Source organism: Pseudomonas sp. G1002 (assembly GCF_013385455.1).
Lineage (GTDB): Bacteria > Pseudomonadota > Gammaproteobacteria > Pseudomonadales > Pseudomonadaceae > Aquipseudomonas.
Map to the genome: position 1 here is coordinate 1 of NZ_JACAPY010000016.1, position 57,671 is coordinate 57,671.

Here is a 57,671-nt window from a genome sequence, read left to right on the forward strand (position 1 = left end):
TTTAGCCGCGCCGGGCCATGGATGGCCCGTCGCGGCGGCCCGCGGAACCGGGCCGGAGTGCGGGCATGCCGAGCCTAAGCGAGGCACCGAGTGGTGGGGCAAAGACCTTTTACTTTTGGCTGGGCCGGCATTCCGGGCGTTTGCCAAAAGTGACCCGCTGTAAGAGCGGAACCATAAGCCGCCGTTACCTAAATAACGGATATGTACTCCCCCCCAAAACGCTCAGCGCCCCCTAGCGAACAATCTTGTCCACCTGAATCCCCAGCTTCTTCAACCGATACCAAAAACTGCGCTCGGAAATCCCGATCTTCTGCGCCGCCGCAGCCTGCACCCCGTTGCTCTCCTGCAACGCAGCCATGATGTAAGCCTTCTCTACCTCAGCCAGCGCCGCATCCAGATCCTGCGGCACACCCGGCCCGTTGCTGAGTATCGCGCCCACCCCATCCTCAGCCGGCGTCGAAGCAAACAGATACGCCGGCAAATCAATATCCTCGATCACCGGCGTCGCCGCGACAATGGTCGCCCGCTCCACACAGTTCTGCAGCTCACGAATATTGCCCGGCCAGGAATACGCCGCCATGGCCTGCAACGCCTCGGGGCTGAAACCGGTGATGCGTTTGCCTGCCGTGGCACTCAAGGTCTGGGCAAAGTGCCGGGCCAGCGGCGCGATGTCTTCCACCCGCTCACGCAAGGCCGGCAGCGGAATCGGAAATACGTTCAAGCGGTAGTAAAGGTCTTCACGAAACTCTTTGTTCGCCACCGCATCCAGCAAGTTCTTGTTGGTGGCAGCGATCACTCGCACATCCACCTTGCGCTCGCGCGGGTCACCCACCGGCTCGATCACCCGCTCCTGCAAGGCCCGCAGGATTTTCGCCTGCAACGCCAACGGCATGTCACCCACTTCATCGAGAAACAACGTGCCCTTGTCGGCCTGCATGAAGCGCCCGACCCGATCCGCCACGGCGCCAGTGAAGGCGCCCTTGCGGTGGCCGAACATCTCGCTTTCCAGCAAACCTTCGGGGATTGCCGCGCAGTTGACCGCCACAAACGGCTTGTCGGCGCGGTTGCCGTGCTTGTGAATGGCGCGGGCGACCATCTCCTTGCCGGTGCCGCTTTCGCCCGTCAGCAGCACCGTAGCGTTGCTGTCGCGCACCGAGTCCACGGCGTGCAGCACGCGGCGGAACGCCGGGCTGTCACCCACCAGGCTGTCGAACTGCGCATGTTCATCCAACTCGGCACGCATGCGCGCGTTGTCGCGCATGATGTCGCGGAACTGCAGGGCCTTCGCCACCGTGATGTCCAGCTCGTCGATATCGAAGGGCTTGGCAATATAGTCGTAGGCGCCGTTGCGCATCGACTGCACCGCGTTCTTCACGGTGCTGTAGGCGGTCATCACGATCACCGGCAGTTGCGGGTAGCGCACCTTGATTTCCGCCAGCAGCGCCGGCCCGTCCATGCCGGGCATGCGCCAGTCGCTGATCACCAGGTCGATGTCTTCCTGCTCCAGCACCTTGAGCGCATGCAGGCCGTTGCCGGCGGTAAACACCTGGATCCCGCTCTGGCTCAAGGCCGACGAAAGCAAGTCACAGAGCTTGGGTTCGTCGTCAACTACCAATACGTTATGCGTCATCACCATCCTCATCATCGCCGTCGTCTGCACCCTGGGCCGGAATGTACAGGCTGAAGGTGGCGCCGGCATCTGTCTCGCTGACACATTCGATGCTGCCGTCATGACTTTCCATGATCGAGAACACTTTGGCCAGACCCAAGCCCGTGCCCGAGGCCTTGGTGGTGACGAATGGTGTGAAGATCCGCTCGATCATGTCCGGCGCAATGCCCTCGCCGGTATCGCCGATGCTGATCACCGTGTTGCCGCCCACGCTGTGGATGCCCAGGGTCAGGCGCCCGCCTCCGGGCATGGCGTCGATGGCGTTGAGAATCAGGTTCAGGCACGCCTGCTTGAGCTGCTTGGCATCGGCATAAATCGTCGCGCCGGGAGCCGCATCATCAATTTGCGCGTCGATGTTATGGGTCGCAAGCTCAGGCCCGCAGAAGCCGAGGATCTCCTCCACCACCGGGCGTGCCGCCTGCACGGTGCGCAGCGGCGCACTGGGTTTGGCGAAGTCGAGGAATTCGGTGATCAGGTCGTTGATCCGGCTGACTTCGCTGATCACGTATTCGAGGTGACGCTTGTCGGTTTCCGGCAAATCGGCGCGGCGATGCAGCAACTGGGTGGCCGTCTTGATAATGCCCAGCGGGTTGCGAATTTCGTGGGCCAGGCCCATCGCGACTTCGCCCAGTGCATGCAGGCGGTCGCGGCGGCGCAGTTGCGCTTCCAGGTGATGCAACTCACCGAGGCGCTCGGTCATGTGGTTGAAGGTGCTGCTCAGTTGCGCCAGCTCGTCGCCGCCGCTGACCGCCACACGGTGCTGATAGTTACCCGAGATCACCGCGCTGACGCCTTCGGACAGATCCCGCAATGGCCGGGTCAGGCGCTGGGACACCAGCATGCCCGCACCAAGGGACAACGCCGAGCTGAGCAGGAAGATCAACACGAACAGATTGCTCTGGTTCACCAGGCCCACCAGGCTGGTATGGCGCAGCAAGCCACTGAAGATCACCCCTTGCAGCTCGCCGGCATCGTTGAAGATCGGCCAGTACAAACCGCTGTAGTTGTTGGTGAACTGTTCGCTGGGCTGCTTGGTGCTGCGCAGCGCAGATTCGATACTCGAAGGAATCCGCGCGGGGTGATCGACAAAGCGCTGGGTGGAGAAAATCTCCGAAAACCCGCTGGGGTTGGCCAGGTACAAGCGCAGGTCGAGGGAATGCACATCGGCCACACTGGTCAGGAAACTGCTGTCCAGATAAGTGGCCACCAGCAGTTGATAATCGACGCCGTCCTCGCTGGTCTCGAAGGTGGACACCACAACCCCGGTGGTCACGCCACCCACTTCGACCGTCTGCAACACCGCATTACTGGCCAGGTTGATTTGCTTGACGATGTCGTCGGCGGCGGTGGTAAACACGATTTTGTGGTCACTGCTGCGGATCAGCGCCACCACGTCGATGTCGGTGGCGGCGGCAATATCGGCGGTCAGCTTGTCGTGTTTCTCGGCCTGGCGCGACGACGGCGGCTTGGTGTAGCGCAGGAACAGTTGGGCGACCCGGGCGTTGTCGTGGAGGATGTCGCCGATCTCGTCCTTGACGATCTTGGTCGACTCCTGCAGCCAGATGCGCACGTTGCTGTCGAAGATCTGCGACAACGTCGTGGCGGCCAGCTCCGCCGCGATCATCGTCGGAATTACCGTCACCAGCCAGAACGCCAACACCAGCTTGCGCTGGACGCTCCAACGCGAAATGGCAAAGGGGCGGGCTTTTTGGCGGGTCTTGTTGATCATCAGGTTTCGCTTATCGCAGCAGCCATGGCAGGGTCGGATCGATCCGGTCGGAGAAACACTTTTGCAACGAACAGCGCACGGTTGACCAGCCAGTTACGGTGGCGGAAAAACATGCTGTTGCCCTGGAACTCGCAGCCCAGCAGCAACTTGCTGGCATAGCCGGCCTGACCACATTCATATAACGCAATATCGTTGCGAATACAGTAGTCGATGTTGGTTAACCAACTGCGCACCGCCAGGCTGTATTCGCGACTGTAGTTACTGTCTTCGCCGAAAAACTTGTCAATCAGGCGATCCCGGTTAAGCAGGATCAGGTTGAACGCCACCAGTTGCTCGTCCACCCAATAAAGCACACAGACCGCACGTTCCTGCAGCTGTTCAAGGATACCGGTGAAATAGCCTGCCGGCAGTCGCTCGAACTGCAGGTCGGAGCGTTCCAGGGTGGCCTCATACAGCGCCATGATGCGCGGCAGTACGTCGTCGATGTTGCGTCGCCACTCGACACGCGGGCCCGGCGCACGCAGTTTGCGGCGCAGGTCCTTGCGGGTGGCTTTGTCCAGCGAACCGAGGTAGGCGTCCACTGAACCAAAAGGGATCGGCAACAAGGCCGTTGGCAGGCTGGGCATGCTCTGGAAACCCGCGCCAAGGCAGCTGTTTGACCAGCCTTCGTCCCTGGTCGGTGCATCCTTGACCGCCACCAGCCCGACGCCGAACGTATCGGCATCCTGGCGCGCGGCAGCGAGCAATTGCGCAAGCAGAGCCTCGCGCCCTGATTCGGCAACGTGGCTGGCGATGCCCGCATTGCACTGCTCCGCCACCGGCGAGCCGATGGCATACAGGCCCAACTTCAAAACACCCGGCCACAGTCGCTCCAGGCGCTCGGTAAAGCGCTTGCCTACGCCTGACACGGTGGTGTCCAGGCGATACCGCGTGATGAACGCCGGCGCGACCGCCACCAGCCTTGCATCGTCAAACACCGCGAGGTAGCGCCACTGAAAGTCATCAATAGCGGCGTTTTCCACGGCCACGTAATAGTCCCAATCCTCCAGGGCATCGGGAAAACAGTCGTTCCAGGCACTGCGTTCGATGGCCCGAATGGTCGAAAAGGCTTGGGCGGTGATCACGTCAAATCCTTAGGGTTCAAGCCAGCTGTCGATAATCTTCAGGTGCCTCTGTGGCGTGTGCGTGCTGCCCGACAAACTCGGCACTCAACTCGATCACCCGACGGTATTGCAGGTCGACGGTGATCATGTGGTAGCAGTTGTCCAGCAGGATCTTGGTCACGGGGCCGCCGAGATGGCGTTCCACGTAATCGGCGTTCCAACGGCTGGTGATGTCATCCTCGATGGAATGCAGCACCAGGGCCGGGGTCTTGATCGATGGCATGAGCTTCTTCACCACGGCATTCATCCAGTGCAACTCGCGCACCGTGACGCCCTCCATGGTCAAGAGACCCGCCTCGCTGCTCTCCCCTTCCTTCATCTGCCGCTCGACGATCGCCCGCAGGCGCTCGTTCTTGATGCCGTAGGGCGGCTTTTCAGTAAAGCGGAACAGGCGCACACCGAAGGGAATACGGATCAGCAAGGGCGTGATGAACGCCATCTTGTTGATGCTCCAGCCGTCGTACTTCAACGTCGTGGAGTACATCAGCAAGCCGGCAACCTGGCCGGGGAACTGCGACGCCACGTACATCGACATCACCGCGCCCATCGACAAGCCGCCGACGAATACCTGCTCGTGGCGCTGTTTCACCGCGACGAAGGTCTTGCGCACGCCTTCGTACCAGTCCTGCCAGCCGGTGGCTTGCAGGTCGCTGTTGTCCCCGCAGTGGCCGGCCAGGGTCGGCACGTACACCGTGCAGTTACCGACCTTGGCCAACCCCTGAGCCACCCGACGGAGTTCCGTCGGGGTGCCCGTCAGGCCGTGGATCAACAGGATCCCAATCGGACCGCTACCGAGAACGAAGCCGGCATCACCTTCACCGAGGTCGATCTCGTGGCTGCTCACCGTTTGGTCGCTCGCACAAGCAGTTGCTCGAGCAGCTTCAGGCCCAGGTCGATTTCCGGGTAGCTGATTTCCAGCGACGGTGCCAGGGTGATCACGTTCTTGTAGTAGCCGCCCACGTCGAGGATCAGGCCGAGTTTCTGACCGTCAACCACCATGTCGCCCTTCATGCCTTCCTCGACCATGTAGTCCAGGGTCGCCTTGTCCGGAGTGAAGCCGTCCGGGCCGCAGATTTCGCAGCGCAGGGCCAGGCCCAGGCCATCGACGTCGCCGATGATCGGGAAGCGCTTTTGCAGCTCTTGCAGGCCGGCCAGGAAGTATTTGCCCTTGGCCATGACCATCGCGCCGTAGTCGACTTCGCTGGTCATCTTGAACATTTCCAGGCCTACCGCGGTGCCCAACGGGTTGGACGCGAAGGTGGAGTGAGTGGAGCCTGGCGGGAAGATCTTAGGGTTGATCAACTCTTCCTTGGCCCAGATGCCGCCCAGCGGGTTCAGGCCGTTGGTCAGCGCCTTGCCGAAGACGATCACGTCCGGCTTGACGTCGAAGTGTTCGATCGACCACAGCTTGCCGGTACGCCAGAAGCCCATCTGGATTTCGTCGACGACCATCAGGATGCCGTGCTGGTCGAGGACCTGCTTGAGCTCGCTGTAGAAGTTCATCGGCGGGATCACGTAGCCGCCGGTGCCCTGGATCGGCTCGACGTAGAAGGCGGCGTATTCGCTCTGGCCGACTTTCGGGTCCCACACACCGTTGTATTCGGTTTCGAACAGACGGGCGAACTGCTGCACGCAGTGGCTGCCGTATTCTTCCTTGGTCATGCCTTTAGGGCCGCGGAAGTGGTACGGGAACGGGATGAAGTTGGCGCGCTCGCCGAAGTGGCCATAGCGACGACGGTAGCGGTAGCTCGAAGTGATCGACGAAGCGCCAAGGGTACGGCCGTGGTAGCCGCCTTCGAAGGCGAACATCAGGCTCTTGCCGTTGGTGGCGTTACGCACCACTTTCAGGGAGTCTTCGATGGACTGCGAACCGCCCACGTTGAAGTGCACACGACCGTCGAGGCCGAATTTTTTCTTGGCGTCGACTGCGATCATTTCCGACAGCTCGATCTTGCCTTTGTGCAGGTACTGGCTGGCGATTTGCGGGAGGGTGTCGATCTGCTGTTTCAGCGCGTTGTTCAGGCGCGGGTTGGCGTAACCGAAGTTAACGGCCGAGTACCACATTTGCAGGTCGAGGTAAGCCTGGTCTTCGGTGTCCCACACGTAGGAGCCTTCGCAGCGGCTGAAAATGCGCGGCGGGTCGATGTAGTGAACGGTGTCGCCGTAGGAGCAGTACTTGGCTTCTTTATCCAGAAGAACCTGGTCTTCTGCGGTAGCGATGCGGATATCAGACATGGTGGAAGAGTTCCTGATTGTCGGAAGAGGTGCTGAAGGAGGTGGCGTTGGCGGCGATGCCCTGAGGCAGCTTGGCCAGCAATGCCGGCAGTTCGGCGAAGGTGTCGAACCGCGCGTAAGGGATGTTGTTGGTTTCGCAGTAGTCGGCCAGGCTGGCCTTGGCGAAGACGAAGTCGGCGGTGGAGGCCACGCACATGTCGGACTTGCCGTCGCCGATCACCAGCACGCGCTTGTTGCGCGGCGTGGACTTGCACTTGCAGTTGCCGGAGGCGGCACGGCAGGCGTCGCTGGCATACGGGAAGTCGATGCGCCAGCTGTTCTGGTCGACCTGGCGCAGGCGGTTGGCGAGGATCGGCAGCAAGGTCACGTAGTTGCGCGACAGAATCCGCGCGATGCCTTGTTCGATGCCATCGCTGACCACTTCAATGGAAGCGCCCAGGCCCATGACGTGGTCGACGAAGTCCGGGAAGTCCGGATCGATCTCGACGCTGTCGAAATACGCCAGCAACTCGGCCGGGGTCGCCTTGATCAGCGCCAGTTGACGGCTCAGGCATTCGCGCGAACCGATGTGCCCATCCAGCCATTCCTGCTCGATGGTTTCCCACTCGGGGCCGGCGAAGCGTTGGAGGACGTTGTCGATGACGTCGGTAGGGGTGATGGTCCCGTCGAAGTCACACACGATATGCCAGTGGATCATCTGCATTTACCTATGAAGTAGGAGCGCGCTGTTGCGCTTGCAGGGGATAGAGCATGGAGTGTGCCAAGTGCCACCAACCCCTGTTTTCAAAGGGTTTGGCGGGTATCGGCGTGTGGTTGTGTCGGAACTTGCTACAATTTTTGTAGCTCGCTACAACCTAGATGAGTGCTTGCCTAAGGCAGGGCGTTTGCGCGTTCATGCGCGCATGTTCACAAAAGGAAATGGCTCCATGTTCAGGGTTACTTTTGCTGTATTCACCGGCTTGCTGGGGCTGTGGGGCGTTTGCGGCGCTGCGCTGGCGGACGGAATTACCGGTGAAGCCGGCGCAGGCGTCAGCTATCAGCCCCACGATCCGACGGGCAGCCGCTACGAAACGCGGCCGATCCCGTATTTCGACCTGGATTGGGGGAGTGTCAGCCTGGGTACCGACGATGGGCTGACCTGGAGTGCCCTGAATACCCATGGCTTTACTGCCGGGCCTTACATCAACTACTTGCCGGGGCGGACGGCCAATGGGTCGCTGCGGGGCTTGCGTGATGTTTCGGATATGGCCGAGGTTGGAGGCTTTATTCAGTACGCTCCGGCTGATTTCTGGCGGGTGTATGCACAGGTGGGTCAGGCCGTGGGCGGGGCGCGTGATCAAAGCGGGGTTGTGGGGAAGCTCGGCGGCGAATTGGGTTATCCGTTGGGGAGCGGCATTATCGGCAGCACCGGCCTGATGGCGCACTTTGCCGATGCCCGCCAGGCGCAGACGTTTTTCGGGGTGGATGCCAATGAGGCTGCGGCCTCGGGGTTTCGGCCGTATAACGCCAGTGCCGGGTTTCAGAACCTGACGCTGACGCAAAGTTTTGAGTTTCCTTTGGATGCGAAGTGGTCGCTGTTGACCAGTGCCAGTTGGATACACCTGGTGGGGTCAGCGGCCAATAGCAGCATCGTCAAGGAGACCGGGGATGTGAATCAGGGGCAGGTGCAGACGGCCATCAGCTATAAGTTTGATTGAAGCAACAGCAAAATCAAAGGCGGGCACGCTCCAAATGTGGGAGCGGGCTTGCTCGCGAAGGTCGTTAACGATGACTCGGGCATCCTGATTCAACGCGGCGCCCTCTGGTTCTTCGCGAGCAAGCCCGCTCCCACATAAAGCGGCTCTGCTTTTGCTTCTAACACTCAGGTCGGCTGCTTTTTAATTTTTATCTGACAGCCCCCATTCAGCCCTTGGCCTCACTGATAATCTGCCGAATCGCCCCGACAAACGCCTCAGCCGGCTGCCCACCACTCACCGCGTACTGATCGTTGAACACGATGGTAGGCACAGAAGTCACCCCGCGAGACACCCACAACTGCTCCTGCTCCCGCACCTCGGCGGCATATTCGTCCGAAGCCAGAATTTCCTCTGCCCGCACACGGTCCAGCCCAACACCCTCGGCAATCCCCGCCAACGTCCCGTGATCAGACGGATCCTGCTGGTCAGTGAAATACGCCTTGAACAATGCTTCCTTGAGGTTGTACTGCAACCCCTCAAGCCCCGCCCAATGCAACAGACGATGGGCATCAAACGTGTTGTAGATACGACTCTGCCCGTCCGTACGAAACGCAAAACCCAACTCCGCACCCATATCACGAATCCGCGCCCGGTTAGCCTGGGACTGCTCAGCCGTGGAGCCGTACTTTTCAGTGATGTGCTCGGTAATGTTCTGCCCTTCGGCAGCCATGTTGGGGTTCAGCTCAAACGGCTGGAAATGAATCTCGGCCTGCACCTCCGGACCCAGTTGGTCCAGGGCCTCGGTCAAGCCACGCAGGCCAATGATGCACCAGGGACACGACACGTCGCTGACGAAATCGATTTTCAGGGGAGTACTCATGACTAGGCAACCTCGCTGGCATTACACGCCGGAAAGATCCCACGATACACCCCGTCAAGCCCCTACAAAACCTTCGCAGGCGCCACCGGGTCGATTTGCGCCCAATGCGCCGCATCCTGACGATGCGCTTGCAAATAGGGCAAGACCGCCGCCAGCAACGGCGCCTTGAACGCCTCCTGGAAGCGATGCGCCAGCCCCGGAATCAGCCGCAGCTGGCTGCCCTGGATATGCGCCGCCAGGTGCACCCCATGCATCACCGGCAACAATGGATCGGCCGTGCCATGCACCACCAGCGTCGGCACCCGCAGTTGATTGAGCAACGGCACCCGGCTCGGTTCGGCAAGGATCGCCATGATCTGGCGCTTCACACCGTCAGGGTTGAACGCCCGGTCGTACGACTGCGCCGCCTGCTGCAACAGCACCTTGCGATCATCCTTCACATAAGGACTGCCCAGCGCCGCCAGCAGGTCGGCCTGTTGTTCCAGGGCCACTTCACGATTGGGCGCGCTGCGGCGCGACAACAGTTGCACCAGCGCCGCACTCGGTGCCGGCAGGCCTTCGGCGCCGGAGCTGGTCATGATCAGCGTGAGGCTTTCCACTCGTTGCGGCGCCATGGCCGCCAGGTGCTGGGCGATCATGCCGCCCATGCTCGCGCCCAGCACGTGGAACTGCTGAATGTGCAAGCCGTCCATCAAGCCCAGTGCGTCATTCGCCATGTCGGTCAGGGTGTAGGGCGCCGCCACCGGCAGACCGAGCTTGTAGCGCAGCACTTCAAAGGTCAGGTTGGCGCTGGCCGGTGCCTGGCGCCAGGTGGACAGCCCGACATCACGGTTGTCATAACGAATCACCCGAAAGCCCTGCTCACACAGGGCCACCACCACTTCGTCCGGCCAGTGGATCAACTGCCCGCCCAGGCCCATCACCAGCAGCAAGGCCGGGTCGGAGGCACGACCAATGCTCTGGTAGGCCAGGCTCACCTGTTCCAGATCAACCCGTTCAGTCGGGACATTCACATCACATCGAGAAGCCGCAAAGGACGGCAGGCCGAATAACAGAGCGGCCATGAAAAACAACACGCGCATGAAAAACACCGAAACGCAGAACCCCAGTAGAGCGCGAGTCTGATGAACTTTGTACAAGCGCGCTGCCACAGTTCAGTGACAGTTTGATGAAGGGCGCCCAACGGTCATCCGCGTATCTATCTATCACCTCACGCCCTGGCCCCGCCTTTTTAATGGTGCATTCACCGGCAAGCCCGGTCTCACCAGAGCATGAACACACCATCATGAGTGACCTCACCCTACTTCCCCCGTCTGCCACCCTGAGCGACTTCGCCTCACCGTCGCTTCCAGGCCAGGCCCGCCTCCAGGACCAGAGCCTGTCCCTGCAAGCCTCAGCGCGCTGGCGCGAAAGCCAACAGGAGCTGCATCAACTGATTGCCCAGGCACCCGGCGTGCGCGACTCCATCGAACAACTGCTCACAGAGCATTGGCAACTGGGCGCAGCACCGGTCGGCCTGGGATTTCTCAAGACCGAAGATCACGACGAGCACTTCGTCAGCCTGGTGGATGCCTGGGGATTTATCTGCCAGTTTCCAGACATCTCCCCCAACCTGGATGCCCGCAGCACCGTGGTCGGCCTGGCGTCCCACCGCCTGTCAGCCCTCACGCCCGTGCAATTGCTCAAGCGGCTCCAGGCACTGGGCCTGGGGAAACTGCTCAGCGCCCGCTGGGAAAACTATTGGAGTACCCGGGCGCCGGGTACGCCGTTGTCCCGTCGCGAGCGGGCGGCACAACTGTACTGCCAGCATTTCGAGGCCTGCGGGCAATCGGCCTATGCCCAGGGAAGGCTGGGTGCCCAACAACTGATCTCGTTGCAGACAGTGCTCAACCCGGTCACCACCCCCAATGGCGTACGCCCCGTCGAGACCTGCCAGCTGGCGTTGCTGCTGCCCGACCAGAGCAAGGTCAAATTGGCTGGCGCCTGGGTCATCTCCGTGGGCCAGGAGCCGCTGTTGACACAAACCCTGTACCTGCCCTGCCGGCAACCCGGCGTGATGGTCTTCAGCCAACGCCGCGACATGGAGCAGTGGCTGGTCGCAGCGCATCAGCAACTGATCCCGCCGGACGTCGCGGCTGACGCTGTCACCGTCGAATACAGCTCGCGCACCGAACCCCTGGAGCACGGCATTCTGGACCTGCTGTCGCACCTGCACGCGGCTCAGCTGGAAAGCCTGCGCAACCGTCATCGCAATGGCAGTGACCTGGCCCGTTACGCCAGCCATGCCCTGGATGATGCCGACCGCCTGGACCGCCAGCGCCGGGAAATCCCGATGCTTATCGCACCGCATCAACCGGCAGATACGCCCGGCCCGGACGCTGACGACCTGCCTCCTGCCCTGCCCTTCGGCCACCTCAGCGCCGACATTGCCCTGGGCCAGCGCTGGGCCGCGATCAGGCTGCAACGCAGCTCACTGGAACGCTTCCTGGGCGATGGCCCTGAGCAAACCGCCCGGCTGGCGCAGTTGAAGGGTTTGATGCAAGCGCTGAAAGACGCAGAGCAGGCCGGCAATGATGCCGCCAGCGGCCTGCTGGCAAAAAAAGCCGCCTTCGATCAACTTGAGCTGCGGCAAAAACCCAATCCGGACTATGACGCGCTCTACCAGGCGCGGCTCGCCGCCCTGCGCGCCGAGGGCGCCATCCAGCATGCGCTCCAGCAGATCAGCGATGAAGAACACGGCCTGCTCCTGGCCGTCACGGAACACCCCGCGGCCCCGGAACGCCGCCCGGCTGTCGCGGTGACCCGCCTGATCCTCTCCAGCCGTGACCCAAGGGAAGGTTCCGAGGAGCTGACAGGCCTGTTGCTCATCACCCAGACCAGCGCGCTGACCTCTTCGGCGCCCCACAGCCTGTTGCTGTACTGGCCCGGCAATGCAGGCGGCCTGCAGCGTTTCGAATCCCGCCAAGCCCTGGAACACTCGCTGTTCAAGCTGTCGAGCGAAGCGCAGGACGTCACCCTGCAATTGTCGCTGCTCACCGGCGACCCGATTGAATACTCGTTGCAACAGCAGCTGTACGCCAGCGAACAACAGGCGTATGCGCTGATCTCCCTCTTCCCGGTGCCTCCGTTCGGCCAGGAGCGAACCGAAGGCCTGGACAAACTCAAAGAGCAAACCCTGTTTACCCTGCAAACCCCGGTGTGTCCGGCGCGGGAACTGGCGTATGGACAACTGCTCGAGCAACAACGCAGCAGCACCCTGGCCGGGGCACTGCCTGGGGAGTTGAGCCAGTTGCCGGCAGATGAACGCCTGGCGCTCAAGCACCTGATACACGCGCAGATCAGCGCCCTGCATCGCTCGCAGCAATTGCTCGAACGCGAGCTGGAACCTTTCGACGATTTCGGCCAGCGCCGCCTGGACCAACGCCTACGCGAAGACTTCCAGCTTGAAAACACCTGGTCGGTGCAACTGGACCTGCCCGATACGGTCAGCCAGGAGCGCGAATACCTGTCCGAATACGCGGGCCCGGGTACACCGTTCAAGTATGTGACGGTGCCCAGTACCCGCCGCAGCACCCTGTCATTGTTGCAACTGGCCCAGCAAAACATCGACCCGACGCTGGCCCAGCGCCTGACCTACATGAAGCTCGATGTCTCCGGCCCCAATGCCCCTGAAACCACCCGGCTGACCACCGGCCTGTCCCTGGAATACCTGAAGACCCTGGTCAAGGAGCTGGACCTCGCCGGGGCCTACGAAAGCTTGATCACCCGCACCTTCCTCGGTGATCCCGCGGCGGCGCCTTTCACCACGCAGCACCGTCGCGAATGCCTGACCGAGCCGCTGCGCCTGATGCTCATGCTGCAAGGCAAACGCGCGCGGGCCCTGGGGCGATTCGACGACAACGATCTGCGGCTGCTGAGCATAGCCATCGACGCCGACAACGCGGATGCCTGGCAGGTGGAAGACAAGAAAATCGTGCTGCTGCCGGCCACCCTGAGTGCGGGCGGTGAAGATACCGACTTCGGTCCGACCACCCTGTCAGGGGTCACCTTCATCCAGGAACAAATCTCCGGCACAACCCTGCTGTACCTGCCAAACAGCCCGGACAACCAGGACCTGCGGCGCTACCCGAGCCTGGAACTGGCCCGCAAGGCGCTCTACGACCTCAGCCTGGTCAGCGGCATGAGCGCCTACCTGGCCGGCCTGGCCATCAAGGGCGACACCGCCGCCCACCTCGCCCGGATCGCTCAGGCCCAGCAACGGAATTTTGATCCGGTCTTTGCCGTCGGAACCCCGTGGCCGGCCACCACATCGCTGGCCACTCATTTGCTGAACGCCCATATGGGCCGCGTCATAGAAGCGCACCGCGCGACCTCGCGCTCCAACGCGGCCTTGTTGCTGGAGCAGAATGCGCTGCGCGCCGGGCTGATCTTCAACTACCTGAAAATCGCCCTGGGGCTGGTGCCTTTCGTGGGTTCGGTCGTCGCGTTGTATGACGCCTGGTCCAGTGCCAACCTGGCCACTGCTGCGTTCCTGCGCGGGAACGTCGGCCATGGCTTGGCCGAGGTCGAGGCGGTGCTGTTGTCGCTGATCGACTGCGCCATGGACATTCTGCCGGGCAGCCTCGCCCTGCCGATCAACGCCCGCGCTGCCACCCGCGAGCGTCAATTGCGCCATCTGGCCAGCAGCGCCGCCAGCCTGCACCTTCCCTCGGTCACCCAGGCTCGGCGGGCGGCACAGCGTTTCGCCGGTTATGAATATGAAGGAGTGATCTCGCTGGCCGGGCTGCAACCGCAGACCCACGGTTTTTATCGCAATGTGTACCGGCATACCGAAGGCGACTTCATCGTGCGGCGCGGGCGCATCTATCAGGTTGAGCTGGCCGGCGATCCCCTGGACTGGCGACTGAGCCCGACCCGCAGCAAAACCTACAAGCAGCCGATTGCCCTGGATGAAAACGGCGAATGGGACACTCACTACGGCGTCTACGGCAGCGCATTCAAGGGCGGCCTGGCGGGTGGCGGCAGCGTGCTCGGGCATATGGCCGAAGTGCTTGATCCGATCTGGCCCCAGTCGATCCGTGATTACTTGCCACGCTGGTGGACCGACCGCGCCCTGCGCCGCCAACAGGCGCTGGCCAACAGTATCAACAGCCGCGAAGACCTGATTGCGCTCTCCATTAACCGAACCGAAGAACTGATGGCCCGCACCGACAGCGCAGGCCCGGCGATCCGCAGAGCCTTCGAGCAGGACATCGAGCTGTACAGCCGCCAGTATCAGGAACTGACGGAGTTCGTGCCCTTTACCAGCGGCAACCGCCAGCGCGCGATCAGAGAGGACATGAGCCGCAATGCGGCGCGCCTGACCCTGACCACCCTGAACCGGGCGCGCTATCACTTCAAGCAGATCGAGGCACGGAGCCTGGAGCTTGGAACCCATAACATGACCGCCATCTCCCCCGAGGTTTTCGACACCTTGGCAATCGTTCCCGCCATGCTGGAGATCCTGCGGCAGCGTAAAAGGATCAGCAGCGAGATTCTGCGTGACCTGGACCGGATCGATGCCGACTTTTCCCAGTTCAACCGCTGGTTCGATCAGGTTACCGATGCCGCCCACCGTACCCGGCTAAGCCCGATGCTGGAGCAATTCCGACGTACGCTCAATGACAGCTACCGCACGCACCTGAAATTTTTACACCGCTTCGATACCCTTGAGACTTACCCCGAAGTTGCCGAGCTGTCTTGGTTCTACTTGCGGGCCCAGGCCCGGGACAGCTACGCCAAAGTCAACCGCGCATGGGCTTCGCATTTTGAACTGCCCAACGCCAGCGCCAACATCACACAGCGGCGCAAGGTGCTGGAAGACTGCATACAGGCCTATGAACAATTCCGGCTGACCATCCGCACCTGGAACCTCGGTTACCCGCAGCATTTCGACCAGGCGCAACTCAGTGCGTTTTTCGTCGACATTGACCAGATGATCGAACTCGCCCGCCGGGCCATCAAGGAGTCGCCGGCAAGCCGCCCACCGGCCGGGCAACCCGTGCGGCGGGTATTCGACACCGAGGACAATATTTCCCTGGTGGGCACCGAGAGCATCGACCCACAAACCCAAGCCACCACTTACCAGGTTGAGAGCGCCAGCGGGCGCGTCGAGACCTGGGTGAAGGGCCCCGGCGGCAAGTCCCGGCTCAAGGATATTGCCGCCTCGGAACCCGCGCCGCCGGAGTCCAACGTCAAGCCGTTCGTGGTGAGCGAAGCCAGGGCTCGCCTGGACAACGTCGCGCTGTACGAAAGCCGCGCCACCGCCTACACCGAGCAAAAAATGCTGCCGGTGGACCTGGAGCACCTGCTGGTCAGCGAAGCGGCCGAGTTGAACCTGCGGGCCAATCGCCTGGAACGCCTGGACCCCACCGAGGACCTCGTGCGCCTACTGCGGGCCAAGGCCGCGGAGCTGACCATCAAGGGCCGCAACCTGCGAATCCGCCAGACCCTCGCCAGCAAAACCCCTACCGAAGGTTATCTGGACTACCTTCGCGAACAACGGGTGGTGGAGATTCGCAAGGGCGAACCGGCCCGCAACCTCAATGAAGGCAAGAAAGGACGGGCGGATTTTCTTCAGGAATACGTGATTCAGGACCTGACACAAACGCCGCCCGCCACCCTGTGGTACGCGCACTTTCATTACGACAAGGCCGGGGCGCAGTTCGACGAGTTCATCAAGGCCCACTTGAAGATTCCCGAGCAGCGCAACCTGGGCCTGCAATGGCAAGTCGCCCAGGCGCAAGCCGGGGCCGCGGTGGACCCTATCTGGCGCGGCAATATCGGGCGAGCGCTGGCCACCCGGCACTTTGCCGGGGTGTGAGGCGGCGGGACTTGAGCACGACGGTCGACAGGCCTATCAACATGAGACAAACTCAACCGATCCGAATTTGTCACAAGTTATATTCATGGAGACCCCGTGCTCGAAATCCGCCATCTCAAGACCCTGCACGCCTTGCGCGAAGCCGACAGCCTGGTGGAGGCCGCTGAGCGCCTGCACCTGACGCAATCAGCACTCTCCCACCAGTTCAAGGAACTGGAAGAGCGCATGGGCATGCAGTTATTCGTGCGCAAGACCAAGCCGCTGCGCTTCACCAGCGCCGGCCTGCGCCTGCTGCAACTGGCGGACGCCACCCTGCCCTTGCTGCGCGGTGCCGAACGCGACATCGCGCGCCTGGCCGGCGGCACGGCCGGGCGTTTGCACATGGCCATCGAGTGCCACAGTTGCTTCCAGTGGTTGATGCCGACCATCGACCAGTTCCGCGATGCCTGGCCGGAAGTCGAGCTGGACCTGGCCTCCGGCTTCGCCTTCGCGCCGCTGCCGGCCCTGGCCCGTGGCGACCTGGACCTGGTGGTGACCTCGGATCCGCTGGAGCTGCCGGGCATCACCTATGTACCGCTGTTCACCTACGAAGCCATGCTCGCCGTGGCCAACCAGCACCCGCTGGCGAACAAGCCGTACATCGTGCCCGAAGACCTGATCAGCGAAACCCTGATCACCTACCCGGTGGAGCGGGATCGCCTGGACATCTTCACCCGCTTCCTGGAACCGGCGGATGTAGAACCGGCCCAGGTGCGCACCTCGGAACTGACGGTGATGATGATGCAGTTGGTGGCCAGCGGTCGCGGCGTGTGCGGCATGCCCCATTGGGCGCTGCATGAATACAGCTCCCGGGGGTATGTGAAGGCCAAGCGGCTGGGGGAGAAAGGTTTGTTTGCCACGCTGTACGCCGGGATTCGCGCCGACATGCTGGACGCGCCGTACATGCGTGATTTTCTGCTGACGGCCAAGGACACCTCGTTTTCGACCCTGGACGGCGTCAGCGCCGTTCGCTGACCTGTAGCGGATACCTGTGGCGAGGGAGCTTGCTCCCTCGCCACAAGATCAGGCAGGGATCAGAGAGGCGCGGTAGAACGGCAGAATCAAATCCCGGGTCAGCGGCGCAAGCTGCAAACCGCCGTCGCCCGCCGGGTCGATCCAGCACACCTCTTCAATCTCGGCAGCCGGCATCACCGCCACGTCGATGTGCACCTGGAACAATTCGGCCTGCACCACAAACCCCGGCTCATTCGCCGCCGGCGCCGAGAATTGCCCAAGGTACACAGCCGCCGCCGGATCAACTCGCAGGCCCAGTTCTTCGTGCAGCTCACGGGCCAAAGCCTCTACGGGTTGCTCGCCGGCATCGATCTTGCCGCCCGGCTGCATGAAGGCCTGGGTGCCGCGCTTGCGTACCAGCAGGGTCTGGCCGTCGCTGCCGATCAGCAGGGCGGCGGCGATGCGAATGGTGGAGGTCATGAAAAGGTCGCCTTGAATACAAAGGCGCAAGGATCCCATGAACCGGTCTCACCCCGAAAGCAGTGCCTCATCCGGCTCCTTGATGAACACGCTGTACTTCGCCCCTTCCATGGCCTCGAACGCAATCAGCTTGTCCACCAGCGGCAGGTTCAACACCTTGCCGGCGTTGAGCAGCAGCATGCCGTTGTCGGCGTTGAGGTTGCGCGCCAGCACCATGCCTTCGGCCAGTTCGCGGGTGGTCAGGACCTTCACCGACGGGTCGCCCAGGGTCACGTCACTGAGGAACGCGGCGCAGGCCTGGATGAAGTCCTCGACCATGTCCGGGTCGTAAAGGCGCCCGGCGTATTTGCGGATGTAGAGCAGCGCTTCGTCGCTGTTCATCTGCCGCTCAAGGATCAACCCGCGTTGCAATTCGATGAAGTCCACCGCCAGTTTCAACAGGCGCGAACCTACAGGTATTGCTTCGCCCTTGAGGTGGTCGGGAAAACCGCTGCCGTCCCAGCGTTCCTGGTGATGGCGGATCAAGCGTGCCGCGTCTTTCATCGGTTCCAGGGTCATCAGCAACGATTCGCTCTGGGCCGGATACGCCCGGTACCGCTCACGGTAGGTGCTGTGCAGCAGGTCGCTGGGAGAGACCATCATGTTGTCGCTCCAACTTAACTTGCCGATGTTGTAGAGCGCGGCGGCCATGGTCAGGTCGCGATTGCTGGCCTCATCCAGGCCGCGGCCGTGGCACCAGGTGCGCACCAGCTCGATGATCTGCCGGTTGGTTTGCTTGGCTCGGGGCAAGCGCAGGTTGGCCAGCAGCGAGAACACTTCGGTGCCGGTGGCGTAGCTGTGTTTGAGTTCTTCGTAGGCCAGGTCGAGCATGTCAGCAGTTTGCTGCAGCTCGCTGGTGCGTGAGGCCACGCGTTTTTCCAGGCTGGCGTTGAGTTGCTTGAGTTCGTCGTTCTGCTGGCGGGTCAATTGCTCCAGGCGCAGGCGCTCACGCTCGGAGTGTTGATGGGCCAGGGATTGCCGCAACGCCAGCAGCAGTTCTTCGTCTTTCCAGGGTTTGCTCAGGTAGCGGTAGATCTGCCCTTCGTTGATGGCCTTGATGATCAGCGTCAGGTCGGTTTCACCGGTCAGCAGGATGCGCACGGTGTGCGGGTAATCATGGTGGATCTGCGCAAGCAGGGTGGCGCCGTCCATGTCCGGCAGGCGCGCGGCACTCATCACCAGGTCGACGGGTTGCTGCGCCAGAATCGCCAGCGCGTGAGCGGCGTCGGTGGCGCTGCATAATTCAAAGGGTTCCAGGCGCAGCAACTGCGTCAGGCGGTCCAGCACGTCCGGGTGTGCGTCAATCAACAGCACTACCGGGCGGTCGGGATTTGCGAAGGTCACTGACTCTCCCATGGGGCACCTCGTATAGCGTCGATGTGCGTGTCCTACGGTCAAGGTAACAGCCTCCTGGCCATTACCCAGCAGTTTAGTCGGTTTTTCTTTGCGGTGATGGCCTTGAGACATCACTTCGTCAGATGGGCATAAAAAAGGGCCACTTCATTGAATGAAGCGGCCCTGAGATAACGCGCGGTGCATCACGCCTCGGCGGTTTTACCGGCCGAACCAAACGATGCAAATCGCTTGTTGAAGCCGGCGATGCGGCCTTCGGACTGGGTCTTGCGCTGTTGGCCGGTGTACACCGGGTGCGAGGCACTGGACACGTCCAGGAGTACGTAGGGGTAAGTGTTGCCGTCGCTGTGTTGTTGCGTACGGTCGGTTTCCACGGTGGAACCGATCAGGAAGAAAACGTCGGCGGCGGTGTCATGGAACAACACGGTGCGGTAGTCGGGGTGGATACCAGGTTTCATAAGGCCTCCGGGGCGTCTGGGTGAACATCAAGTGTTATACAGTAACACAAATGATGCACCAAAACGAGAACCGATTGCAATAAGAATAGACCCCGAGCTTCTATGCGGCTTCCTGGAAGTCCATTTCCGGGGGCTGCCGGGAGAAGCCCCGCGTCAGGAAACCCAGGTACACCAGGCCAATCGCCAACCAGCTCAGGCCCAGGTAAATCGCCAGGTGATCGAGGCTGACCATCAACCACAAATCCGCCACCAGGCCGATGGTCGGGAACACCAGGAACAGCACCAACTCCCGCAAACCGCGCTGCTTGGCACCGATCCAGTAGTGGAAGATCACCGACAGGTTCACCAGGCTGAAAGCCAGGAACGCACCGAAGTTGATGAACGAGGTGGAGGTGGTGACGTCCAGTCTCAACGCCAGTAACGCAACCACCGCGCACAGCAGGATGCTGTTGACCGGCGTACCGAAGCGCGCGTGCAAGGTACCGAAGAACGACTTGGGCAACACCCCGTCGCGCCCCATCGCAAACAGCAACCGCGAACCGCTGGCCTGCGCTGACAGCCCCGAGGCGAACTGGCCGACGATCAGGCCGATCAGGAAGATCGACACAAACAGGTCGCCGCCAATGTTGCGGGCAATCTCGTAAGCGGCAGAATCCACGTCGGTGAACTCGAACGATGGGTGGGCGATCTGCACGAAGTACGACACACCGACGAAGATCAGCCCGCCGATCAGGGTGATCAGCATGATCGCCCGGGGAATCGTGCGGCGCGGGTCGCGGGTTTCTTCGGTCAGGGTGCTGACCGCGTCAAAGCCCAGGAACGAATAGCAGGCGATCGCCGCGCCGCTCATGATCAACGGCATTTGCATCTGGCCGTTGAAGAACGGGGTGATGGTCCACAGCGGCTTGCTCGCATCACCGCCAATGTAGTGGATGCACAGCGCGACGAAGGCGACCAGCACCAGGAACTGCACCAGCATCAGCAAGGCGTTGATGCCGTTGGCGAGTTTCAGACCGATGATGTTGATCACACTGGTGACCCCGATAAACGCCAGTACCCAGACCCATTGCGGCACGGCCGGGAAGGCCGAATGCAGGTAGGCCGCGCCGATCAGCCAGATGGCCATGGGCAGGAACAGGTAGTCGAGCAACACCGCCCAACCGGCGATAAACCCGAGCTTGGGGCTGATGGCCTTGCGCACATAGCTGTAGGCGGACCCAGCCACCGGGAACGCCGAGGCCATGCGGCCGTAGCTCATGGCGGTGAAGAACATCGCCACCAGGGCGGCCAGGTAAGCGGCCGGGACCATGCCGGCGGTGGATTGCGCCAGGATACCGAAGGTGCCCAGGACAATGATCGGTGTCATATAGGCGATGCCAAACAGCACCACCGACCCTAACGACAGGGTGCGTTGCAAACGAGCCATGAGCGATTCTCCGCGCAATTATTAGATTTATGGCAGAACTGAAGTCGGTGCAGCGAACGCAATAATTTTTATGGTTGAAGCAGCTTTTTGGTGAAATGCAGCTTCTGTGGCGAGGGGGCTTGTCCCCCGTTGGGCTGCGAAGCGGCCCCAGAAAAAACGGGAGCGCTTCGCACTCCAACGGGGGACAAGCCCCCTCGCCACAACAGCATCCTTGCCACGAGACCCGTGTCAGGGTTTGGGGATCAACAACTCCCGCGTCCCGTCCTCGCGCTCAATCACCTCCCCCGGCAATTTCAAGCGCTGGTCATCCAGGTAGCGATAGTCCTGTCGCGCCGCCGCCAGTTGCCCCAGGTCCAGTTCAACGCTGAGCTGCCCTTCCCCGCGCCCGGCTTCAAACAGCAAGCTGCCGAACGGATCGACCAGCGCACTGCCACCGGCGAACATCAGGCCGTCGTCGCCCTCTTCCACTCGGTTGACCATCAGCGCGAACGCCTGGTTTTCCTGGGCGCGGGCCATGATCGCGGTGCGGTGGGTGGGGCCGTACGGGTCCATGTTGCCGTTGGTGACGATCAACACTTCAGCGCCCAACTGCGCCAGGGCCCGGGCGGTTTCCGGGAATTCGATGTCGTAGCAGATCAACAGGCCAACTCGCACGCCGTTCCACACGCAGGTGGCGTAGCGGTCACCCGGGGTGAAGACGCCGCGGTCCGAGGCCCACAGGTGGGTCTTGCGATAGCGCAGGGCGATGCCGTCCGGGGTGATCATCAAGGTGGTGTTATAGAATTGGCCCGCGTCGCTCTCGGCCATGCCGATGACCACGGCGATGTTGCGCGCGCGGGCGGCCTGAATAATCGCCTGCACGGTCGGGCCGTCCACCGGCTCGGCCACCTCGGCCACGGTGCCGGCGGTCGGGAAGCCCATCAGGTGGGTTTCCGGGAATACGACCAATTGGGTATCCGCCGCACACGCAGCAATTGCCGCCAACGCGCGCTCAAGGTTGTAAGCTGTGCCGTTATCGCGGCCTGCCAGCTGGGCAAATTCGACCTTCATGGTTATTCCTTGTTCTTTATCTGTGGCGCAGTATGCGCAGCCGCGAACACTCGGGAAATCACGCAGCCGGGTTAACCCTATGGGGGTAGATGCATGACATTGTCGCTGGAAGACATCGCCTGGCACCGTTCGGTGGGGCAGATGATAGACGCCCTGGACCAGCCGAATTTCTGGACGCAGCTTGTCCGGTTGCTGGACCAATATGTGCCGTTCGACAGTTGGGTGGTGTTGCTGTTCAGCAGCGAGCACAAACCCCTGGTGTTCGCCGAATGCCCGGGCCAGGACGGCGAACCCGACCATCTGTTCCAGGATTACCTCAACGGTTTATACCTGCTCGATCCCTTCTACATCGCCAGCCGCGAACACTCGCGCACCGGACTGTTTCGCCTGGCCGAAGTGGCCCCGGAGCATTTCGAGCTGACCGAGTATTACCAGCGCTACTTCCGGTTGAACGTGGTGGCCGATGAAATCCAGTTCAACTGCCAGCAACCGGACGGGCGAACCCTGTGCCTGTCCCTGGGCTCCAAACAGCGCTTTGACCCACAGCAGATTGCCCTGCTGTCGCTGATTCAACCGTGGGTACTGGGCTTGCTGCGCCAGCGCCTGCCCCATGAACTCAACCAGGTGAGCGCTCCGGAGCAGCCGATCCACAACGATGGCTGGGGCGCGCAACTCACCGCGCGCGAGCTGGATGTGGGCCGTTTGATGCTCAGTGGTTGCTCCAGCAAGGAAATCGCTCGTAAGCTGGAAATCTCTGTTGAAACCGTGAAAGTCCATAAGAAACACATGTACAGCAAGCTAGGGATCAAATCCCAGTCGGAGCTGTTCTCGATTTTTCTGCAGGCGCAAAACGCCTGATCGAGCCCTGTAGGAGCGAGCTTGCTCGCGAAAAACGTCAATGCACCGCGGTCATCCAGACAACCGCGCTATCGTTAACGACCTTCGCGAGCAAGCTCGCTCCTACAGGATAAAAACTAAGGAACCCTGTATGAGCCTGTCCTTGTTAAGCCGTTACGCGTTCTTTGCCGTCTGCGTCATTTTCACCCTCGCCAGCATGCCGTTTATCGAACACGAATGGCTGTGGCCGATCGCCGTGGTCACCGGCATCCTTAGCCTGATCGGCATTTTCGACCTGCTGCAAAGCCCCCACGCGGTGCGCCGCAACTACCCGATCCTGGGCAATATCCGTTACCTGGTGGAAGGCATCCGTCCGGAAATCCGCCAGTACCTGCTGGAATCCGACAGCGACGCCCTGCCCTTCTCCCGGGCCCAGCGCTCGCTGGTCTATTCCCGCGCCAAGAATGAAAGTGCCGACAAACCCTTCGGCACGCTGATCGACGTTTACCAGTCGGGCTTTGAGTTTATCGGCCACTCCATGCGCCCCGCGCCGCTGAGCGATCCCAGCGCGTTTCGCGTGATCGTCGGCGGCCCGCAATGCAAGCAGCCCTACTCGGCCTCGGTGTTCAACATCTCGGCCATGAGCTTCGGTTCGCTGAGCGCCAACGCGATTCGCGCGCTCAACCAGGGGGCCAAGCTCGGCAACTTCGCCCATGACACCGGTGAAGGCAGCATCAGCCCCTATCACCGGGAAAACGGCGGCGACCTGACCTGGGAGCTCGGCAGCGGCTACTTCGGCTGCCGCACCAGCGCCGGCCTTTTCGACCCGGAACGCTTCGCCGTGCAGGCGCAGAACCCGCAAGTGCGGATGATCGAAATCAAGATGAGCCAGGGCGCCAAACCGGGCCACGGCGGGATCCTGCCCAAGCACAAGGTGACCCAGGAAATCGCCGACACCCGCGGCATCATGATGGGCGAGGACTGCATCTCGCCGTCGCGCCACAGCGCGTTTTCCACTCCCATCGAAATGATGCACTTCATCGCCCAGCTGCGTGAACTGTCGGGCGGCAAACCGGTGGGCTTCAAGTTCTGCCTGGGCCACCCGTGGGAATTCATGGGCATCGCCAAGGCCATGCTCGAAACCGGCATCCTCCCGGACTTTATCGTGGTGGACGGCAAGGAAGGCGGCACCGGCGCCGCGCCGGTGGAGTTCACCGACCACATCGGCGTGCCGCTGCGTGAAGGCTTGCTGTTCGTGCACAACACCCTGGTGGGCTTGAACCTGCGGGACAAGATCAAGCTCGGCGCCAGCGGCAAGATCGTCAGCGCGTTCGACATCGCCAGCGTCCTGGCCATCGGTGCCGACTGGGCCAACTCGGCGCGGGGCTTCATGTTCGCCATCGGCTGTATCCAGTCGCAAAGCTGCCACACCAACAAATGCCCCACCGGAGTGGCCACCCAGGACCCGTTGCGCCAGCGCGCACTGGTGGTGCCGGACAAGGCCCAGCGCGTGTTCAACTTCCACCGCAACACGCTGAAGGCCCTGGCAGAAATGCTCGCTGCCGCCGGTCTCGACCACCCTTCACAACTGTCGGCCAAGCACCTGGTGCGGCGCATGTCGGCCACCGAGATCAAGTTGTTTTCGCAGCTGCATGTGTTCCTGAAACCTGGCGAATTGCTCACCGGCGAAGTGAACGGCGAGTTTTATTCGCGCATGTGGCAGATGGCGCGGGCGGACAGTTTTGAGCCGAATGAAATCGCCGCGGCCTGAGCCCGCACTGAACAACCCCGCTGAACCGGACCACCGAACGGCATCGTTGAAACAAGGAGCTTCACCATGCCGTTACTCGACTTCACCGCCCTTGCCGCCCAACTGCCGGACACCTGGAAATCCACCCGCGTGGGCCAGGTCGGCCCGGCGCGGATCAAGGTGCTGCGCATGGATGCACAGGCTTATGAAGAAGAAACCCACGACTACAACGAAGGGCTGTTGGTGATCGACGGCCTTTTGCGCCTGTCTATTGGCGAGGAGGCCATCGACGTCGGCGCCGGTCAGATGTACCTGGTTGAAGCCGGCATCGCCCACGCGGTACTCGCCGGCAGCCAAGGCACGCTGGTGATCATCGACGTTTAAACAAAGCGATGAGACATTCAGCAAAAAACTCAGCTTTGCAATTGCTTACAAATACCGCCAACCTGCGCCCGCCCGACGTACGGCTCGACTGAAGCCGTCGTCCACTTGTCATTACTAAACCCCTTGTTCAAGAGCCCGCTGCCATGTTGAACGGACGCGACCCGCGCATCGATTTTTTTCGGGGCCTGGCGTTGATCTTTATTTTCTGGGATCACGTGCCCCACAACCCTCTGGGCCAGATCACCTTGCGCAACTTCGGTTTCAGCGACGCGGCGGAAGTCTTCGTGTTCCTGGCCGGTTATGCGGCCGTGCTGGCCTACGGCAAGATCCTGCAGCGCGACGGTTATCTGATCGCCTGCGTGAAGATCTGGCGGCGCACCTGGGTGCTGTACGTGGTGCACATCTTCCTGCTGGCGATGCTGATGGGCATCGTGTTCTTCGCCAACAGCCATGTGGAAACCCGCGACCTCGTTGAAGAGATGGGCCTGACGCACTTCGTCACTCATCCCCAGCAAGCCCTGGTGGATGAACTGTTGCTGCGCTTCAAACCCAACCTGATGGACCCGTTGCCGCTGTACATCGTGCTGCTGGGTTGCCTGCCGCTGGTGTTGCCGTTGCTGTTGCGCAAGACCTCGGCGGTGGTGGCTGTTTCGCTGGCGGTGTACTTGCTGGCGCCGCACCTGGGCTGGAACCTGGCGGCGATTGCCGACGGCGTGTGGTATTTCAATCCGGTGACCTGGCAGTTGCTGTTTGTGCTGGGCGGCGCGGCGGCGATTCATGCCGGGCAACCCCGCCCTGTCGAGACTCGGCGCCTGTTGCGTCAGCCATTGTTCGTCGCTGCGGCGGTGTATGCGCTGTTGGCGGGGGTTCTCACGCTCTCGTGGCGCTGGCCGGAAATCCACGACGCGCTGATGCCGTCGGCGCTCAGTGACCTGCTGTACCCCATCAGCAAGACCGACCTGTCGCCCGTGCGTTTGCTGCACTTCCTGGCCCTGGCCTATGTCACCGCCAAGCTGCTGCCTGGCCGCGAATGGACGCAGAACTGGTTGGCCCGACAAACCTGCCGTATGGGGCGCTACTCCCTGGAAGTGTTCTGCCTGGGGGTGCTGCTGGCGCCACTGGCAGACATGATCAATGCGATCACCGGCGATGCCTTCGCCATGCAGATTTTCACCGCACTGGTAGGCGCCGGGTTGATGGCGTTGCTGGGGGCCTGGCTGGACTTGAACAAGCGGCTCACGCAACCGGCGCGCGTTGCCACCGCCTGAAAAACAAAAAGCCCCGTAAGGGGCTTTTTGTTGAGCGCAGGAAACTCAGCTCGCGGTGCGTGCCGCCGCTTGAGTCGGCTGCAACTTGAACACGTAGAACAACACCGTCAGCAGCACCAGGAACACCGGCCCCACGTAGAGCGCCACACGGGTGTCCGGGAAGTACGCCATCAGGCCCACCACCAGCACCAGGAACGCCAAGGCCAGGTAGGAGCTGACCGGGTACAGCCACATGCGGTATTTAAGGCCGTCACGTTCGGCCTGGGTCAGGCTCTTGCGGAACTTGAGCTGGGCCAGGAGGATCATCAGCCAGGTCCAGATCGCGCCGAAGGTAGCGATGGAAGTGACCCAGACGAAGACTTTTTCCGGGACCATGTAGTTGAGCAGCACGCCCAGCAACAGCACGAAGATCGACAGCAGCAGCGCCTTGCGCGGCACGCCGTTGCTCGAGGTGGTACCGAACGTGGCCGGGGCCTGGCCGTTCTGCGCCAGGCTGTAGAGCATGCGCCCGGTGCTGAAGATACCGCCGTTGCACGACGACAACGCCGCGGTGATCACCACGAAGTTGATGATGCCGGCGGCGGTCTTGATACCCAGGCGCTCGAAGGTCATCACGAACGGGCTGCCCTGGGTGCCGATTTCGTTCCACGGGTAGATCGACAGGATCACGAACAACGCACCGACGTAGAACAGCAGGATGCGCCAGAACACCGAGCCGATGGCACTCGGGATGGTCTTCTGCGGGTTCTTCGCTTCACCGGCGGTGAGGCCGATCATCTCCACGCCCAGGTAGGCGAACATCACCATCTGCAGGGACATCAACACACCCTGCACGCCATTGGGCATAAAGCCGCCGTGGGTCCACAGGTTGGAAATGCCCAGGGCCACGCCATCGTTGCCAAAGCCGAACGCGATGATGCCGACGCCGCCGATCACCATGGCGATGATGGTGACGATCTTGATCAGTGCGAACCAGAACTCGAACTCACCGAAAGCCTTGACCGCGATCAGGTTGATGGTGCCCATGCTGATCAGTGCTGCCAGGGCCCAGATCCAGCGGGGTGTATCGGGGAACCACACGCCCATGTACACGGCGACGGCCGTGATTTCTGCCACGCAGGTCACCAGCCACAGGAACCAATAGTTCCAGCCGGTGAGAAAGCCCGCCAGCGGGCCGAGGTAATCCTGGGCGTAGCGGCTGAACGAACCGGCCACCGGGTTGTGCACGGCCATCTCGCCGAGGGCGCGCATGATCACCAGGATCGCCAGACCGCCGATAATGTACGACAGCATGATCGCCGGGCCGGCCATTTCAATGGCCTTGGCCGAGCCTAGGAACAGGCCGACGCCGATGCATGCACCGAGGGCCATCAGGCGAATATGCCGTTCGCCGAGTTCGCGTTTCAGCGGACCGCCCTGAGCGGTCTCGCCGTGGGGCAGATGATTGCCAGCTGGCATAGGGATACAACCTCGTCTTGTTATTGGATATGAGCCACCGAGTCCGGGGCGTCATGGCGGGTCTGCCATGGCGTACCGTTGCCGGATCACCTTTTGGGTAAAACGGTCTGGCCGGGCCAGATCAGCGGGGGTGCAGTATAAAAAGCTAAACTCAGGGGTTTTCACTCTATAAACGGCAAGATTCAGCGGGAACTCTCGGTAAAGGCGCCTTTTGCGGAGGAGCATCACCTGGTTAGCGTAGGAATCATCGCCACCAAACGGCGGCGAGTATTGCACGGTAATGGTGCAGCGTCATGCCCCTACCTTTGGCGGGTTTACGGGTGGGGGAGGCTCTAGCTCGACGGTTCGGGGTTATGTGGCGGGGTTATCTGTGACGAGCGGGCTTGTCTGTGGCGAGGGGGCTTGTCCCCCGTTGGGCTGCGTAGCAGCCCCAAAACCTGCCATAAGTTCTATCCAGAAAATGCGGTGTCTTTACTGGGGCTGCTGCGCAGCCCAACGGGGGACAAGCCCCCTCGCCACAGACAAGCCCGCTCGCCACAAATCTACCTTCGAGAAACACGCCGACACTGAACTGCAAGAGAGCACTCCACAGCAGCTGCTAACGTCAATTGACTACTTCCCCTCAAGGAGCAAAGGAATGCTTCATCAACCCAACTCTCATCTGTTACGCCGTGGTCGACATTCAGAATCTGGCCGTCCTTATCTGATTACCGCCGTGGTTCACAACCGGCAACCCCTGTTCAAAGACTTCCATTTGGGAAGACTACTGGTAGCAGAATTCAGGAAGACCCATGAATTGGGAATGGTCGACTCTCTGGCATGGGTCGTCATGCCTGATCACTTTCATTGGCTATTTGAGCTGCAAGGCACAACGTTGTCGCAGGCTGTGGGACGTACCAAATCCCGCAGCACCCTCACCATTAATCGCGCACGCGGCAGCAAAGAACGATTCTGGCAACTTGGCTACCATGACCGAGCAGTGCGTAGCGATGAAGACCTTCGCAAAATTGCCCGCTACATCATCGCCAATCCTCTGCGAGCGGGCCTGGTCGAACATATTGGTGACTACCCACTATGGGACGCAGCCTGGCTCTGATTTTTCCTGTGTGGAGAGGGCTTGTCTGTGGCGAGGGGGCTTGCCCCCCGTTGGGCTGCGCAGCAGCCCCAGTAAACACACCGCATTTCTTCAGGAAGATCTTCATGGCAGGTTTTGGGGCTGCTGCGCAGCCCAACGGGGGACAAGCCCCCTCGCCACAAACAGCATCACACTCACAAATCCCCCCCACTCGCCCACCACCGTCTAAGCTTCAACCAAGTCCGATCAATCTACGTAAATGGATCAATCGACTATGGGCGCTTTATGGCAAAACGCTTCGACCAAGGCTGCGGTATCCACCGATAGCCCGGATGAACAGCCGTTGCCACAAAGCCCTCCTCCCCGCCGACGGTTGTGGTGGCGGCTGTTCTGGCTGGTGCTGCTGATTGCGCTGATCGCCCTGGGCTTTGCCGCCCTGCGGGAAATGCGCACTTCAAGGTTGCAGGCCAAAACCTTCTCCGACATTGCCTCAACCCTCACCTACCAAATGCATTCGGGCCCCAGCGATGCGCGGGTTTACCCTGGCGCCGGGCCCTTTGACAAGCGCCTGGGCTACAGCGCCCTCGGCGAGTTCCTGCCGCGCTTGATCAAGCGTGACTACCTGATCCAGGCTCAAGCGCGCTTCTCTCCCGACCTGATGGCCTACGCCCAGCGCGGCCTGTTCGTGCCCTACCCGGAAAAGATCCAGGCCGGCCTGACCATCACCGATTGCCGCGCCGCGCCGCTGTATCAGTTCACGTATCCACAACAGTTCTACCCAAGCTTTGCGGCGATCCCGCCGGTGGTGGTCAGCAGCCTGCTGTTTATCGAAGACCGCGACCTGCTGGACCCGAAAAACCCGCAACTCAACCCGGCCGTGGATTGGCCGCGCTTTGCCAAGGCCGCCTGGTCCCAGGTGGCGAAGCTCTTGCACCTGCCCGGCCAGACGGCAGGCGGCAGTACCCTGGCCACGCAGCTGGAAAAATACCGCCACTCGCCCGACGGCCTGACCCTGTCCGGCGGCGAGAAAATCCGCCAGATGATTTCTGCCAGCGTGCGCGCGTATCAGGACGGCCCGCAAACCCTTGCCGCTCGCCAGGACATCGTGCGCGACTACCTCAACAGCGTGCCCCTGTCGGCGGTACCCGGCCATGGCGAAGTGCACGGCATGGCCGAAGGCTTGCGCGTTTGGTACGGCGCCGACTTCAACCAGACAAACGCGCTGCTCATCGGCACCGACCCCAAACAGCTGCCGCAAAAGGGTCTGGCGTTGCGCGAGGTGCTGTCGCTGATGATCGCCCAGCGTCGCCCGTCTCACTATCTGTCCAAGGGCCACAAGGAACTGGCGGACCTCACCGACAGCCACATCCGCCTGCTCGCACAAAACAACGTGATCGACCCGGCGCTGGCCAGCGCAGCCCTCGCCAGCAAAGTCACCTACCGTGACTGGCAGCAACAACCGACGATCCAGCCAATCGAAACCAACAAGGGCATCAGCGTCGCCCGCACTCGCCTGGCCGCCCTGCTCAACCAGCCGCTGTACGACCTCGACCGACTCGATCTCTCTGCCACGAGCACCTTGCAAGCCGACCTGCAAAGCCAGGCCAGCACGTACCTCAAGCAACTCGCCGACCCCGCCTTCGCCGCGCAGATCGGCCTGCTCGGGCCCACGCTGCTGACGCCCGCCAGCACCGCTCAGGTTCGCTACAGTTTCAACCTCTACGAGATGACACCCGACGGTGCCCGCGTGCGCGTGCAAACCGACAGCACCGACCAGCCATTCGACATCAACGAAGGCAGCAAGCTGGAACTGGGTTCAACCGCCAAGCTGCGGGTGATGACCACCTACCTGCAAATCGTCAGCGAGTTGCACGACAAATACGGCGCGATACCCGCTGCCCAACTGCGCAAGATTCCGGTGGACGACCAGGACCGCATCACCCGCTGGGCCCTCGATTACCTGATCCAGAACAGCGACCGCAACCTGCCGGCCATGCTCGACGCCGCCCTCAATCGCCAATACTCGGCCAACACCGGCGAAGGCTTTTTCACCGGCGGCGGCATGCACCACTTCCACAACTTCCGCAGCCAGGACAACGGCCGCAATCCCACCTTGATCGAGGCCCTGCGCGAGTCCATCAACCTGCCGTTCATTCGCTTGATGCGCGACCTGGTGCGCTACACCACCTACCAGGGCCCGAACAACAGCGCCGAGTTGCTCAAGGACGACAACGACCCGCGCCGCCAGGAATACCTGGCCCAGTTTGCCGACCGCGAGGGCACTACGTTCCTGCTCAAGTTCTGGAAAAAGTACCGCAACAAAGATACCCAGGCGCGCCTCGATACTTTCCTCGATGGCATGCACCCCACCGCCATCCGCCTGGCCGCCGTACACCGCTACCTGCTGCCCAACGCCAGCCAGGCGAGTTTCAACAGCTTCGTCCGCTCGCACTTGAGCAGCGTCAAAAGCCCTGAAAAACTCACCGACGAGCGCCTCGAAAAGCTCTACCAGAATTACGGCCCCGGCGCCTACGACCTGCCTGACCAAGGCTATATCGCCAAGGTTCACCCGCTGGACCTGTGGCTGATGGGCTACCTGCTGAACAACCCCGACGCCACCTTCACCCAGGCCACCGCCACCAGTGAACACGAGCGCCAGGAGGTTTACAGCTGGCTGTTCAAGAGCCGCCACAAGAGTGCCCGCGACAGCCGCATCCGCACCATGCTGGAGATCGAAGCCTTCCTCGATATTCACCAGCGCTGGCAGAAAGTCGGCTACCCCTTCGACCACCTGGTGCCGTCGCTTGCCACGGCCATCGGCAGCTCCGGCGACCGCCCGGCGGCCCTGGCGGAACTGGTGGGGATCATCCTCAACGATGGCGTGCGCCAGCCCACCCTGCGTATCGACAGCCTGCGCTTTGCCGCCGACACCCCGTACGAAACCCGCTTGGTCAACGACCCCAATCGCGGCAAGCGCGTGATGCCTTCCGAGGTGGCCACGGCACTCAAGGGGGCGCTGTCCCAGGTGGTGGACGCGGGCACTGCACGACGCGTGTCCGGCAGTTTCAAACTGGCGGACGGTACGCCTTTGGCCATGGGCGGCAAGACCGGTACCGGCGACAACCGGATCGAAGCCATCGGCGCCGGCGGGCGGATCCTCAGCTCCAAGGCGATCAACCGCACGGCGACCTTCGTGTTCTACATCGGCGAGCATCATTTCGGCACGCTGACCGCCTTCGTCCCCGGCGCTTCGGCCCAGGGTTTCAAGTTCACTTCGGCGTTGCCGGTACAGGTACTCAAGGGCATGGCGCCGATTCTTACGCCCTATCTGCAACCGGGCAACAACAGCTTATGCAGCGTGCGCTGATGGGCCTATCCCTGCGCTTTTCACTTGCGGATTACTGAGGGATCCGCCGCGGTTTCCACCCACTATTCAAACTTATCCGCAGCCGTGCCGGTGCATAGACTCAAGCCTTCTTTTTGAGCTCTACAGGTTGCCCCCATGGCCGACATACCCGACCAGTCCCTGCACCACGCGTTTATCGAAAACGCCCTGCCGCACTGGCTGAAAACCACCTCGCCACTCCGCCTGCGCGCACTCAACGACGTCGCCCGCCAAGGCATCCGCCACTATCCCCATGCCAGCGCCAGCCAGCATCAAGCGCTCAAGCCCGCGATCGCCGCACACTGGCAGCAGCAGGCTGCGATGGACCAGCGATTCCAGGCATTGACCGACGTGTATGCCTTCGCCGAACCGCTGCTGAAAAATGCCTTGAAGGCCTATGGCGAGATCGACGTCAGAACCACCTGCCTGCGGCTGTATGCCAGCGCCAAAGTTGCCTGGTGGGTGCACGATTTCAATCGTGGGGAGCAAAGCAAAACCCTGTCGCTGCTGGACGTCGCGCTGGCCAACTTTGCCGCCTCGGACACCTTCGTCGACTACGCCTTCCTGTCCGCCGAAGACCCACGCGGGCAGCGGGATACACTGACCTTGCGCCACTCCATCACCGGCGCCGTATTGACCGCTGAACAGTTCAAGCACATCTGCCGCACCCTGGACCTGGGCGCCCGCTACCAGAAAAGCCTGCGCCAGGCCCTGGGGTTCTATGACCCGGCGGTGACCCGGGCCGTGCGCCTGCAGATGATTGCCACTCAGAAGACTGCCCTGGGTACGGCGGCGCACCTGGCCTTGATCAACCGGGACATCGACGCCGATGCCCACGGCGCCGTGCTCGACTTGATCGCCGGCCGCGTCGCGCTGCTGGACGGTCAGGCGCTTGGATGCCATACCCTGAGCCTGATGAACACGGCATTGACCGGCATCCTGTTGCTGTTTGTCCCGCAGCCCACCCGACCCGTCGGCAAGGTGCTGGTGTACATCCCCGCAGACCCCGAACACCCTCTGAAGCAATACCCTTCGCCTGCGGCCTTCCTCAGCCACCTCACGGAAAAACTGCGGGACAGCCAGCGCTACCAGACCTTCTTCAGCCAGTTCATCGACCACGCCAGGCGCGGTGAATTCTTTGCCGGGCTCAATACACGCTTGAGCCGTGTGCGCTGGCATCAAACCGCCCACACCGACCCGCGTCCCAGCTGGCGCGACACCCCGACCACCCAGCCAAACCTGCAATTCAGCGTGCAGGCTATCGGTGACGATCACGTCAATCGCTCAACGCTCGCCGCCGAAAATGACCTGTGGAATTACCAGTACCGCCTCAAGTTGAACAAGATCGTCAACGATGCCCGGGACATCGCCGTGCCCACCGCCACCGCCGACCGCCACGCGCGCTGGGCCTGGTGGGACAACCTGGAAAAAGTCCTCGGGGATATCTTCAATGCGGCGCTGCTGGTGCTGACACCCTTCGTGCCGCTGCTGGGGGAAGCGATGCTCGCCTACAGCCTGTACCAGATCACCGACGAGGTGTTCGAGGGGATTGTCGATTGGGCCCAGGGGCGTGGTGCCGAGGCGGCGGAGCAAGTGGTCGCGGTGGCCGACAGCGTGATCCAGTTTGCCTTGTTCGGTGCTGCCAGCCAGTTGGGCCATGTCGCACGGCTCAAGCTCAGCCCCTTCGTCGAAGGCTTGCGCCCGGTGGTGCGGCCCGACGGCAGCACGCGCCTGTGGCACCCGGATATTGCGCCCTATGCTGTGAAAAACCTCGACCAGCCGCCCATTGTCGACGGCCTGCACACCCATCGGGGCAAGCAGATCCTCGCGCTGCAAGGTGCTCACTTCGAAGTGCAGGCAGACCCTGAAACCGGCGACACGCGTATCGCTCACCCGGAGCGCGCCAACGCCTATCAACCCCTGGTGCGGTTCAACGGCGACGGCGCCTTCGTACATGAAGCCGAGCAACCGCGCACCTGGGACAGCGCCACGCTGATGCGCCGCCTGGGGCCGCGCACGGCGCCCTTCAGCAACCAGCAACTGCAGCAGATGCAACGCATCAGCGGTGCCGACGACGGTGTGCTGCGCAACCTTTACGTGCAAAACCGGCCGACCCCGCCGCTGCTGGAAGCGACCCTCAATCGCTATGAAGCCCAGCGCGCTGCCACACAGACCGTGCACACCATTCGCGCCGGCGCACCGCTGCCGCTGGATGCGACGTCCGCCTGGTTCGAGCAGACCATCACCGAGCTGCCGGGCTGGCCCCAAACCAAGGCATTGGAAGTATTCGTGCGCTCGGACAAGAGCGGTGACTCCCACAAGTACGCCAACCCGCAGGCATCGCCGGCCGACACGCTGCAATTGAGCCTGGCCGAGGTGATGTCCGGCGAGTTGCCGGCGCGGGTGCTGGAGTTTCTCGATGAGCCGTCGATCAGGCACCTGCTGGGCGGCGACGTGCCGCAAGCACTGCGCGTGCAAACCTTGCGCGATCAACTGGCGGACTCGGTGGCGCGCCAGACCGGTGACATCGCCGACTACATCCATCAGGCCCGCCAGGTCAGCGCCGATCCCCATGGACGCCGTTTGCGCGAGCAGGTCAGCCCGCTGGACCGGCCGCTGGCCGACACCCTGCTGGCCGGCACAACCCCGGCCGAACGGCAAACCCTGGACCACCACGTACCGCTGCGCCTGCTCAATCAAGCCAGGGAACTGAGCTTCGCCCAGCACAGTGTCCAGGCCTACGCGGGGTTCTTCCCGCCCTGGGCGATCACCGAAGGTACCGAACGCCTGGTGCTCAATACCCTCAAGCGCTACAGCGATGGCTTTGGCGACCTGCACCTGCAAATCCGCGATCGCCTGGTCAGCGGTACGCTGCGTTGTGAAGCCGGGCCGGCCGATGCCCGCCGGCGCCGGGTGCTGGTGCGCCAGAACGACATGGGCTACGAACTGTTCGATCAGCAGGGCCAGCGCCTGCATGGGCCGGATACCCTGTATGAATGCCTGTTGCGCGCGCTGTCCGAAGCGCAGCAACGTGAACTGGGCTACCGGCCCGGCCAGGGCGCCGGGCTCAAGCATTGGCTGATGGAAACCCTCGAACCCCTGGCCGAACGGCGCCGGGTGCTGGCCGAGCCACCGCTGCGCAGTACGGCAGATGTGCAGACCACCACCCTGCTCGGCGGCGCGGCCCTCGGCGGGTTGCGCCGCGCCCAGGAGCACCTGGGCCAGGCCCGCGCCCGGGAGGTGCTGGCCAGTCTGTTCCCGACCCTGGAGGAGGAACGCCTGCAGCGGTTCCTCAATGAGATCGGCCCGGGGCTGAACAACGATGTCCTCAATCGCCTGGTCCTGCAGCGGCACAACCTGTACCGGGAGCTGGAGCAATGGAAGCGCCTGCCCGGCCCCCATCCCAAAAACAGCCGCATGGCCCGGGAGGAAAAACTGCGTAAAAATATCATTGCGCACAAACTCTATCGCTGCTGGGAAGACCGCCTCGCCGAGCACCGCGACGACTTGGGCCAGGTGCAGAGCGGCGCGAGCCTGGACCTCAGCGCCCTCGACCTGCCCGGCAGCCTGCCGCTGCTGGGCAATGGTTTCGAGCACGTCACCCAACTGAAGCTGGCCAACTGCATGTTCAACGACAGCCAGTGGCCCTTTCTGCAGGCATTCCCGTCCCTGCGGGAGCTGGACGTCAGTGCGAACGAACTGACGCGGCTGCCCGAGCCCATCGCCAACATGCGCTACCTGCGCGACCTCAACGTGGGGGAAAACCAGATCACGCTGCTCAACGGCGACGTTGCGCGCCTGAAAAACCTCAAGCACCTGCGCAACCTGAACCTGTACCGCAACCCGCTGACGCAGCCACCGAACATCTCGAAAATGCCGCACCTGCGCCGCCTGTTCCTGAGCCGCACCCCCATCACCCAATGGCCCACCGGGCTGTTTGCCCACCCACGGGAGGAGGGTTTCCTGCTGGACCTGAGCCAAACCCGGATTGATCATGTGCCAGCGCTCATGGCCGATAGCGCCGAGGCCCGGACCGTCGCCCATACCCGCCTGGACCGCAACACCCTGCTCAACGACCAGCGCCTGCTATACGAGCAGTACCGCGAAGCGGCCGGCCTGGACCCCAACCGCAGCTATGAACCCCGTGGAGAGAGCGGCCCGTGGCTGGAACGGGTCAGGCCGCCGTTACTGGGCAGGCGCCAGGAGCTGTGGCAAGCGGTGGAGCGCGAGCACGGCTCCCAGGGTTTGTTCGAGGTGATCAAGGCCCTTGAAGCGCCCGACTTCTTCCAGCGGCCCCAGGACATGGACACCTATTGGGACAATCTTGAAACGTTGCGCGAGCGCGTCTGGCGTTTGCTGGAGGCGGCCCACAACGATACGGCGCTGCGTGAAAAGCTGTTCAAGATGGCCAGTTTTCCCGGCCTGTGCGCCGACGGCAGTGCACAGATTTTCAATGACCTGGGCATCGAAGTACTGGTCAGCGAAGCCCAGCGTTACTCCGCCTCGGCCAGCGAGCGCGAGGGCAAACTGGTGACGCTGGCAAAGGGCAATGCACGGCTCAAGCAATTGAACCGCATCGCCAGCGAGGACATTGCCCATCGGCTCAAACCCGAAGCCGAAGGCGGCCTCGGCCAATGGCTGCGTTCCCAACGACGGGAGGGCGTGATGGGTAACGTGGACGACGTGGAGGTCTACCTGAGCTACCAGACCTCCCTGGCCAAGCGCCTCGACCTGCCCTGGCTGTCGGAACACATGCTGTACCGCGACACCGGCGACGTAAAACCCACGCAGATCGAACAGGCCTACAGCACGGTGCTGGAGCTGGGCGAAGGCGATGGCCTGGTCAACCAGATGTTGCTGGAGCCCTATTGGGAACAGTACCTGCACGACCACCACCCGAACACCCTTGAGGCCAATGCCCGGCATTTCGACGAACAATGCGCACGCCTTGATGAACTGCAGGAAGCCCAGGCCAGGCTGGCCCAGGCCAACGGCTTACCCGCCGAGCAGAAGGAAGCGTTGAGGCTCACGCTGATCGGCCTCGCCGACGCCCTGGGTGTACCGCACCCGCAGGTGCTGACCGGGCAACCCATGACGGACGACAGCTACAACCTGCTGCTCAACGAACTGGGCTACCGCGAAAAACAATGGATGCGCGAGTTGACCCACCAGGCTTTGGAACGCCACAGCCAACAACGTAACCGCGTCACGCGCCAGGTCTGACCGTATGGGTGTGTCATGGCACCCCCATTACCAGTACGCCGCTGCCGTTCAACGGCCCCTCGACAGGCAGGGACCCCGCCTGCTTGACCAGGGCGAACGTTACAACGTCGCTCCCGGAACTGTTGGTGATACGGGTCAGGAACGAGCCATTGACTCGAACCGCAGTCCCCTGACGGACAAGGGCCGTGCCCACGTTCGGATTGCTCATCACCAGCGCATTGGCGTTGAACGAGGACGGCGTGCCTTTGTAGGTAATGGTGATCGGCGTGGTAATCCCCGGGTCCGGGCACCGGTAGGTGAGCGTGCGATCGGTACGAACGGTGGTTGATACGGGGTCGGTGCCTATCGCCCTCTGGTGCACGTTGCCGAAGTTGATTTCAATCGGTTGGTTATTGTTGATCGTGCACGACGACGGGGAGATGGTGAAGTCGTTGTTGGCGATGTACGTAAGCTGCAGGCTCGTGGAAAAGGAATCGTAGTTGTTGGTCTGGTCGAGACGTAACACGCCCAGAGTGTCACCTATTCGAATGTCGATCGGGTTGGTCGGGTTGTTGCGGATCAATATATAAGGGATGACATCGATCGGGATCGGAGACGTATTGTTAGGCATGGTCGCAATCCTGATACCCGCCTGGATAGGCGTGTTCCAATAACTGCCATTGATACGCAAGCCGGTCGTCTGGCTGACGAACTTCGGACCAGGCGACCAGGCCGGGCCGATCCTCGTCCCGGTGGCCCAGTAGTCCTGCCGTCCATCCGGGGTATAGCTGTCCGGTTCAAACCGGCATTCGATCCTCACCCCGGACAGGAGAATGCGCGGCTCATTCACCTCCAGCCGCACATTCACCGGAACCTGCAGGTTCAACGTCCCGCCAATGCTCACCCGTTGCCAATTGCCGCCATTGACCCGGCAATCAGCCGCTTTCACGGTCGTCGTGACGCCAGCCAGGGCAAGCAGCACAACGGCTCCAAATAGTCGTTTCATGTTGTTCTCTTTCATCCCATGCATAACGGTTTAGCGTTACGGATAATCCAGCGTAAACGTCGAAGTCACACGGTAGCTGCCGTGCCCGATGGTCTTGTCCCGCAGGGCATCCGGCTCACCCTGCACATAGGCCTTGAGCAGGATGACGTTGTTGCCGGGGCTCAATTTCTGTTCGTCGCCGACCTTGTTCACCGGCACCGGCTTGTCGCTCAGTGTCTCCAAACCCAGCCCGATACCAGAGGCACCGCTGCCACCGTCCAGCGCGAACAAACCGGGCAGCGCGCGGTTTTCCGCACCGTTGAACAGGATGGTCACCGAGTCGCTGATGGTGGTATTGCAGTCATCCAGGTGCAGGGTGAAACGTTTGCCCACTGAGCGCGTGTTGATGTAGAGGTGCTTGCTGGTCAGGTCCCACAGCTCCAGGGTGATGGCTTCATCGCCCGGGCGGATGGTGCAGGCCTGTTCCACCAGGTTGCCCTTGAACCTCAGGTTGTCCACCGCCTGCGCCGTGGCCGCCAGGCCGAAGGTCAGCAGCAGGACCAGGCCCTTATGAATCATTGCGTGTCGCATACACTCGACTCCTACTGGTATTCAGCCAACAGCGTGGCCACCGCCGTGAACCCTTGGGCCTTCAGGACCGAACCCGGCCGTTTGACCGGCACCACTTCCAAGGTCGGCGGTGCCGCCAGGCTGATGTCCAGCGGCGTGTTGAGGCGAAACGGCGCGTTGTTCTGGTACAGCCGAATGCCCAGGTCAGGCGCAGTGGTCTGCAGGGCCGCGTTATCAAAGCTTGTCTCTGCGCCCTTGACGCTCAACTTCAACAGCCACGGCAGCGTGGAGGCGCCGCAGCGGATGGTGTAGCCGACGGCCCTGCGATATTTCACGCCATCGACACGCTTGGTGCCGACATCCCCGAAATCGACTTCAATCGTGCTGCCCGAATCAATCGTGCAGGGCGGCGGCTCGTTCAGCGTTCCGTTGAACGTCAGGTTGGCCGACGCAGCACTGAAAAAGCCGAAGCAACACAAGCCGAGCAACGTTCGCTGTGGCCAACATTTCATTGATCGTTTCCTCATTATTGGTACTCGATCACGAGGGTGGCGGCGGTCGCAAATGCCCCGCCCGTCAGCGTGCTGCCTGCGCGCTTGACCGGCACCGCCTGCACGGCCGGAAAGGTCGGATGGGTAAACCTGAGCGGCGTGTTCAGCGGCCAGTCCGCCCCATTGGCGAAGAGCTTGACCCCCAGGTCGGTCTTGGGGGTCGAGAGCACTTTGTTATCAAACCCGGCTGCCGCGCCCTTGAGTTCCAGGGTCATCGCGTTGCTGTAAACGGGAGGACTGCAGGTGACGGTATACGGCACGTCCCGTCGATAATTCACGCCATCAATCCGTGACGTCAGCAGGTCATTGCCGAACGGCACATTCAGTGTGCCGCCGCTGTTAATCACGCACGGTGGAGGTGCAATGATGGTCGCGCGGATCGTCAGGTTGGTATCGGCCTGCACGCCCTGGCTGACCGCCCACAGCAGTCCCGCACCGATAAAAATGGCCCACGGGCCGGTTAACCTGGTCATTGTTCTGCCCTTACTCATAATTGAGCCTGAAATCCACCACGGCCCGGAATGCGCCGCTGGTCAGGGGTGCCGGGGTGCGCGTGGGCTGGACGTTCCAGGTCTGCGTGTTGCGGCCCAAGGGCAAGAACAATGGCTCCCCCCTTGAACCCAGCTGTACATCGCGCCCCTGGGAATCGGTCAGGCGCAGGCCCATCCCGGTGATGCCTTGCACCTTGACCAGCCGTGAATCGTCGGCATCGGCTGGTGCGATGAACGCCACCGAGAGCACCGGTTGATAAGCACTCCATGTCAGGTTCCCCGTGCGTTCACTGGCGATGCGGCCGGCGGTGCGCCGGCAATCCTCGAACAGCAGTTGAAAGGCCACGGAGGTCGCCTGGTCACCCGGCCGTTGCAACTGGCTGGCCGACACCGGGCCCAGGTCGATCGTCTGGTGCAGGGATGCCATCTCCAGGCTGCAGGGGGTTTCATGCATGGACCCGAGAATGTTGAGCATCCCGACCATGCCCTCCACATCCTCGTCATCCGCGGCGTGCGCCGGCCCCATCAGGGCCAGCAACAGACCGCCCAAGACCTTCACTGTGTGCAACTTCATGACGTTCTCCGGCAGCAGGCACTACTGATTGGCCACAGACAGTTGCGTGTTCACCTTGCATGTCTCGCCACTGCAGGTGAACGCCAGCAGCGGACGGCCACCGTAATCATTCACGTAGGACAAATAGGGGGTGGTGCCGAGCTCCTTGGCAGTCGGCCCCAGGGCCTGCGTGCCTTTGGGCGGGACCATCACCGGCTCGAAGCCCGGTATGGTCTTGCCGTCCTTGCTGCTGCGCGCATCCACCAGGGTCACGTAGTAAGGCGTGGGGTTATTCACCTGGTAGTGATCGCCTTGCCGGGTAAGGGTCAGCTTTTCCTGCCATGGGTTGGACAGGTCCTGCTGGGTGGGGGTAATTGCCTGCGGCCGGTAAAACAATTTGATCCGGGTTTGCAGGGCGATTTGCAGGGTGTTGGGCTTGTCGCTGCGCGGCGGAATTTCCCGCAGGTTGAAGTAGTAGACCGTCTCCCGATCCTGGGGCAGCGATTTGGCGGCCGGCAACGCCTGGACTTTTACCTGGCTCTGCTTGCCGGGCTCCAGGCGTTGGACCGGTGGCAGCACGATCAACGGCGAGGTGATCTTGTTGCCCTCTTCATCCTCGATCCAGCCCTGGGCCAGGTACGGCAACTGGGGGTTGTTGTTGGTGATGTTGACGCTGGTTGCGTCTTTGCCACCGTCGAAAATCACGCGGGTACGGTCCAGGCCGACAGCGGCGTTGGCGCTCTGGCTCAAGACCGCCAGCAGCAGTGCGTAGGTAAAACGTATGTGGTGTTTCATGAGGATGGGTTCTCCATAGTGTTTCGCTGGCCGGTCAGGCTGGCTGGCTCGGGTGAGGCTTGATCGACGGCTACCCTCTGGCAGCGCAGTTGCAGGGCATCGGTGTACGCATCCGTTGGCAACTCGACAGGCAGCGTCAGGACACAACGCTCGGTGCCGCCCCAGCTGACGATCATCTGCTCGCCGGCCTGAATGCCGCTCAGGTAGACATCCCCGCCGTCATTCACCACCCCGGTGTCCTGCTGCTTGCGGTTTTTCACCGTGGCGCCGAAGGGCGGTGCGCTGCCATCCGGCAGGCGAAGAACCGCCATGGCCTTCTGGCCGGAAATCACTTCCAGGGATCGGTAGCCAATGGCCCCCTCGGTGAGGGTCAGTTGCGTCACGGATTGAGTGGCCTCGACATCGCTGGGCAATTTCTCCAAGTCAACACTGGCCGCCGTACGCTGGTAGCTGGTGATGTCGGAGATGACCGCCTTGCCGAACGCGTTGCTGCGGGTCGGCGTGCCGTAGCCCCGCACGGGCACATCGGGCACACCGGCGGTATCGACCAGCAGCCGGGTTCCGCCGGTACTGGTGGTTCGATGCAGCGCCCCGCCGTAAGGCGTGAGCGTGCCGCCGCCACGCACGGATGCGCTGAGGGTGCGGTTATTGCCTTGTTGCGTCGTGGCGCTGAGGTCGATGTCGGCCTGGTCACCAATATGGCTCAGGTAGCCGCTGGCCGAGGTGTCGCTGGCACTGACCTGGTAGCTGTTACGTTCATCCAGGCGATCGGCGTAGCGTGTGGTAAAGCTGTTTTTGCCGCCGGCCCTGTTGGCATCCATCGACAGGGTGCCGGTGGGTCCCAATGGCAGGCTGACCGTCAGCGCTGCTCCGTTGTCCTTATATTGGTATTCATGGGTGCGATATAAATTCAGCGACAGGCTCATGTTCCTGACAGAGCCCACGTTGAAGTAACGAGACGCCGACAGGTTCCAGCGCTGGGTGTCCGGCCGGTTCCAATAGGTTTGTTTGTTGTAGCTGGCATACACCGTGGTGTTCAGATCGCGGAACTGTTTGTTCACCGTGACCGTATACAGCGCCTTGTTACCGCCAATGGGTTTCCAGTGTTCAATGAAGTTACCGTCTTCATCGAACACGCCGCGCCCACCCAATTCACCGTTCAACCCATAGTGCCGAGCATCCAGGTATTGGCTCATGCTCAAGTAGTTCTTCTCGGAGAACCGGTAACCGGCGAAGGTGACCTGGCTGTCGTACTCTTCAAAGTTCTTGGAATATTGAAGGCGGTAGGATTTGCCCGAAAGTGTTTGGTTCCACAGGCTGGCGCGAGACTGGGTGACGTCCAGGGAAACGGCCCCGAACGCCAGCAAATCCCGCCCCGCCCCCACCGACAGCGCACGGTAGTTGTTATCCGTTATCGCACCGCCCAGCAGCGACCAACCATTGCTGATTCCCCAGGAAAATTCGCCGGTGCCGAAAAAGTCACCGTGGGAGTGGTACTGCAGGTTGGACGGTCGCCCGGCAGACAGCTTGTAACGAACCTGCCCGGGACGCGTCAGGTAGGGAACGCCTGCCGTATCGAGCTGGAATTTCTGTACCGAACCGTCCTGCTCCTCGACCCGCACATCCAGCGTGCCGGACACGGCGTCGTTAAGGTCCTGGATCCGAAAAGGGCCTGCCGCCACCAGCGTTTCATAGAGCACACGCCCCTGCTGGCTGATGACAACCTTTGCATTGGTCTTGGCCACCCCGACCACTTCCGGTGCATAGCCCCGCAGGTTGGGCGGCAGCTGGCTTTCGTCTGACTTGAGCCCGGCACCGGTAAAGCGGAAGCTGTCGAACAGGTCCGAATACAGGTAGTCCTCGCCCAACACCAGGCGTGCCTTCAGCGCAGGAATGGCGCGATATGCGTAATAGCGACTCCACTCCAGTTTTTGCCGGCTGGCCTGCGCCTCGCGGTCTTTCTCGACACGCCCTTGCCAATCCGCCCGCAGGCGCCAAGCCCCGGCATTGGCCCCGAGTGTGCCGTTACCGCTGAGGTCATTGCGCGTACCGTCACCTTTGCGGTAGCTGGACTGCGCCGTCATGTTGTAGTCGACCAGCAGCCCCGGCACCCCCTCGTCCCAACGTGACGGCGGGTCCCAGTTGATGGCGCTGTATTCCAGGTAGGCCTGGGGAAGGTTGATGTCCAGGGTGGACGTGCCCAGGTCGGCACTGACTTCCATGCCGGGCAAGCCCGTGACATCCAGGCACTGCCCGCCCTTCCACCACTTCAGCTGGTCAGCACCGGACGCCTTGAGGCCCAGTTGCTCGACAAGCTCGCGCGATAAACAGGGCACACTGCCTTTGGGATCATCATCGGGGGCAAAGAACGCCACCGATTGTTCAGATATAGGTTGGGTATTGAGCTGGACCACCATCGAGTAGGTGCCAGGCAAGATAAACCCACTGCGTGCAAACTGAGACAGGTCAATATTGGAGCGATCAATCAGATCAAGAACGTCGGTATTAAACTCAATATCCCCGGCGCCCATTGCAGTTCCAGCCAGTGATATCAACCCGCCAAAGAGGCTGGGGCGCAGCGTATTCATGACTTTCGACGTATTCAACATACACGCAACTCAATCTTCAAAAGTATTCCAACTTGAACCGCACTGCCGCGCGGTGAGCCCCTGCCAACAGCGGCACTCCGTTGCCCACCAGGCGGAGCCTGTAATGAAGTGTCATGTCGCCATCAACCACCGGCAGCAGCGCCATCGGCACTCCCGGCACACTCACCTGGCCAGCGGCGTCCTCAATATGGAAAGCAACCCCCTGCGAGGCCCCAAAGGCCGCAAAGGTGCGCCCGCCCATATCGCTGGGCCCGTCGAACGTCACGCGAAGATGCTCCCAGTCCGGCAGCGTTTCGCCGGGGCGCAGCGGGTCGGGACGCGTCACGGTGCAGTTGACCAGCCGTAGCTGGAACGGCTGCATTTGCCCCGCGCCCTCTCGCAACAAGCGGCCGATGGGTTCGGGAGGCATGTCGATGGTCTGATCGGCAGTGACCGCTTCCAGCCCGCAGGCCGAGTCGATGATCTCGCCTCCCAGCGTGACGAGCCCATCGCCTTGCACACGCGTCTGCGCGGCATCACAAGGGCTGATGAACAACGTCAATGAAGAGGCAATAGCGAGACTTATGAATGTTTTCACCTTGATCTCCCGCCAGTTTTCCCCCGCCACCAGTGGTGGCGGGGGAAACACTTACTGATAAGCCAAGGTGAAGTTGGTGACCGCGCTGAAATCACCAGGAACGATGTCGCCTGTCGCCTGGCCTTGTACGTAGGCGCCGAACTGCAGGGTGTTATTACCGGCAACAATGGCCTGCGGAGTGGTTGGCACGCCCAGCTCAATCGCTTTGCCGCCGTGGGTCATCATGATGCCGATGCCGCCCGCGCTGCCGACTGTGCCGATGCCGCCAGGCACAACGCTGGACGGTGCACCGGTGAAGGTAGTGGTCACGGTGTTATCGGTGAGGCCAGACAGGTCGCACCCTTCAAGCTCGATCGCCACGGGGCGGGCGGTGGACTTGCCGCCGGATTGCAACTGATGCTTTGCAATAGCGCCAAGTGCAACTGACTGATCCACAGACTCAGGCTTGATAGAGCAAGCACCCGAATGGACCGAACCGGTAAATGTAATCGTCCCGTCCGCCGCATTAGCAACAGAGATCGAACCCGCCAACAGGCCGACAGTCAACAGCGCAGCTTTTACTTTAGTCTTCATTTGCAGAGGCTCACATGTATTAAAAATCAAAACAAAATCCTGGCTTAGTTGCGCACAGGACTTAATTAACCCAGCGCCAGAACAATTTCCTGAAGCAATCGAAATCGGATGCTTTCCAATTACTTGTATTGCAATTCAGGAGTTCGTTCGAGGCCGGGCAATTATCCATTTCGATTTTGAATATGAAAGCCGGTCGATTCGCTTATTCACGTAGCCTTGTCACACCAAGACACATAGGAAAATTATGGCACTTTGCCAAAACTTTTGAATCAACCGTAAGAAACGGACTACATCAACTTAACGAGAATGATTTAGTGCAGAACAAGTCCGTAAGAATAGGATTACATATTATAAAAAACAACAGTAATTACTGGGGCGCGCCAACTAACAAGTTGGCGAATATGTCGAAAGGGTCAGTGCGCTGATCGGCCCGTTTCGAGTCCCGTCTCACAAGACGCGAGATGACCGTTCGTCTGCCGGGGTTGCGGCGGCAATAAGATATATCTTACGTTGTATCTAAACCAAACGAGAGCACCCGAAATGAGAGACCATCATTCACACCGCGACCCCGGTGACAGCCGCGACGGCTTCGACAAACGTCCAGGCCGCGAGCGCGGCGGCCGTGGCCCACGGGTCTTCGCCCCCGGCGACCTGAAACTGCTGCTGCCGGCGCTGATCGCCGAACAGCCGTGCCATGGCTACGACCTGATTCGCCGGATCGAGACCCTGTTCGACGGCGCCTACAGCCCCAGCCCCGGCGTGATCTACCCCACGCTGACCTTTCTCGAAGAAAGCGAACTGATTACCGGCGACGCCGAAGACGGAAAAAAACGCTACACAATCACCGACGCCGGTCGTCTCTTCTTAAGCGAACAGGCGGTTGCCCTCGAAGGCATTCGCATGCGCATGGATGTGAGCAAACGTTCGCTGCGGGGCCAGGACCGTCCGCCGGAAATCCACGAGGCGGTGCATAACCTGCGCCACGCCTTGCATTCGCACCACGGGCGCTGGAGCCCGGAAGAAATCGTTCGTGTCGCGGCGCTGCTCAACAGCACCGCCCAAGCCATTGCCGACGGGAAAGCTCAATGAATACCCAAGCCATCCACCGCGTGACCCACGAAATCAAACGCCGCCGCCTCGAAGTCCTGCGGGTGGTCGACATCACCCCGCGCATGCGCCGCATCACCCTGGGCGGGCCGGAACTGGCGGGCTTTATCAGCCTGGGCAGTGACGATCACATCAAGCTGCTGTTCCCACAGAACGCCGCCGAACAAGCGGCGCTGGACAGCCCCGACTTCAACCTGCGCGGCGACGGCCCGCAACCCGCCATGCGCGACTACACCCCACGCCGGTACGACCTGGACATCGGCGAGCTGGACATCGACTTCGTGCTGCATGGCGATGGCCCTGCCTCCACCTGGGCCGAGCAGGCCAAGGTCGGTCAGCACCTGCACATCGGCGGGCCGCGTGGCTCGATGATCGTGCCGGATATCTTCGACAGCTACCTATTGATCGGCGATGAAACCGCGATCCCGGCGATTGCCCGGCGCCTGGACGAATTGCCGGCGGGGCGCAAGGTATTGGCGGTGATAGAGATCGCCAATGCGGCGGAACAGCAGCCGCTGGCCAGCGCTGCCGAAGTGGAAGTGATCTGGGTGGTGCGCGGCCAGGATGACCTGCTCGAGACGGTGCAGAACCTGACGCTGCCGGGCGGTTCGCTGTACAGCTTTGTCGCCACCGAGAGCAAGCTCTCGCGCCAGGTACGGCGGGTGCTGCTGGACACGCACAACGTCAATGAGGCATTCCTCAAGGCCGTGGGTTACTGGCAACAGTGATCCCTGTAGGAGCGAGCTTGCTCGCGAAGAACCTGAGAGCGCCGCGTTAAACCAGACACACTGCGTTATCGTTAACGTTCTTCGCGAGCAAGCTCGCTCCTACAGATTTTATCCAGCCCCACCACCCCCAGAGCAATCAGCACAAACCCCACCAGAATCCCCCCGGCATTGATGAACACCTGTGGATAACCCAGGGTGTCCACGTTAATGAACGGGTACTGATACAGCCCCCACACATACCCGCGCAACAACACATAGGCGAAGTACACCACCGGGTAAATCACCCACAGCCCGATGTGTTTGAGGCGCAGACTGCCCTTGGGCACGCACCACCACCAATACGCGACAAACACCAACGGCATCACATCGTGCAGCAACTCGTCCGCCACAAACTGCACCCCCGCAGGCTGCCACATGTGGCGCAACAACAGGCTGTAGGCGAGGCTGACCACGACAATGCTCACGGCAATCCCGCTGCTGACTACGGGCCCGAGGAAGAACCGGCTCGCCGCGGTTGGCCGTTGCACCCACGCATGGGTCAACACCACCGCCACCAGGGTGTTGGTGAGCACGGTGAAGAAGCTGAAGAAATTCACCAGGCCCGGCAACAGGCTGGCGCCATCGACCCAGCGGAAGTAGAAAATGATGTACTGCTGCAGCGCCAGGCCGGCCCAACCGCCGAGGGCTGCGAGGCCGATAAGGTGACGTTTCACCTCAGTCCTCGACCGGTCGCTTGGTGCGCATCAACTTCACGTACAAACCTTCGACCTTCTCCCGCGCCCACGGGGTCTTGCGCAGGAACGACAGGCTCGACTTGATGCTCGGGTCACTGGAAAAACAGCGGATGTTGATGCGCTCGGCCAGGCCTTCCCATTGGTAATGCGCCACCAGCGCGGTGAGGACCTGTTCCAGGGTGACGCCGTGCAGTGGGTCTTTGTTTGTCGCGGTCATGCCGGGCCTTTTGTGCAGAAAAGAAGAAAACGAAGCCGCGCACCTTAGCGGACGGGCCGTGCGGGTGGAAGCGTTGCCTTCACTATAGGCCACTGTTCGATCGTTCCCACGCCCTGCATGGGAATGCCGAATTGGACGCTCTGCGTCCCTCGGTCGACGCAAGTTTTAACCCTGCGCAATGGTGACGCAGAGCGTCACGGCATGCATTTCCACGCAGAGCGTGGGAACGATCAGCGTGGGAGTGATCGAGCGGGGTTTGGGAAAGTTCCCCTTGGCAGGGAAAAAAGTGATGTTATATTGTAACGATAACTATCAAAGGGTATCGAATCCCTTACCGTTTTCAGCCTTCTCTTTTTGCCGTTTGCCAAGGAACGACCGATGTCCCTCTCTTCTCTCTGGCGCCTCACCCCGCTGGCCGCCGCCCTGTTGATCACCTCCCAGGCCAACGCCCTGGAACTGCAACCTCAAGTCATCACCGGCAACCCGCTGGGCAGCGAAACCCTCGCCTCGCCCACCACCGTGCTGGAAGGCGATGACCTGACCCTGCAACAAAAAGGCAGCCTGGGTGAAACCCTGAACAAGCAGCCCGGTGTGTCGTCGTCGTACTTCGGCCCGGGGGCCAGCCGGCCGATCATTCGTGGCCAGGATGGTGACCGCATTCGCCTCCTGCGCAACGGAGTCGGCGCGCTGGATGCCTCGTCGTTGTCCTATGACCACGCCGTGCCGCTGGACCCGGTCAACGTCGACCGCATCGAAATCGTGCGTGGCCCGGCCGCCCTGCTCTATGGCGGCAGCGCCATCGGCGGCGTGGTCAATACCTTCGACAACCGCATCCCCACCGAAGCCATCGAAGGCATTCACGGTGCTGGTGAATTGCGCTACGGCGGCGCCGACACCACCCGCAGCAGCGCCGGCAAACTGGAAGCCGGCAACGGCACCTTCGCCTTGCACCTGGACGCCAGCGCGCGGGAATTCAACGACCTGAAAATCCCCGGCTTTGCCCGCAGCCGCCATGCACCGCCAAGCGACGACGGTGAAGGCAAGAACGGTCGCCTCGGCAACAGCGACGGACGCCAGGACGGTGGTGCAGTCGGCGGTTCCTACACTTGGGACGACGGTTACGCCGGGCTGTCCTACAGCAACTACGACAGCAACTACGGCTCCCCGGCCGAGCAGGACGTGCGCATCCGCATGAAGCAGGATCACTACGCCTTTGCGTCCGAAATCCGCAACCTGCAAGGCCCGTTCACCTCGGTCAAACTCGACGCCGGCTATACCGACTACAAGCACATGGAAATCGAAGGCGGCGAGACCGGTACCACCTTCAAGAACAAGGGCTATGAAGCCCGGGTGGAAGCGCGACACTTGCCGATCGGGCCGTTCAACGGCGTGGTGGGCGCCCAAGTCAGTCGCAATGAATTCTCGGCCCTGGGTGAAGAAGCCTTCGTGCCGCAGACCGATACCAACGCCGGCGCGCTGTTTATCCTCGAAGAAATGCAGGCCGCCGAGCGCCTCAAGCTGAGCCTCGGCGGGCGCCTGGAACACACCAACGTCGACCCGGACGGCAAGGGCAACGCACGCTTCGCCAATGCCGACAAATCCGCCGACTTCACCGCCGGCAGCCTGTCGTCCGGCGCGGTGTACACCCTCACGCCGATCTGGTCCCTGGCCGCCACCCTCGGCTACACCGAACGTGCCCCGACCTTCTACGAGCTGTATGCCAACGGCGCTCACGTCGCCACCGGCACCTACGAACTGGGCGACGCCAACCTGTCGAAAGAAAAAGCCGTGTCCAGCGACCTGGCGCTGCGCTTCGACAACGGCACCCACAAGGGCAGCTTCGGCGTGTTCTACAGCCACTTCTCCAACTACATCGGCCTGCTGGGCAGCGGTCGCACCTTGAATGACGAAGGCGAGGAAGACGCCGGCGGCATCCCTGAGTACAAATATTCCGGTGTGCGTGCGCGTTTCGCAGGCTTTGAAGCCCAGGATCACATCAAGCTGGGGGAAGGTGTCTACGGCAAGTTTGCGCTGGAACTGTCGGGCGACTACACCCGTGCAACCAACCTGGACACGGGTGAAGCGTTGCCCCGCATTGCACCGTTGCGTTTGAACAGCGGCCTCTTGTGGGAACTGGATCGCTGGCAGGCGCGTATTGACGTTGAACACGCGGCGGGCCAGGGGCGGGTGCCGGATAACGAAAGCGGTACCGACGGCTACACCACGTTGGGCGCCAGCGCCGGCTACCGCTTCAATGTCGGCGGCAGCCAGTGGCTGGCGTTCGTCAACGGCGAGAACCTGACGAACCAGACCGTGCGCTACGCCAGTTCGATCCTGCGGGACATCGCCCCGGCGCCGGGTCGAAGTGTGCAGGTCGGTCTGCGCACCACCTTCTAACTGACTGCACTCGGTTAAAACTGTGGGAGCGGGCTTGCTCGCGAAAGCGGAGTGTCAGTCAATACATGGGTGACTGACTCACCGTCTTCGCGAGCAAGCCCGCTCCCACATTGACTGTGCCCACTTCGAACAGGTGGTGGGGTTAGTACCGCGCATCCACGGGCTTACCCCCCTTCGGCCAGTCCTTCACCTTGTCCGGGAAATCCGGACGAGGTTGTTGGGAGAAGTACGCTGCCACATCCACCGCCTCCTGATCCGACAACCCGCCCTGCCCCAACGGGAATTTCTCGTGAAAACCGATCGGCATGTTGCGTTTGACGAACGCCGCCGCCGTGTACAGCCGCGCCATCCCCGCCCCGATATTGAACGACTGCTCGCCCCACAACGGCGGGTACACCAACTCGCCATCCGCCCGCGTCAACCCTTGGCCATTGTCGCCATGGCACACCGCGCATTGCCGGGCGTACACCTGCCTGCCATTCTGCATATCCGGTTTGATCGCCGGGTCGACCTTGCCCACCCCGCGCCCGGCGACTTTATCTTCGGGCCTGGTGTTGTTTTTCATCCAGTCGAAGTACGCCACCATCGCCTGCATATCCGCCGATTCCGCTGGCAACGGCTTGCCATTCATCGAGCGACGGAAGCAGCCGTTGATCCGCTCTTCCAGGCTCACCACCTTGCCCGCACGCGGCGCATAGCTCGGGAAAAATGCCGAGACGCCCACAAACGGCGAACCATCCGCCACGGTGCCGGCGTTGAGATGGCAGCTGGTGCAGTTCAGCGAGTTGCCCACGTTATTGGGCAGCAGTTCCTTGGTCTGCAGGTGCAGGCGCATGCCGCGTACCACCTGATCGGCATTCGGCGCCGCCAACAATTCGGCCAGGCGTGGGGTTTCAAACGCTGACGAATCGGTGGTGACCGGGTTGAGCTGGCCGCGCATTTTCTTCACTTGGGCAGCCGTGACAGGCGTGCCTTCGTTGCCCCAACGGCTGCGCACGAAACTGAGGATTTCAGCGATTTCCTGATCCGCCAACCGCGCAAACCCAGGCATGGTGTAGACCCGTGGATGGGCTGCGGTCTCGGCGGTTTCCCAACCGGTGAGGGTGATGTGCAGCAGTGACGTCGGGTTGTTCGAGGCAACGCTCGGGTTGCCGGCCAACGGCGGGAACAGCCCTTTCACCCCGCCGCCATCGCTGCGGTGGCAGTCACTGCAAAACTGCATGTAACCCAGGCCACCACGGCTGGTGAACAAGTCCTTGGGCGGTGCGGCGGGTTCGTGGGCCACGGCGGGCATCGGCAGGTCGTCCTTGCCCGGCGGCAGGGATTTGAGATACGTCGCGATGGCGGTCAAATCGGCATCGGTGAAGTGTTGGGTACTGTGATGAATCACATCCGCCATGTTGCCCGCGACCGTGGCAAAGCGGTTCTGCCCGGTCTTGAGCAATTGCACGGTGTCGTCCACCGTCCACAGGTTGCGCAGGCTCAAGGCGCGCCAGTGCTCGACAGTCTCCCCGGCCAGGTAATGCCGGCCACTGCGGCCCGCGTCGCTCATGGCTTTTTCCTGGAAGGCGATGCCGCGCGGGGTGTGGCACGAGCCGCAGTGGCCCAGGCCCTGGACGAGGTAGGCGCCACGGTTAAGCACGTCATCCTTCGCCGGGTCCGGCACGAATGGTTGTTTGTCGAGAAACGCCAAATTCCACAACGCCAGGCCCCAGCGCTGGTTGAACGGGAAGCCCATCTCCGCTCCCTGATTGGGTTTGCTCACCGCTTCCACGCCCTGCATCAGGTAGGCGAACAGGGCGCGCATGTCGCCTTCGCTCATCTTCGCGTAGGACGGGTAAGGCATCGCCGGGTACAGGTTCTGCCCGGCCGGCGTCACGCCTTCACGCATCACCCGGTCGAACTGCTCGAAGGTGTACTGGCCGATGCCGGTGTCACGGTCCGGGGTGATGTTGCTCGAATAGATCGTGCCCATCGGCGTGCCCAGTTCCAGCCCGCCGGCCATTTGCGCGCCTTGCCTGGCGGTGTGGCAGGCGATGCAGTCGCCCAGTTGGGCAACGTATTTGCCCTGTTCGATCAGCGTGGGGTCGGCTTCGTTGGCGTGCAGGGGAAGGGACAGGCACAGCACCACCCCCACAAGGCCCAGACGTGACAGGGGAAAAATCATCGCACTATTCCTTTAATAACCCGGCCTGGGGCGGTCCCCTCGGCGCAGGTCTGCAATCGTTTTTATTGGGTCATCAGGCAGATAACCGGGGCATGGTCGGCCCCAGCTTCGTTGTAGCGGATTTTTTGCGCGCGGCCCTTGATGTGGATCAGGCGGCATGTTCTACAGTGGAACTGAAATTGACTAATTGACGCGGGCATCGATGTCGGCGAGGAGAGCAAGGATGCGTTATTCACCCTTTGTGGGGCGCATTGGCGGCGAATCCGTCAGTGCCTGGGATATTCACTACGCCGCCGCCGAAGCCCAACTGCGTGGCGAAGACGTGATTGTGCTCAGTGTCGGCGACCCGGATTTCGCCACACACAGCGCGATCTGTGAAACCGCCGTGGACGCCCTGCGCGCCGGCGACACCCACTACACCCCTGTGCTCGGCCGCCCGAAACTGCGGGAAGCCATCGCGGCCCGGCAGAGCCTGCTGCAAGGGATTGCGGTGCACGCCGACAATATCGCCCTGGTCGCCGGCGCGCAGAATGGCCTGTTCGCGGCCTGCTTGTGCCTGTTCAGCCACGGCGATGAAGTGCTGGTGCCAGAGCCGATGTACCTGACCTACGAGGCCTGTGTCCAAGCCTCGGGGGCACGCATTAGAACCGTCGAACAACCGGCCGCCAACGGCTTTCGCCTGACCCGCACCGCGCTGCAAGCCGCGATTACCGACAAGACCCGGGGCATCGCCCTCGCTACACCGTGCAACCCCACCGGCAATGTCTACTGCCGCGAAGAGCTGGAAGCCGTCGCCGAAGTGGCACGCGCCCACGACCTGTGGGTGATTTGCGATGAAGTGTATGGGCAGCTCATCTATGACGATCAACACCTGAGCATCAGCGCATTACCCGGCATGGCCGAGCGTACGGTGGTGCTCAACAGCCTGTCGAAAAGCCACGCCATGACTGGCTGGCGGGTAGGCTGGGTGGCAGGCCCGCCCACGTTGATCAGCCATCTGGAGAACTTGCTGCTGTGCATGATTTACGGCCTGCCAGGGTTTATCCAGGCGGCGGCGATCAAGGCACTGGAACTGGATGAGGCCGTGGTCAGCGATGCCCGCGCGGTGTATCGGCGCCGGCGTGACCTGGTGGTGAACGCGTTGAGTGCGATCAGCGAGCTGGACTGCCGAGTCCCCCAGGCGGGCATGTTCATGCTGGTGGACGTACGCCGCACCGGGCTCAGCGGCCGGGAATTCGCCTGGCAACTGTATCGCCAGACCGGCGTATCGGTGCTTGACGCCCAAGCGTTTGGCCCCAGCGCCGAAGGGTTTGTGCGGGTTTCGTTTACCGTCGCCGATGACACCCTCAGGGAGGCTTGCCAGCGCATTGCCGGCTTCGTCGAAGGGCTTGGGGCCGACGCCGCGCCTTTACGTGATCGCCGATAACAGGTAGCGGCTGTACCAGGAATTGGGCTACGAAAAACGCGGCTTCGAAATGGGCAAGCGCCTTGGTTAAATCAACCGTTGGTAAGATGCCCCTTGATGACCTGTACGTATTTCTGTACGTTTCAGCCATTAAGCGAGGACTCAATTATGGAAACTATCAACTACACCCATGCACGGGCCCATCTCTCGGACACGATGGATCGGGTAAACGAAGATCGTGCCCCTCTGTTGGTGACCCGGCAAAAAGGTGAACCGGTGGTCATGATCTCTCTCTCAGAGTTCAACGCTCTTGAAGAGACGGCCTATCTGCTGCGCTCTCCCAACAACGCGGAACGCTTGATCAAATCGATCAACAGCCTGCGAGCCGGAAAGGCCAAGCCGAGGCAGTTGATTGAAGAATGAAAATACTCTTTACGCCTGAAGGCTGGGACGACTACCTCTGGTTTCAACAAAACGACAAAGCTGGGCTCAAACGCATCAACTTACTGATCAAATCGATCCAGCGTGATCCTTTTGACGGCGTTGGCAAACCAGAACCACTCAAACATAACCTCAGTGGTTTCTGGTCCAGGCGAATCACAGCGGAACATCGTCTGGTGTACGGGATTGAGGAGGGTGAAATACAGATCCTCATGTGTCGCTATCACTATTGACGCCATTTACCGTCAGGATCCTGCCTTGACCTGATCCCCCTCCCCGCTGAAAATGCGCGACGCTTTTCCCGTCTCCCCGTTTACTGAAGTAGTGAAATTTCAATGTCTGATTCCCGCACCGAAGAATCCGTAGTCGCCTTGCAATCCAAAGCTGAATACGAAAACGCCATCAATCTTTCACAGCACGTGCCGGCGGCCAAGACCATCAGTGAAATGGTGCTGGACGCGTTCCACACCTCCAAGGAAAGCGACCAGATCCGCGAGCTGCGCGTGGCCATCCGCCAGGCCCACGACGCCTTCGACGACGACAAGGCCTACGACCTGATGGGCGAGCTCAAGCAGCTCAAGGACGCCGAAGCCGCCGACAACGCCGCCCTCGAAGACCTGAACAGCAAGTTCTCCATCAGCCGCATCCTGTCCAGCTTCAAGGACGACCCGGAGTTCCAGGAGCTGGTCTACGGCCTGGCCCTCAAGGTGCTGAACCAGACCCACCAGGCCATCAGCAACCCGAGCGCCGGCAAAGGCAAGGCTTCCCGCCCGAAGAAGGAAGTGGAAGTGTTCGCCATCAGCAAGGACGGCATCAGCGTCACCCTGCCGCTGCGTTCGCCGCGCTCCAAGCCGAACGTGGACCGTGAGGCGTTTGAATTCCTCGGCTTTACCTTTGTCGGTGAAGGTGACGAGGCGGAACTGGAAGTTGAAACCTTTGTGGATAACTCGGGCGCCGAGCAGCCACTGACGCGTAAAAGCATCATCACCGCGCTGCAGCAGCAGACGGCGTTTGAGGGCTACAGCATCGCCCAGCAGTAACCCGATCTAAATGTGGGAGCGGGCTTGCTCGCGAAGACGGTGGGTCAGTCACGTATGCATTGACTGACACTCCGCTTTCGCGAGCAAGCCCGCTCCCACATTTGACCTGCGTCGCAGCGAATTCAGCCTACGACTTGAGCCGCAAATACCTCGCGAAACCGCTGCATCTCATCAGCGTTGCCCACGGTGACCCGCACCCACTGCGGCCAGTTTTGCCACACGCGCCCAATCTTCACGCCCTGCTCGCCCAGCCGCTCGATGACCTGTCCCGCCGGACGGCGCACATCAATCATGAAGCAGTTGCTGTGAGACGCCGTGCAGGTGAATCCGCGGTTTTTTAGCCAGGCCACCGTCTCATCCCGCAACCGGGTATTGAGCGCCTTGCGCGCCGGCACCAGTTGCGCATCTGCAAGGCTGGCGCGGGCGCCCAGCAGGCTGGCGGCCGCCGGCACGTTGTCCCCGCCAAACACCGCCAGTTGTTCCAGCAGCTGCGGATGACCGATCGCAAGCCCCAGGCGTGCGCCGGCCAGGCCATAGATTTTCGAGAACGTGCGCAGCACCAGCAAGTCATCATGGTCCTTGACCCACGCCACACAACTGGGTGCGTCACTGAAGTCGATGTAGGCCTCGTCCACCAGCAAAATGCTGCCCTGGGGTTTGCGCGCCAGTGCCTGTTCGATGGCCTTGGCGGGTGTGAGGGTGCCGGTGGGATTGTTCGGGTTGCAGAGGTAGATCAGGCCGGGCTGGCGGTCAACGGTGAGCATGGCGGGAAGGTCATGGGCGTGATCGGCGGTGAGGTCTACTTCATGCACCCTGGCCTTGCACGACTCGGCTGCCTGGCGCGGAACTTCGTAGGAAGGCGTGGCCATCACCAGGCTGCGGGTTTCGCTGGTAAACGCCAGCACCGCGTAGCGCAACGCAGCCATGGAGCCGGCGAACACCGCCACCTGCTCCTCCAGAATGCCCTGCTGCCGGGCAAATTGTTCAACCAGCGCGTACATGTCCGGGTACGGGTAGCGCCCCGAAACGGCAATACCGCGCTGCATGGCCTGCCGCGCAGCCGGCGAGGGCCCGTAGGGGCTTTCGTTGTAGTTGAGCAGCACCTCGGGCGCCGCCACGGCGGGGCTTGCCTCAGCCCAGTCCAGGCGACCCAGCAACGGCAAGGCCGCGCCCAGTGCGATCAGGGAACGACGACTCACGTTGACCATGAAGACCTCTCCTTGTCGGCTCGCAGCTTCAGGTGCGGGATTTGCCCCCGTTCCTGCAATTGGGTATGACGAGGAAAACAGCCGGTGATTTACCCAACCAACAAAAAGCCCCGCACTTCATACCGAAGGCGGGGCTTTTGCGTTTCCGGCTAGTTGGAATGAAAACGCCGGTTCAACGCGATCCGCTTGGCCTCCACTGCCCGCAGGTGTTTGTGGTGACGGCGCCACAGCAACAGCACGATGATCAGCACCAGCACCACCAGGCCACCGCCCCACAGCAGGTACGGCATGGCCGTGATCAACAACGGCGCATCCCCGCCACGACGCAGGCTGGTGACTTCTTCGGAACTGACGCTCAGCGCCGGGTTGCCGAAGGTCTGCAGGCTGTAGTTGGCGATGGCGGCGATTTGCGCGTCGTTCAGGTCACCGCCCAGGGCCGGCATGCTCACGGTGCCGTCGGCACCTTTGCGGTCGATGCCCGCGATGATCGCCATCACCAGGTTGTTGGCCTGGTTGCCGTTGAGCGCGGTGTTGAGGCTCAGGGACGGGTAGAACTTGTCAGCCGAGCCCTGGCCATCGCGGCCGTGGCAGCTGGAGCAGGCCGAGTTGTAGAGGCGTGCGCCATCCAGTCCGGTGGCGTCGGCCAGTGAGGCTTGATCGCCCTGGCCGGTTTCCAGGGTGCTCATGTCCACCGGCTTGACGTCACGCACCACCCGCTCGGTTTGCCCGGGATCGCGGATCGGCGGCACACTGTGCAGGTAGGCGGCCATGGCATGCAGGTCGCTGTCGCTGAGGTAGCGGAAGCTGTTTTCCACGGCTTCGGCCATGCCGCCCGCCGCTTGGGCCTTGTCGGCGAGGTGACCGTTTTTCAGGAAATTGACCAGGTCATCTTCGCTCCAGTCCCCCAGCCCGCTGACCTTGTCGGAGGTGATGTTGGGCGCAACCCAGCCCCCCAGTTTCGCGCCGGCCAGGTACTGGCTGTTGTCCTCGGCCATCAAGGCATTACGTGGGGTGTGGCAGGCGCCGCAGTGGGCGAGGTTGTCCACCAGGTACTGGCCGCGACGGGTCTGTTCGGTGGCGCCGGGCTTGGGCACAAAACCCTGGCTGTCGAGGAACACCAGGTTCCAGCCGAACATCAGTTGGCGGAGGTT

At 61.8% G+C, this 57,671-nt stretch carries 45 protein-coding genes (1 of these 45 running past the window's edge); 17 read left to right on the forward strand and 28 right to left on the reverse strand.

Features of this window, described 5'->3' with window-relative positions; all coding sequences use genetic code 11:
* Window positions 1–232: 232 nt before the first annotated feature.
* The 6 genes from HX801_RS06240 to HX801_RS06265 are packed head-to-tail and all read right to left on the reverse strand — an operon-like array spanning window position 233 to window position 7,493.
* The gene (locus tag HX801_RS06240) at window positions 233–1,630 is read right to left on the reverse strand and encodes a sigma-54 dependent transcriptional regulator (protein WP_003216481.1); all 1,398 of its coding nucleotides are present in this window, start codon (window positions 1,628–1,630) and stop codon (window positions 233–235) included.
* A complete protein-coding gene (locus HX801_RS06245) occupies window positions 1,620–3,398 on the reverse strand; it encodes a HAMP domain-containing sensor histidine kinase (RefSeq protein WP_102369840.1) in 1,779 nt (592 codons plus the stop codon). Before HX801_RS06245 ends, HX801_RS06240 begins: the two co-directional genes overlap by 11 nt.
* Window positions 3,398–4,522 carry a GNAT family N-acetyltransferase gene (locus tag HX801_RS06250; RefSeq protein ID WP_177020514.1) on the reverse strand — a complete coding sequence of 375 codons (1,125 nt, stop codon included), beginning with the start codon at window positions 4,520–4,522 and terminating at the stop codon, window positions 3,398–3,400. Before HX801_RS06250 ends, HX801_RS06245 begins: the two co-directional genes overlap by 1 nt.
* 16 nt (window positions 4,523–4,538) lie before the next feature.
* Window positions 4,539–5,405 (reverse strand): carboxylesterase, encoded by an 867-nt coding sequence (locus HX801_RS06255; protein ID WP_003216475.1) that lies wholly within the window; start codon window positions 5,403–5,405, stop codon window positions 4,539–4,541.
* Complete coding sequence (locus HX801_RS06260; RefSeq protein ID WP_003216473.1) at window positions 5,402–6,796, reverse strand: aspartate aminotransferase family protein; 1,395 nt, start codon at window positions 6,794–6,796, stop codon at window positions 5,402–5,404. Before HX801_RS06260 ends, HX801_RS06255 begins: the two co-directional genes overlap by 4 nt.
* The gene (locus tag HX801_RS06265; protein WP_008435530.1) at window positions 6,789–7,493 is read right to left on the reverse strand and encodes an MtnX-like HAD-IB family phosphatase; all 705 of its coding nucleotides are present in this window, start codon (window positions 7,491–7,493) and stop codon (window positions 6,789–6,791) included. Before HX801_RS06265 ends, HX801_RS06260 begins: the two co-directional genes overlap by 8 nt.
* Before the next feature lie 229 nt (window positions 7,494–7,722).
* Between HX801_RS06265 and HX801_RS06270 the strand changes: the two genes are divergently transcribed.
* Complete coding sequence (locus HX801_RS06270) at window positions 7,723–8,493, forward strand: MipA/OmpV family protein (RefSeq protein ID WP_177021794.1); 771 nt, start codon at window positions 7,723–7,725, stop codon at window positions 8,491–8,493.
* A 205-nt stretch (window positions 8,494–8,698) separates the two neighbouring features.
* Here the strand turns inward: HX801_RS06270 and HX801_RS06275 are convergent, their stop codons facing one another.
* Window positions 8,699–9,352 carry a DsbA family oxidoreductase gene (locus HX801_RS06275; protein ID WP_003216466.1) on the reverse strand — a complete coding sequence of 218 codons (654 nt, stop codon included), beginning with the start codon at window positions 9,350–9,352 and terminating at the stop codon, window positions 8,699–8,701.
* A 62-nt stretch (window positions 9,353–9,414) separates the two neighbouring features.
* On the reverse strand, window positions 9,415–10,434 hold the full coding sequence (locus tag HX801_RS06280) for an alpha/beta fold hydrolase (protein WP_177021795.1): 1,020 nt from the start codon (window positions 10,432–10,434) through the stop codon (window positions 9,415–9,417).
* A gap of 203 nt (window positions 10,435–10,637) precedes the next feature.
* Here HX801_RS06280 and HX801_RS06285 point away from each other — a divergent pair, with 203 nt between their 5' ends.
* Together HX801_RS06285 and metR are read left to right on the forward strand one after the other, a co-directional pair.
* Complete coding sequence (locus HX801_RS06285) at window positions 10,638–16,214, forward strand: dermonecrotic toxin domain-containing protein (protein ID WP_177021796.1); 5,577 nt, start codon at window positions 10,638–10,640, stop codon at window positions 16,212–16,214.
* Between the two features lie 96 nt (window positions 16,215–16,310).
* Complete coding sequence (gene metR, locus HX801_RS06290; protein ID WP_003216460.1) at window positions 16,311–17,228, forward strand: transcriptional regulator MetR; 918 nt, start codon at window positions 16,311–16,313, stop codon at window positions 17,226–17,228.
* Between the two features lie 48 nt (window positions 17,229–17,276).
* Here the strand turns inward: metR and HX801_RS06295 are convergent, their stop codons facing one another.
* The 5 genes from HX801_RS06295 to HX801_RS06315 form a co-directional block, all read right to left on the reverse strand.
* Window positions 17,277–17,687: an NUDIX domain-containing protein gene (locus HX801_RS06295; RefSeq protein WP_177021797.1), complete on the reverse strand. Its 411-nt coding sequence runs from the start codon at window positions 17,685–17,687 to the stop codon at window positions 17,277–17,279.
* Window positions 17,688–17,735: 48 nt separating this feature from the next.
* Window positions 17,736–19,082: an HD domain-containing phosphohydrolase gene (locus HX801_RS06300; protein WP_023659212.1), complete on the reverse strand. Its 1,347-nt coding sequence runs from the start codon at window positions 19,080–19,082 to the stop codon at window positions 17,736–17,738.
* 182 nt (window positions 19,083–19,264) lie between these two features.
* A complete protein-coding gene (locus HX801_RS06305; protein WP_003216453.1) occupies window positions 19,265–19,537 on the reverse strand; it encodes a type B 50S ribosomal protein L31 in 273 nt (90 codons plus the stop codon).
* Between the two features lie 100 nt (window positions 19,538–19,637).
* Window positions 19,638–20,963 (reverse strand): APC family permease, encoded by a 1,326-nt coding sequence (locus HX801_RS06310; protein ID WP_003216451.1) that lies wholly within the window; start codon window positions 20,961–20,963, stop codon window positions 19,638–19,640.
* 228 nt (window positions 20,964–21,191) lie between these two features.
* On the reverse strand, window positions 21,192–22,013 hold the full coding sequence (locus HX801_RS06315) for a carbon-nitrogen hydrolase family protein (protein WP_177021798.1): 822 nt from the start codon (window positions 22,011–22,013) through the stop codon (window positions 21,192–21,194).
* Window positions 22,014–22,106: 93 nt separating this feature from the next.
* Here HX801_RS06315 and HX801_RS06320 point away from each other — a divergent pair, with 93 nt between their 5' ends.
* The 4 genes from HX801_RS06320 (at window position 22,107) to HX801_RS06335 (ending at window position 26,252) form a co-directional block, all read left to right on the forward strand.
* Window positions 22,107–22,871, forward strand: coding sequence for a LuxR C-terminal-related transcriptional regulator (locus HX801_RS06320; RefSeq protein WP_003216446.1), 765 nt, complete (start codon window positions 22,107–22,109; stop codon window positions 22,869–22,871).
* A gap of 130 nt (window positions 22,872–23,001) precedes the next feature.
* Entirely contained in the window at window positions 23,002–24,621 is a 1,620-nt protein-coding gene (locus HX801_RS06325; RefSeq protein ID WP_003216444.1) for an FMN-binding glutamate synthase family protein, read from the forward strand.
* Between the two features lie 66 nt (window positions 24,622–24,687).
* A complete protein-coding gene (locus tag HX801_RS06330) occupies window positions 24,688–24,984 on the forward strand; it encodes a cupin domain-containing protein (protein ID WP_003216439.1) in 297 nt (98 codons plus the stop codon).
* 143 nt (window positions 24,985–25,127) lie between these two features.
* Complete coding sequence (locus HX801_RS06335) at window positions 25,128–26,252, forward strand: OpgC family protein (protein ID WP_008435548.1); 1,125 nt, start codon at window positions 25,128–25,130, stop codon at window positions 26,250–26,252.
* A 45-nt stretch (window positions 26,253–26,297) separates the two neighbouring features.
* On the opposite strand, the gene HX801_RS06340 is transcribed toward HX801_RS06335, so the two are convergent.
* Window positions 26,298–27,710, reverse strand: coding sequence for an amino acid permease (locus HX801_RS06340; protein ID WP_003216436.1), 1,413 nt, complete (start codon window positions 27,708–27,710; stop codon window positions 26,298–26,300).
* A gap of 637 nt (window positions 27,711–28,347) precedes the next feature.
* Between HX801_RS06340 and HX801_RS06345 the strand changes: the two genes are divergently transcribed.
* The 3 genes from HX801_RS06345 (at window position 28,348) to HX801_RS06355 (ending at window position 37,393) form a co-directional block, all read left to right on the forward strand.
* Window positions 28,348–28,806, forward strand: coding sequence for a transposase (locus HX801_RS06345; protein ID WP_032899435.1), 459 nt, complete (start codon window positions 28,348–28,350; stop codon window positions 28,804–28,806).
* Window positions 28,807–29,059: 253 nt separating this feature from the next.
* Complete coding sequence (locus HX801_RS06350; protein ID WP_177021799.1) at window positions 29,060–32,152, forward strand: transglycosylase domain-containing protein; 3,093 nt, start codon at window positions 29,060–29,062, stop codon at window positions 32,150–32,152.
* A gap of 135 nt (window positions 32,153–32,287) precedes the next feature.
* Window positions 32,288–37,393, forward strand: a complete 5,106-nt coding sequence (locus HX801_RS06355) for an NEL-type E3 ubiquitin ligase domain-containing protein (protein WP_177021800.1) — start codon at window positions 32,288–32,290, stop codon at window positions 37,391–37,393.
* Between the two features lie 13 nt (window positions 37,394–37,406).
* Here HX801_RS06355 and HX801_RS06360 read toward each other — a convergent pair whose 3' ends face one another.
* Genes HX801_RS06360 through HX801_RS06400 form a run of 9 tightly spaced genes read right to left on the reverse strand, consistent with a single transcriptional unit; the run spans window position 37,407 to window position 45,076 of the window.
* Window positions 37,407–38,378 (reverse strand): fimbrial protein, encoded by a 972-nt coding sequence (locus tag HX801_RS06360; RefSeq protein WP_008435561.1) that lies wholly within the window; start codon window positions 38,376–38,378, stop codon window positions 37,407–37,409.
* 36 nt (window positions 38,379–38,414) lie between these two features.
* A complete protein-coding gene (locus tag HX801_RS06365; protein ID WP_087692798.1) occupies window positions 38,415–38,948 on the reverse strand; it encodes a fimbrial protein in 534 nt (177 codons plus the stop codon).
* 11 nt (window positions 38,949–38,959) lie between these two features.
* Window positions 38,960–39,439: a fimbrial protein gene (locus HX801_RS06370; protein ID WP_003216426.1), complete on the reverse strand. Its 480-nt coding sequence runs from the start codon at window positions 39,437–39,439 to the stop codon at window positions 38,960–38,962.
* A 14-nt stretch (window positions 39,440–39,453) separates the two neighbouring features.
* Window positions 39,454–39,951 (reverse strand): fimbrial protein, encoded by a 498-nt coding sequence (locus HX801_RS06375; RefSeq protein WP_003216424.1) that lies wholly within the window; start codon window positions 39,949–39,951, stop codon window positions 39,454–39,456.
* Window positions 39,952–39,961: 10 nt separating this feature from the next.
* Entirely contained in the window at window positions 39,962–40,543 is a 582-nt protein-coding gene (locus HX801_RS06380; protein WP_003216422.1) for a fimbrial protein, read from the reverse strand.
* Window positions 40,544–40,564: 21 nt separating this feature from the next.
* Window positions 40,565–41,317 carry a fimbria/pilus periplasmic chaperone gene (locus HX801_RS06385; protein ID WP_008435565.1) on the reverse strand — a complete coding sequence of 251 codons (753 nt, stop codon included), beginning with the start codon at window positions 41,315–41,317 and terminating at the stop codon, window positions 40,565–40,567.
* On the reverse strand, window positions 41,314–43,926 hold the full coding sequence (locus HX801_RS06390; RefSeq protein WP_177021801.1) for an outer membrane usher protein: 2,613 nt from the start codon (window positions 43,924–43,926) through the stop codon (window positions 41,314–41,316). The genes HX801_RS06385 and HX801_RS06390 overlap by 4 nt, the downstream gene beginning before the upstream one ends.
* A gap of 16 nt (window positions 43,927–43,942) precedes the next feature.
* Window positions 43,943–44,503 carry a fimbrial protein gene (locus HX801_RS06395; RefSeq protein ID WP_023659209.1) on the reverse strand — a complete coding sequence of 187 codons (561 nt, stop codon included), beginning with the start codon at window positions 44,501–44,503 and terminating at the stop codon, window positions 43,943–43,945.
* A 51-nt stretch (window positions 44,504–44,554) separates the two neighbouring features.
* A complete protein-coding gene (locus tag HX801_RS06400) occupies window positions 44,555–45,076 on the reverse strand; it encodes a fimbrial protein (protein ID WP_023659208.1) in 522 nt (173 codons plus the stop codon).
* Window positions 45,077–45,616: 540 nt separating this feature from the next.
* On the opposite strand from HX801_RS06400, the gene HX801_RS06405 reads away from it, so the two are divergent.
* Both HX801_RS06405 and HX801_RS06410 read left to right on the forward strand, forming a co-directional pair.
* The gene (locus HX801_RS06405) at window positions 45,617–46,165 is read left to right on the forward strand and encodes a PadR family transcriptional regulator (protein WP_003216412.1); all 549 of its coding nucleotides are present in this window, start codon (window positions 45,617–45,619) and stop codon (window positions 46,163–46,165) included.
* Window positions 46,162–46,911 carry a siderophore-interacting protein gene (locus HX801_RS06410; RefSeq protein WP_008435572.1) on the forward strand — a complete coding sequence of 250 codons (750 nt, stop codon included), beginning with the start codon at window positions 46,162–46,164 and terminating at the stop codon, window positions 46,909–46,911. Before HX801_RS06405 ends, HX801_RS06410 begins: the two co-directional genes overlap by 4 nt.
* Before the next feature lie 71 nt (window positions 46,912–46,982).
* Here the strand turns inward: HX801_RS06410 and HX801_RS06415 are convergent, their stop codons facing one another.
* Window positions 46,983–47,624 (reverse strand): Pr6Pr family membrane protein, encoded by a 642-nt coding sequence (locus HX801_RS06415; RefSeq protein WP_177021802.1) that lies wholly within the window; start codon window positions 47,622–47,624, stop codon window positions 46,983–46,985.
* 1 nt (window position 47,625) lies between these two features.
* Window positions 47,626–47,862, reverse strand: coding sequence for a VF530 family DNA-binding protein (locus HX801_RS06420; RefSeq protein WP_003216406.1), 237 nt, complete (start codon window positions 47,860–47,862; stop codon window positions 47,626–47,628).
* A 378-nt stretch (window positions 47,863–48,240) separates the two neighbouring features.
* On the opposite strand from HX801_RS06420, the gene HX801_RS06425 reads away from it, so the two are divergent.
* Entirely contained in the window at window positions 48,241–50,259 is a 2,019-nt protein-coding gene (locus tag HX801_RS06425) for a TonB-dependent receptor (RefSeq protein WP_177021803.1), read from the forward strand.
* Between the two features lie 142 nt (window positions 50,260–50,401).
* On the opposite strand, the gene HX801_RS06430 is transcribed toward HX801_RS06425, so the two are convergent.
* Window positions 50,402–52,426, reverse strand: coding sequence for a c-type cytochrome (locus HX801_RS06430; protein WP_177021804.1), 2,025 nt, complete (start codon window positions 52,424–52,426; stop codon window positions 50,402–50,404).
* A 223-nt stretch (window positions 52,427–52,649) separates the two neighbouring features.
* On the opposite strand from HX801_RS06430, the gene HX801_RS06435 reads away from it, so the two are divergent.
* The 4 genes from HX801_RS06435 (at window position 52,650) to HX801_RS06450 (ending at window position 55,312) form a co-directional block, all read left to right on the forward strand.
* Complete coding sequence (locus HX801_RS06435) at window positions 52,650–53,852, forward strand: pyridoxal phosphate-dependent aminotransferase (RefSeq protein WP_177021805.1); 1,203 nt, start codon at window positions 52,650–52,652, stop codon at window positions 53,850–53,852.
* 147 nt (window positions 53,853–53,999) lie between these two features.
* Window positions 54,000–54,254 carry a type II toxin-antitoxin system prevent-host-death family antitoxin gene (locus HX801_RS06440; RefSeq protein WP_087692805.1) on the forward strand — a complete coding sequence of 85 codons (255 nt, stop codon included), beginning with the start codon at window positions 54,000–54,002 and terminating at the stop codon, window positions 54,252–54,254.
* Window positions 54,251–54,505 carry a Txe/YoeB family addiction module toxin gene (locus HX801_RS06445; RefSeq protein WP_087692806.1) on the forward strand — a complete coding sequence of 85 codons (255 nt, stop codon included), beginning with the start codon at window positions 54,251–54,253 and terminating at the stop codon, window positions 54,503–54,505. Before HX801_RS06440 ends, HX801_RS06445 begins: the two co-directional genes overlap by 4 nt.
* 102 nt (window positions 54,506–54,607) lie before the next feature.
* A complete protein-coding gene (locus tag HX801_RS06450) occupies window positions 54,608–55,312 on the forward strand; it encodes a hypothetical protein (RefSeq protein WP_003216395.1) in 705 nt (234 codons plus the stop codon).
* Window positions 55,313–55,434: 122 nt separating this feature from the next.
* Here HX801_RS06450 and HX801_RS06455 read toward each other — a convergent pair whose 3' ends face one another.
* Both HX801_RS06455 and HX801_RS06460 read right to left on the reverse strand, forming a co-directional pair.
* Window positions 55,435–56,520, reverse strand: coding sequence for a pyridoxal phosphate-dependent aminotransferase (locus HX801_RS06455; RefSeq protein ID WP_177021806.1), 1,086 nt, complete (start codon window positions 56,518–56,520; stop codon window positions 55,435–55,437).
* Window positions 56,521–56,669: 149 nt separating this feature from the next.
* Window positions 56,670–57,671: the 3' portion of a cytochrome c gene (locus tag HX801_RS06460; RefSeq protein ID WP_177021807.1), read on the reverse strand. It continues 441 nt past the right edge of the window; 1,002 of the gene's 1,443 nt are visible here — the last part of the coding sequence; its start codon lies beyond the right edge, outside the window — the gene reads right to left on this strand; the stop codon is at window positions 56,670–56,672.

What these genes read in the sequence shown, in the direction of transcription:
- HX801_RS06240 (WP_003216481.1), bottom strand. Translation starts at nt 1,630, where the DNA reads ATGACGCATAACGTATTGGTAGTTGACGACGAACCCAAGCTCTGTGAC.
- HX801_RS06245 (WP_102369840.1), bottom strand. Translation starts at nt 3,398, where the DNA reads ATGATCAACAAGACCCGCCAAAAAGCCCGCCCCTTTGCCATTTCGCGT.
- HX801_RS06260 (WP_003216473.1), bottom strand. Translation starts at nt 6,796, where the DNA reads ATGTCTGATATCCGCATCGCTACCGCAGAAGACCAGGTTCTTCTGGAT.
- HX801_RS06265 (WP_008435530.1), bottom strand. Translation starts at nt 7,493, where the DNA reads ATGATCCACTGGCATATCGTGTGTGACTTCGACGGGACCATCACCCCT.
- HX801_RS06270 (WP_177021794.1), top strand. Translation starts at nt 7,723, where the DNA reads ATGTTCAGGGTTACTTTTGCTGTATTCACCGGCTTGCTGGGGCTGTGG.
- HX801_RS06275 (WP_003216466.1), bottom strand. Translation starts at nt 9,352, where the DNA reads ATGAGTACTCCCCTGAAAATCGATTTCGTCAGCGACGTGTCGTGTCCC.
- HX801_RS06280 (WP_177021795.1), bottom strand. Translation starts at nt 10,434, where the DNA reads ATGCGCGTGTTGTTTTTCATGGCCGCTCTGTTATTCGGCCTGCCGTCC.
- HX801_RS06285 (WP_177021796.1), top strand. Translation starts at nt 10,638, where the DNA reads ATGAGTGACCTCACCCTACTTCCCCCGTCTGCCACCCTGAGCGACTTC.
- HX801_RS06295 (WP_177021797.1), bottom strand. Translation starts at nt 17,687, where the DNA reads ATGACCTCCACCATTCGCATCGCCGCCGCCCTGCTGATCGGCAGCGAC.
- HX801_RS06300 (WP_023659212.1), bottom strand. Translation starts at nt 19,082, where the DNA reads ATGGGAGAGTCAGTGACCTTCGCAAATCCCGACCGCCCGGTAGTGCTG.
- HX801_RS06305 (WP_003216453.1), bottom strand. Translation starts at nt 19,537, where the DNA reads ATGAAACCTGGTATCCACCCCGACTACCGCACCGTGTTGTTCCATGAC.
- HX801_RS06310 (WP_003216451.1), bottom strand. Translation starts at nt 20,963, where the DNA reads ATGGCTCGTTTGCAACGCACCCTGTCGTTAGGGTCGGTGGTGCTGTTT.
- HX801_RS06315 (WP_177021798.1), bottom strand. Translation starts at nt 22,013, where the DNA reads ATGAAGGTCGAATTTGCCCAGCTGGCAGGCCGCGATAACGGCACAGCT.
- HX801_RS06320 (WP_003216446.1), top strand. Translation starts at nt 22,107, where the DNA reads ATGACATTGTCGCTGGAAGACATCGCCTGGCACCGTTCGGTGGGGCAG.
- HX801_RS06325 (WP_003216444.1), top strand. Translation starts at nt 23,002, where the DNA reads ATGAGCCTGTCCTTGTTAAGCCGTTACGCGTTCTTTGCCGTCTGCGTC.
- HX801_RS06330 (WP_003216439.1), top strand. Translation starts at nt 24,688, where the DNA reads ATGCCGTTACTCGACTTCACCGCCCTTGCCGCCCAACTGCCGGACACC.
- HX801_RS06335 (WP_008435548.1), top strand. Translation starts at nt 25,128, where the DNA reads ATGTTGAACGGACGCGACCCGCGCATCGATTTTTTTCGGGGCCTGGCG.
- HX801_RS06340 (WP_003216436.1), bottom strand. Translation starts at nt 27,710, where the DNA reads ATGCCAGCTGGCAATCATCTGCCCCACGGCGAGACCGCTCAGGGCGGT.
- HX801_RS06345 (WP_032899435.1), top strand. Translation starts at nt 28,348, where the DNA reads ATGCTTCATCAACCCAACTCTCATCTGTTACGCCGTGGTCGACATTCA.
- HX801_RS06350 (WP_177021799.1), top strand. Translation starts at nt 29,060, where the DNA reads ATGGGCGCTTTATGGCAAAACGCTTCGACCAAGGCTGCGGTATCCACC.
- HX801_RS06355 (WP_177021800.1), top strand. Translation starts at nt 32,288, where the DNA reads ATGGCCGACATACCCGACCAGTCCCTGCACCACGCGTTTATCGAAAAC.
- HX801_RS06360 (WP_008435561.1), bottom strand. Translation starts at nt 38,378, where the DNA reads ATGAAACGACTATTTGGAGCCGTTGTGCTGCTTGCCCTGGCTGGCGTC.
- HX801_RS06365 (WP_087692798.1), bottom strand. Translation starts at nt 38,948, where the DNA reads ATGCGACACGCAATGATTCATAAGGGCCTGGTCCTGCTGCTGACCTTC.
- HX801_RS06370 (WP_003216426.1), bottom strand. Translation starts at nt 39,439, where the DNA reads ATGAAATGTTGGCCACAGCGAACGTTGCTCGGCTTGTGTTGCTTCGGC.
- HX801_RS06375 (WP_003216424.1), bottom strand. Translation starts at nt 39,951, where the DNA reads ATGACCAGGTTAACCGGCCCGTGGGCCATTTTTATCGGTGCGGGACTG.
- HX801_RS06380 (WP_003216422.1), bottom strand. Translation starts at nt 40,543, where the DNA reads ATGAAGTTGCACACAGTGAAGGTCTTGGGCGGTCTGTTGCTGGCCCTG.
- HX801_RS06385 (WP_008435565.1), bottom strand. Translation starts at nt 41,317, where the DNA reads ATGAAACACCACATACGTTTTACCTACGCACTGCTGCTGGCGGTCTTG.
- HX801_RS06390 (WP_177021801.1), bottom strand. Translation starts at nt 43,926, where the DNA reads ATGTTGAATACGTCGAAAGTCATGAATACGCTGCGCCCCAGCCTCTTT.
- HX801_RS06400 (WP_023659208.1), bottom strand. Translation starts at nt 45,076, where the DNA reads ATGAAGACTAAAGTAAAAGCTGCGCTGTTGACTGTCGGCCTGTTGGCG.
- HX801_RS06405 (WP_003216412.1), top strand. Translation starts at nt 45,617, where the DNA reads ATGAGAGACCATCATTCACACCGCGACCCCGGTGACAGCCGCGACGGC.
- HX801_RS06410 (WP_008435572.1), top strand. Translation starts at nt 46,162, where the DNA reads ATGAATACCCAAGCCATCCACCGCGTGACCCACGAAATCAAACGCCGC.
- HX801_RS06420 (WP_003216406.1), bottom strand. Translation starts at nt 47,862, where the DNA reads ATGACCGCGACAAACAAAGACCCACTGCACGGCGTCACCCTGGAACAG.
- HX801_RS06425 (WP_177021803.1), top strand. Translation starts at nt 48,241, where the DNA reads ATGTCCCTCTCTTCTCTCTGGCGCCTCACCCCGCTGGCCGCCGCCCTG.
- HX801_RS06430 (WP_177021804.1), bottom strand. Translation starts at nt 52,426, where the DNA reads ATGATTTTTCCCCTGTCACGTCTGGGCCTTGTGGGGGTGGTGCTGTGC.
- HX801_RS06435 (WP_177021805.1), top strand. Translation starts at nt 52,650, where the DNA reads ATGCGTTATTCACCCTTTGTGGGGCGCATTGGCGGCGAATCCGTCAGT.
- HX801_RS06440 (WP_087692805.1), top strand. Translation starts at nt 54,000, where the DNA reads ATGGAAACTATCAACTACACCCATGCACGGGCCCATCTCTCGGACACG.
- HX801_RS06445 (WP_087692806.1), top strand. Translation starts at nt 54,251, where the DNA reads ATGAAAATACTCTTTACGCCTGAAGGCTGGGACGACTACCTCTGGTTT.
- HX801_RS06450 (WP_003216395.1), top strand. Translation starts at nt 54,608, where the DNA reads ATGTCTGATTCCCGCACCGAAGAATCCGTAGTCGCCTTGCAATCCAAA.
- HX801_RS06455 (WP_177021806.1), bottom strand. Translation starts at nt 56,520, where the DNA reads ATGGTCAACGTGAGTCGTCGTTCCCTGATCGCACTGGGCGCGGCCTTG.